The organism is Phenylobacterium sp. (assembly GCF_030680185.1).
Lineage (GTDB): Bacteria > Pseudomonadota > Alphaproteobacteria > Caulobacterales > Caulobacteraceae > Phenylobacterium.
Genome location: NZ_JAUXVZ010000009.1, coordinates 1 through 55,342, shown reverse-complemented (window position 1 = coordinate 55,342; position 55,342 = coordinate 1). Strand labels below are relative to the sequence as shown.

50 protein-coding genes, 1 tRNA gene, 3 pseudogenes and 1 riboswitch are annotated in these 55,342 nt (G+C 69.2%); of the genes and pseudogenes, 26 read left to right on the top strand and 28 right to left on the bottom strand.

From position 1 onward, the window contains the following. Nucleotides 1-142: 142 nt before the first annotated feature. From Q8L83_RS01375 to Q8L83_RS18605, 4 genes are read right to left on the bottom strand one after another with little or no spacing between them, the layout of a single operon-like run. The gene (locus tag Q8L83_RS01375) at nt 143-1,108 is read right to left on the bottom strand and encodes a TniQ family protein (RefSeq protein ID WP_305284344.1); all 966 of its coding nucleotides are present in this window, start codon (nt 1,106-1,108) and stop codon (nt 143-145) included. After that, on the bottom strand, nt 1,109-2,038 hold the full coding sequence (locus tag Q8L83_RS01370; RefSeq protein WP_305284343.1) for a TniB family NTP-binding protein: 930 nt from the start codon (nt 2,036-2,038) through the stop codon (nt 1,109-1,111). It lies immediately after the preceding gene. Then, nucleotides 2,035-3,789 carry a Mu transposase C-terminal domain-containing protein gene (locus Q8L83_RS01365; RefSeq protein ID WP_305284342.1) on the bottom strand — a complete coding sequence of 585 codons (1,755 nt, stop codon included), beginning with the start codon at nt 3,787-3,789 and terminating at the stop codon, nt 2,035-2,037. The genes Q8L83_RS01370 and Q8L83_RS01365 overlap by 4 nt, the downstream gene beginning before the upstream one ends. Then, entirely contained in the window at nt 3,761-4,522 is a 762-nt protein-coding gene (locus Q8L83_RS18605) for a TnsA endonuclease N-terminal domain-containing protein (protein ID WP_370868336.1), read from the bottom strand. Before Q8L83_RS18605 ends, Q8L83_RS01365 begins: the two co-directional genes overlap by 29 nt. 63 nt (nt 4,523-4,585) lie before the next feature. Between Q8L83_RS18605 and Q8L83_RS01360 the strand changes: the two are divergent. Beyond that, nucleotides 4,586-5,284: pseudogene (locus Q8L83_RS01360) on the top strand (ATP-binding protein); the annotation flags it as partial. Here Q8L83_RS01360 and Q8L83_RS01355 read toward each other — a convergent pair. From Q8L83_RS01355 to Q8L83_RS18600, 4 genes and pseudogenes are all read right to left on the bottom strand, one after another. Beyond that, nucleotides 5,239-5,685: a hypothetical protein gene (locus tag Q8L83_RS01355; protein ID WP_305284341.1), complete on the bottom strand. Its 447-nt coding sequence runs from the start codon at nt 5,683-5,685 to the stop codon at nt 5,239-5,241. The pseudogene Q8L83_RS01360 and the gene Q8L83_RS01355 sit on opposite strands and share 46 nt — an antisense overlap. 116 nt (nt 5,686-5,801) lie before the next feature. Next, a complete protein-coding gene (locus Q8L83_RS01350) occupies nt 5,802-6,158 on the bottom strand; it encodes a hypothetical protein (protein ID WP_305284340.1) in 357 nt (118 codons plus the stop codon). A gap of 205 nt (nt 6,159-6,363) precedes the next feature. Continuing rightward, nucleotides 6,364-6,726 (bottom strand): hypothetical protein, encoded by a 363-nt coding sequence (locus Q8L83_RS01345; RefSeq protein WP_305284339.1) that lies wholly within the window; start codon nt 6,724-6,726, stop codon nt 6,364-6,366. A 139-nt stretch (nt 6,727-6,865) separates the two neighbouring features. After that, a pseudogene (locus Q8L83_RS18600) lies at nt 6,866-7,036 on the bottom strand (response regulator transcription factor); the annotation flags it as partial. Between the two features lie 125 nt (nt 7,037-7,161). On the opposite strand from Q8L83_RS18600, the gene Q8L83_RS01340 reads away from it, so the two are divergent. From Q8L83_RS01340 to Q8L83_RS01330, 3 genes are read left to right on the top strand one after another with little or no spacing between them, the layout of a single operon-like run. Continuing rightward, entirely contained in the window at nt 7,162-7,545 is a 384-nt protein-coding gene (locus tag Q8L83_RS01340) for a helix-turn-helix domain-containing protein (RefSeq protein WP_305284338.1), read from the top strand. Nucleotides 7,546-7,599: 54 nt separating this feature from the next. Then, complete coding sequence (locus Q8L83_RS01335; RefSeq protein ID WP_305284337.1) at nt 7,600-9,153, top strand: response regulator; 1,554 nt, start codon at nt 7,600-7,602, stop codon at nt 9,151-9,153. Nucleotides 9,154-9,187: 34 nt separating this feature from the next. Then, on the top strand, nt 9,188-11,164 hold the full coding sequence (locus Q8L83_RS01330) for an MFS transporter (RefSeq protein ID WP_370868335.1): 1,977 nt from the start codon (nt 9,188-9,190) through the stop codon (nt 11,162-11,164). A gap of 79 nt (nt 11,165-11,243) precedes the next feature. Here Q8L83_RS01330 and Q8L83_RS01325 read toward each other — a convergent pair. The 3 genes and pseudogenes from Q8L83_RS01325 to rlmN form a co-directional block, all read right to left on the bottom strand. Beyond that, nucleotides 11,244-11,864, bottom strand: a pseudogene (locus Q8L83_RS01325) (serine protease); the annotation flags it as partial. A 7-nt stretch (nt 11,865-11,871) separates the two neighbouring features. Next, nucleotides 11,872-12,300, bottom strand: a complete 429-nt coding sequence (locus Q8L83_RS01320) for a DUF350 domain-containing protein (protein WP_305284336.1) — start codon at nt 12,298-12,300, stop codon at nt 11,872-11,874. A 68-nt stretch (nt 12,301-12,368) separates the two neighbouring features. After that, nucleotides 12,369-13,556: a 23S rRNA (adenine(2503)-C(2))-methyltransferase RlmN gene (rlmN, locus tag Q8L83_RS01315; RefSeq protein ID WP_305284335.1), complete on the bottom strand. Its 1,188-nt coding sequence runs from the start codon at nt 13,554-13,556 to the stop codon at nt 12,369-12,371. A 182-nt stretch (nt 13,557-13,738) separates the two neighbouring features. Between rlmN and Q8L83_RS01310 the strand changes: the two genes are divergently transcribed. The 3 genes from Q8L83_RS01310 to Q8L83_RS01300 all read left to right on the top strand — a co-directional run bounded on the left by Q8L83_RS01310 (nt 13,739) and on the right by Q8L83_RS01300 (nt 16,680). Beyond that, on the top strand, nt 13,739-14,740 hold the full coding sequence (locus Q8L83_RS01310) for an NADPH:quinone oxidoreductase family protein (RefSeq protein ID WP_305284334.1): 1,002 nt from the start codon (nt 13,739-13,741) through the stop codon (nt 14,738-14,740). Nucleotides 14,741-14,861: 121 nt separating this feature from the next. Next, a complete protein-coding gene (locus Q8L83_RS01305) occupies nt 14,862-15,734 on the top strand; it encodes an SDR family NAD(P)-dependent oxidoreductase (protein WP_305284333.1) in 873 nt (290 codons plus the stop codon). A 70-nt stretch (nt 15,735-15,804) separates the two neighbouring features. Continuing rightward, on the top strand, nt 15,805-16,680 hold the full coding sequence (locus Q8L83_RS01300; RefSeq protein ID WP_305284350.1) for a DMT family transporter: 876 nt from the start codon (nt 15,805-15,807) through the stop codon (nt 16,678-16,680). Here Q8L83_RS01300 and Q8L83_RS01295 read toward each other — a convergent pair. Beyond that, the gene (locus Q8L83_RS01295; RefSeq protein WP_305284332.1) at nt 16,677-17,111 is read right to left on the bottom strand and encodes a YkvA family protein; all 435 of its coding nucleotides are present in this window, start codon (nt 17,109-17,111) and stop codon (nt 16,677-16,679) included. The genes Q8L83_RS01300 and Q8L83_RS01295 overlap by 4 nt on opposite strands. A gap of 57 nt (nt 17,112-17,168) precedes the next feature. On the opposite strand from Q8L83_RS01295, the gene Q8L83_RS01290 reads away from it, so the two are divergent. Both Q8L83_RS01290 and Q8L83_RS01285 read left to right on the top strand, forming a co-directional pair. After that, on the top strand, nt 17,169-17,951 hold the full coding sequence (locus tag Q8L83_RS01290; protein WP_305284331.1) for an SDR family NAD(P)-dependent oxidoreductase: 783 nt from the start codon (nt 17,169-17,171) through the stop codon (nt 17,949-17,951). Between the two features lie 91 nt (nt 17,952-18,042). Then, nucleotides 18,043-20,358: a PAS domain-containing protein gene (locus tag Q8L83_RS01285; RefSeq protein WP_305284329.1), complete on the top strand. Its 2,316-nt coding sequence runs from the start codon at nt 18,043-18,045 to the stop codon at nt 20,356-20,358. 21 nt (nt 20,359-20,379) lie between these two features. Here the strand turns inward: Q8L83_RS01285 and Q8L83_RS01280 are convergent, their stop codons facing one another. Beyond that, a complete protein-coding gene (locus Q8L83_RS01280) occupies nt 20,380-21,855 on the bottom strand; it encodes a helicase HerA-like domain-containing protein (protein WP_305284328.1) in 1,476 nt (491 codons plus the stop codon). Between the two features lie 364 nt (nt 21,856-22,219). On the opposite strand from Q8L83_RS01280, the gene Q8L83_RS01275 reads away from it, so the two are divergent. Next, on the top strand, nt 22,220-27,088 hold the full coding sequence (locus Q8L83_RS01275) for an NAD-glutamate dehydrogenase (protein ID WP_305284327.1): 4,869 nt from the start codon (nt 22,220-22,222) through the stop codon (nt 27,086-27,088). A gap of 16 nt (nt 27,089-27,104) precedes the next feature. Here the strand turns inward: Q8L83_RS01275 and purH are convergent, their stop codons facing one another. From purH to Q8L83_RS01255, 4 genes are all read right to left on the bottom strand, one after another. Then, the gene (gene purH / locus Q8L83_RS01270) at nt 27,105-28,718 is read right to left on the bottom strand and encodes a bifunctional phosphoribosylaminoimidazolecarboxamide formyltransferase/IMP cyclohydrolase (RefSeq protein ID WP_305284326.1); all 1,614 of its coding nucleotides are present in this window, start codon (nt 28,716-28,718) and stop codon (nt 27,105-27,107) included. A 23-nt stretch (nt 28,719-28,741) separates the two neighbouring features. Beyond that, nucleotides 28,742-28,824, bottom strand: a riboswitch (ZMP/ZTP riboswitch). A 51-nt stretch (nt 28,825-28,875) separates the two neighbouring features. Beyond that, nucleotides 28,876-30,615, bottom strand: coding sequence for a heparinase II/III family protein (locus Q8L83_RS01265; protein ID WP_305284325.1), 1,740 nt, complete (start codon nt 30,613-30,615; stop codon nt 28,876-28,878). An 11-nt stretch (nt 30,616-30,626) separates the two neighbouring features. Further along, entirely contained in the window at nt 30,627-31,289 is a 663-nt protein-coding gene (gene rpe, locus Q8L83_RS01260) for a ribulose-phosphate 3-epimerase (protein ID WP_305284324.1), read from the bottom strand. A gap of 65 nt (nt 31,290-31,354) precedes the next feature. Continuing rightward, the gene (locus Q8L83_RS01255; protein ID WP_305284323.1) at nt 31,355-32,638 is read right to left on the bottom strand and encodes an RsmB/NOP family class I SAM-dependent RNA methyltransferase; all 1,284 of its coding nucleotides are present in this window, start codon (nt 32,636-32,638) and stop codon (nt 31,355-31,357) included. A gap of 111 nt (nt 32,639-32,749) precedes the next feature. Here Q8L83_RS01255 and Q8L83_RS01250 point away from each other — a divergent pair, with 111 nt between their 5' ends. Then, nucleotides 32,750-32,956, top strand: a complete 207-nt coding sequence (locus tag Q8L83_RS01250; protein WP_305284322.1) for a DUF1674 domain-containing protein — start codon at nt 32,750-32,752, stop codon at nt 32,954-32,956. A gap of 114 nt (nt 32,957-33,070) precedes the next feature. Then, nucleotides 33,071-33,826, top strand: a complete 756-nt coding sequence (locus Q8L83_RS01245; protein ID WP_305284321.1) for a hypothetical protein — start codon at nt 33,071-33,073, stop codon at nt 33,824-33,826. A 3-nt stretch (nt 33,827-33,829) separates the two neighbouring features. On the opposite strand, the gene pyrF is transcribed toward Q8L83_RS01245, so the two are convergent. Continuing rightward, nucleotides 33,830-34,549: an orotidine-5'-phosphate decarboxylase gene (pyrF, locus tag Q8L83_RS01240; RefSeq protein ID WP_305284320.1), complete on the bottom strand. Its 720-nt coding sequence runs from the start codon at nt 34,547-34,549 to the stop codon at nt 33,830-33,832. Nucleotides 34,550-34,733: 184 nt separating this feature from the next. On the opposite strand from pyrF, the gene Q8L83_RS01235 reads away from it, so the two are divergent. Next, on the top strand, nt 34,734-35,420 hold the full coding sequence (locus Q8L83_RS01235; protein ID WP_305284319.1) for a MarC family protein: 687 nt from the start codon (nt 34,734-34,736) through the stop codon (nt 35,418-35,420). Nucleotides 35,421-35,434: 14 nt separating this feature from the next. Here the strand turns inward: Q8L83_RS01235 and Q8L83_RS01230 are convergent, their stop codons facing one another. After that, nucleotides 35,435-36,229, bottom strand: a complete 795-nt coding sequence (locus Q8L83_RS01230) for an SDR family oxidoreductase (RefSeq protein ID WP_305284318.1) — start codon at nt 36,227-36,229, stop codon at nt 35,435-35,437. Nucleotides 36,230-36,450: 221 nt separating this feature from the next. On the opposite strand from Q8L83_RS01230, the gene Q8L83_RS01225 reads away from it, so the two are divergent. The 4 genes from Q8L83_RS01225 to Q8L83_RS01210 all read left to right on the top strand — a co-directional run bounded on the left by Q8L83_RS01225 (nt 36,451) and on the right by Q8L83_RS01210 (nt 40,700). Continuing rightward, the gene (locus tag Q8L83_RS01225; protein WP_305284316.1) at nt 36,451-38,367 is read left to right on the top strand and encodes a potassium transporter Kup; all 1,917 of its coding nucleotides are present in this window, start codon (nt 36,451-36,453) and stop codon (nt 38,365-38,367) included. Nucleotides 38,368-38,446: 79 nt separating this feature from the next. Next, nucleotides 38,447-38,812: a hypothetical protein gene (locus Q8L83_RS01220; RefSeq protein WP_305284315.1), complete on the top strand. Its 366-nt coding sequence runs from the start codon at nt 38,447-38,449 to the stop codon at nt 38,810-38,812. A gap of 70 nt (nt 38,813-38,882) precedes the next feature. Further along, nucleotides 38,883-40,115, top strand: coding sequence for an argininosuccinate synthase (locus Q8L83_RS01215; RefSeq protein ID WP_305284314.1), 1,233 nt, complete (start codon nt 38,883-38,885; stop codon nt 40,113-40,115). Nucleotides 40,116-40,295: 180 nt separating this feature from the next. Next, nucleotides 40,296-40,700 (top strand): MAPEG family protein, encoded by a 405-nt coding sequence (locus tag Q8L83_RS01210; RefSeq protein ID WP_305284313.1) that lies wholly within the window; start codon nt 40,296-40,298, stop codon nt 40,698-40,700. A 33-nt stretch (nt 40,701-40,733) separates the two neighbouring features. Here the strand turns inward: Q8L83_RS01210 and Q8L83_RS01205 are convergent, their stop codons facing one another. Next, nucleotides 40,734-41,504, bottom strand: a complete 771-nt coding sequence (locus tag Q8L83_RS01205) for a sulfite exporter TauE/SafE family protein (protein WP_305284312.1) — start codon at nt 41,502-41,504, stop codon at nt 40,734-40,736. A 325-nt stretch (nt 41,505-41,829) separates the two neighbouring features. Here Q8L83_RS01205 and Q8L83_RS01200 point away from each other — a divergent pair, with 325 nt between their 5' ends. Next, on the top strand, nt 41,830-42,405 hold the full coding sequence (locus tag Q8L83_RS01200; protein WP_305284311.1) for a hypothetical protein: 576 nt from the start codon (nt 41,830-41,832) through the stop codon (nt 42,403-42,405). An 86-nt stretch (nt 42,406-42,491) separates the two neighbouring features. On the opposite strand, the gene Q8L83_RS01195 is transcribed toward Q8L83_RS01200, so the two are convergent. The 3 genes from Q8L83_RS01195 to Q8L83_RS01185 form a co-directional block, all read right to left on the bottom strand. Continuing rightward, nucleotides 42,492-42,689, bottom strand: coding sequence for a hypothetical protein (locus Q8L83_RS01195; RefSeq protein WP_305284310.1), 198 nt, complete (start codon nt 42,687-42,689; stop codon nt 42,492-42,494). 202 nt (nt 42,690-42,891) lie between these two features. Then, nucleotides 42,892-42,966 (bottom strand) — tRNA-Gly (locus tag Q8L83_RS01190). A gap of 81 nt (nt 42,967-43,047) precedes the next feature. Then, on the bottom strand, nt 43,048-43,791 hold the full coding sequence (locus tag Q8L83_RS01185; protein WP_305284309.1) for a DUF6065 family protein: 744 nt from the start codon (nt 43,789-43,791) through the stop codon (nt 43,048-43,050). A gap of 111 nt (nt 43,792-43,902) precedes the next feature. Between Q8L83_RS01185 and Q8L83_RS01180 the strand changes: the two genes are divergently transcribed. The 4 genes from Q8L83_RS01180 (at nt 43,903) to Q8L83_RS01165 (ending at nt 46,326) form a co-directional block, all read left to right on the top strand. Further along, nucleotides 43,903-44,424 carry a prolyl-tRNA synthetase associated domain-containing protein gene (locus Q8L83_RS01180; protein WP_305284308.1) on the top strand — a complete coding sequence of 174 codons (522 nt, stop codon included), beginning with the start codon at nt 43,903-43,905 and terminating at the stop codon, nt 44,422-44,424. A gap of 87 nt (nt 44,425-44,511) precedes the next feature. Further along, complete coding sequence (locus Q8L83_RS01175) at nt 44,512-45,408, top strand: co-chaperone YbbN (protein WP_305284307.1); 897 nt, start codon at nt 44,512-44,514, stop codon at nt 45,406-45,408. Between the two features lie 16 nt (nt 45,409-45,424). Then, a complete protein-coding gene (locus tag Q8L83_RS01170; protein WP_305284348.1) occupies nt 45,425-46,084 on the top strand; it encodes an LON peptidase substrate-binding domain-containing protein in 660 nt (219 codons plus the stop codon). 23 nt (nt 46,085-46,107) lie between these two features. Next, nucleotides 46,108-46,326, top strand: a complete 219-nt coding sequence (locus Q8L83_RS01165) for a Trm112 family protein (RefSeq protein WP_305284306.1) — start codon at nt 46,108-46,110, stop codon at nt 46,324-46,326. Nucleotides 46,327-46,350: 24 nt separating this feature from the next. On the opposite strand, the gene Q8L83_RS01160 is transcribed toward Q8L83_RS01165, so the two are convergent. Further along, complete coding sequence (locus Q8L83_RS01160; protein WP_305284305.1) at nt 46,351-47,601, bottom strand: UbiH/UbiF/VisC/COQ6 family ubiquinone biosynthesis hydroxylase; 1,251 nt, start codon at nt 47,599-47,601, stop codon at nt 46,351-46,353. Nucleotides 47,602-47,799: 198 nt separating this feature from the next. Between Q8L83_RS01160 and Q8L83_RS01155 the strand changes: the two genes are divergently transcribed. From Q8L83_RS01155 to Q8L83_RS01145, 3 genes are read left to right on the top strand one after another with little or no spacing between them, the layout of a single operon-like run. Continuing rightward, complete coding sequence (locus tag Q8L83_RS01155) at nt 47,800-48,903, top strand: HlyD family secretion protein (protein WP_305284304.1); 1,104 nt, start codon at nt 47,800-47,802, stop codon at nt 48,901-48,903. A 14-nt stretch (nt 48,904-48,917) separates the two neighbouring features. Beyond that, entirely contained in the window at nt 48,918-50,564 is a 1,647-nt protein-coding gene (locus Q8L83_RS01150; RefSeq protein WP_305284303.1) for a DHA2 family efflux MFS transporter permease subunit, read from the top strand. Continuing rightward, nucleotides 50,564-51,175 carry a TetR/AcrR family transcriptional regulator gene (locus Q8L83_RS01145; protein WP_305284302.1) on the top strand — a complete coding sequence of 204 codons (612 nt, stop codon included), beginning with the start codon at nt 50,564-50,566 and terminating at the stop codon, nt 51,173-51,175. Before Q8L83_RS01150 ends, Q8L83_RS01145 begins: the two co-directional genes overlap by 1 nt. Before the next feature lie 17 nt (nt 51,176-51,192). On the opposite strand, the gene Q8L83_RS01140 is transcribed toward Q8L83_RS01145, so the two are convergent. The 4 genes from Q8L83_RS01140 to Q8L83_RS01125 form a co-directional block, all read right to left on the bottom strand. After that, nucleotides 51,193-52,005 carry an enoyl-ACP reductase gene (locus Q8L83_RS01140; RefSeq protein WP_305284300.1) on the bottom strand — a complete coding sequence of 271 codons (813 nt, stop codon included), beginning with the start codon at nt 52,003-52,005 and terminating at the stop codon, nt 51,193-51,195. Nucleotides 52,006-52,051: 46 nt separating this feature from the next. Further along, nucleotides 52,052-53,266 carry a beta-ketoacyl-ACP synthase I gene (fabB, locus tag Q8L83_RS01135; protein WP_305284299.1) on the bottom strand — a complete coding sequence of 405 codons (1,215 nt, stop codon included), beginning with the start codon at nt 53,264-53,266 and terminating at the stop codon, nt 52,052-52,054. 23 nt (nt 53,267-53,289) lie between these two features. After that, nucleotides 53,290-53,802: a 3-hydroxyacyl-[acyl-carrier-protein] dehydratase FabA gene (gene fabA / locus Q8L83_RS01130; RefSeq protein ID WP_304711896.1), complete on the bottom strand. Its 513-nt coding sequence runs from the start codon at nt 53,800-53,802 to the stop codon at nt 53,290-53,292. Nucleotides 53,803-53,869: 67 nt separating this feature from the next. Next, nucleotides 53,870-54,427 carry an SH3 domain-containing protein gene (locus tag Q8L83_RS01125; RefSeq protein ID WP_370868334.1) on the bottom strand — a complete coding sequence of 186 codons (558 nt, stop codon included), beginning with the start codon at nt 54,425-54,427 and terminating at the stop codon, nt 53,870-53,872. A gap of 76 nt (nt 54,428-54,503) precedes the next feature. On the opposite strand from Q8L83_RS01125, the gene Q8L83_RS01120 reads away from it, so the two are divergent. Continuing rightward, nucleotides 54,504-55,342: D-glycerate dehydrogenase (locus Q8L83_RS01120; protein ID WP_305284297.1), on the top strand; the 839-nt coding region annotated here is incomplete at its 3' end.

Genomic DNA, 55,342 nt, shown 5'->3' with positions numbered 1-55,342 from the left:
GGAGCTAGCGCCGAGCTTCATGTACTCGCAACCATTCGGGGCAGCGGCCGTCGCCGTCGAGTTGTGCAACCATCTCAAGCGAATGGGCCAGCGCGCATTAGAGGGGGCGAGCCACGGATCGTGGCGAACTCCTCAGGGGTCCCTACACACTCAGATACCTGATAACCGGGTCGGCGTAGGCGAAGGGAGCGCGGTTGTATCGACGCTCACCGAACGCCCAAGACTTCCAGACGCCCGCGTCTGCGCAATGGGCGACGAACATCCAGGGCCAGCCGTACATCGCACGCGCCGCCAGCCCCATCAGCCGGTGACGCTCCTCACTGCCCATGAATTCCAGTTGCCTTACGGCAGGTGGCGCGGGGTCACCGCCCCATTGGGCAGCAATCCCATCGCGCAGCCGTTGAGAGCGCTCGCCAACGCCAATCGTCGTTACGACCTGCCTCATCAGGCCGAACAGCGATAGGGGATGCAGACACTCCAGTTCGTTGCGCGGCGGGGTGGCTGGGTCAAGCAGGGCGAAGAGCCTGTGCTCCAGCTGAAGCGCCCTGGAGTCGGCCGGGGAAACGGGGTGCTCGCGACGATCCGCGTAGCACGTATCGCATAGCGGGTCCGCACCGCGATGAGGCGAGGCAGGCCTTGCGCATTCATGGCAACGGTCGGCGAGGACCACGCCATGGGAGGGGCATGTGCTCGCGAGGGCGAGGCGCCATCGCATGCGGTAGTAGGGCTGCTGGTCTTCGCGTAGGCAAGATGGGCACCACTGCAGGCCAGGCCGCCTTCGGGTGCGGTGATAAACGCCGATGGGCAGCAGCCAATCGGTCGATCCGATCACTCGCACCCCTTCGTAGAGAAGGCCATTCAAGCGGTGGAGCGTGGTGTCACGGACCCGATCAATTGCCACGCCGGTGTGCGCCGCCATATCCTCGAGCACGATCTCTGGGGCAAGGGCGTCGAGATCGCGGTTCCAAAGCTGCACGCCAGGCCAGACCGCATGGCAGAAGGAGTGCACCTTCAGGGCGTTTCCAAGAGCCACCCTGCGAAGCCACGAAGATAGCAACTCATCGTCGTAGATCGCAGGCCGCCATGGCCAAAGCCGCCGACTCTCCACTTAGAAGGCCATCTGCGGCCGATCGCGCCTAAGCACGTCCTCAGACGTCTTGCGCCGCTTCGATGGCCTGATCCAGGGCAAGGATTTCAAGAAGGCCAGGTCGAGGAGCGGCCGCTCGGATCCAATCGCCTTCACCGCGGCGCGGCGGATCATCCTGTCGATCTCTCCCGTAAGCCCTTCGGTTTCAGCGAAGATCCACCGGGCTGTCTTCTCATCGGAGAGATATGAGGGCTCTTCCAAGGGAATTGTGGCCTCGATCGCGTTCAATAGGCCCCAGCCATCGTCGTCGTCCCGCCAACGCCCGAGCGCCAACGGCTCGAACCTGCGCTCAAGCTGGGGGTCCAGCTGGATCGCCCGCAGGGCGTCGGACGTCCCACACCCGATGATCGTGACGCCAAGGTCGTTGCCGAGCTGCTTGATCAGGATCAGCGTCCGTTCACGCTCGTCGCGGCGGCCTAACTTGATGTGGTGGATCTCATCGATGATGAGAACCTTCAGGCCTACACTCCGAAGCAATCGAAGAACGAGCGGATACAGGGTCTCGTGGCTGCCGGTTCTCGGATACGGAGAGCCCAGCGTCTCCAAGATGGTGGCCAAGAAGCCCCTTGGGGACGGCGAGACAAGACCCACCATGAGGATAGGCACTTCCTTTTTCCCCTCAGGAAGCGGCCATTCGACGCCGTGCATCCGCATGAAGTGCTTCACCAGCTTGGTCTTTCCCATGCCGCTATCGCCAACGATGAGGAAGTGACTGTCGCCGTCCGTCGGATAGTCCTCTAGCGCCTCCGATAGACGATCCTCGATCGCGGACGCAAAGCGGTGCTCGATGAAGTGCTTGCGCTTTGCTAGCAACGCCCGCGTTAGCCTGTCGTCGCCTGCAAGGGCCTCACGCGCTGCGCTTGTCAGCTGGCGCTGGTGAACGTCAGTCATTCTGCCACCTTGAAGACGACAGCTCTGCGCCGGCTGCTGTCGGTCGGTTCGGGCTGCTGGGCAGAAGTGGGCGCAGGTGCTGGCGGTGCGATAGGCGCGGCGTAGGGCGTCACTTCGTCCACCAACTTCCTGCGGTCCTCGCGCTTCTGCGCATTCAAACGACGGCGATGGCGACTGGTCTTGCTCCGGGCATCTTCCTCCATCTGCCTCACGCGCTCGATGGACGCCTCGATTGCTGGCGCGTCGGATTCATCGCCCGCGGCTCGACGCCGCCTTCGCTCTACCCTGTACTCCGCAGCCGAGATGCTCGGCAGCGTGATATCTCTGCTGCGAAGTTCGTAGTATTCGCCGTCTTCTGGGTTTTTGAACCAGATGCGCGCAATATCGTACGGGTTGCGTTTGAACGCGTACCTCTGCTTGCTGCCCCGATCCAGTAACGGCTGCAGCACATCATCCCAATACTCGGCATCATCCCAGCGCACGCCATATCGCTGGATCGTCCGCCATTGCACTTCGGCAAAATCGAGGAACACCTTGGTCTTGTTCGCCACTGGCGCCAGGCCCCGGCCAGGGCGCCGTTCAGTACCGTAGATCCCTCTTTCCCAGGCTTTGATCGGGGCTTGGTTTCCAATTCCTTTGTGTGGCTTGCGATGATACTGCTCACAGATCTTCTCGAGCAGCCAACGTTCAAGGTCCAGGCGGCTCATCTCGGCAGTTTCGTTCGGATTGCGCGTGCGTTCCTTGCCGAAGCCACGCCGCTCCGCCGTCTGCCCCCGCAGTAGGCGCATGTTGCGCATCGCGGTGCCGATGAAACGTTCGATGATGCCCCCAAAGTGAGGAAGGCCTTTTGGCCTTCTCTCCGGCGGCGCGATGTTGTTTTCCTTGCAGCCGAGGACGACAGCGGCCGAGCTTAGCTCACCGGCATTGTCGACGAAGATGCGGTCCATCTTCCCCCAGACGGGGTAGCTCACGGGGGAGTCTATGGAGGCGAGCCAGTCCTCCTTTGGCGTCAGCGCTCGTGCAAGCAGGAGCGCGACCGTGGTCGCATTCGGATATTCCCACGAGAGGACGAACGCGAGGATGACCCGCGTGTGCTCGTCGATCGCAAACGTCACCCACGGGCGGCCGATGTATTCCCGATCGTGATCGCCGGTGCAGACCACGTCGACGAGCGTGTGGTCGATCTGGACTCGCTCGAGCGGAAATGAGGTCGGAGGTGTCTTTCCTTTGAGGGCCTCGCGGCGCTCGCGCGCGTACTTCTTTCCGTACCGCCGCGCCTCACGCTGCCGCAGGGGGACCCCCTTATAGCGACTGCGGATCGTCTCGGTGCAGACCTTGATGCCTTCCTTCTTGAGGCGACGCTTTACCTCGCTGTAGTGCTGACCGGGCGTGGCGGCCGGCAGGTACCGGTCGTATTCGAGGCGCACCTCCGCGACCACCTCATCCACGCGAGGATCCTTGCGTGTCTTGCCGCGCCCCCCGGAGCTTTGACCCGGCAGCAGGCTTGTGAGTTTGTCAGTTTCTCGGAACGCTCGTCGGTACCGGTTGAATTGGCGCAGGCCCGCGCCGAACTTCGCAGCCGCAGCTCCAACGGTCTCCGCGTCGAACTTTGAGCCAGCCTCAAGCTCCACGATAACGTCACGACGACGCTCGGCTTCTGCGAGCTGTTCCGGCGATAGGAACGAGATGTCGTGAGGCGCGCCTATGGGCGGCTGGGCATTCTTACGTTCGTAGTCCCCACGGTATTCCAACGGTCACCAGAGTCCCGAGCTCGACTCGATGGGTTCGGTCGAACCAAAGCTCGCCGTGAGCCACCATCCTGTAGATGACTGGAAGTACCGAACTGGGGTTAAGACCCTCTTGCTGTGCGCAGGCGAGTAGCTCGGAGACAATCCAGTGGGGACGTACTCGCAGTAGCGAACGGCAGCGCTCCAGCAATTCAATACTGACTGGCATGTCGATATGACCGGACAGAAGACGCGCGTTCTGCATCCAGGGCCCGGTGAGCTGCCGGTCGGTTACGATGCGGAAGTGGACCCCCTCCTGCTCCAGGCACCAGAGCCTTGCGGCGGCGTAGGCTGCTCTTCGCTCCCATCTTGATCTCACGAGGTCCGACCACGCCTTCACCTCGATCACGGCCTTTTGCCAGCGAAGATCGGCACCTGGCGCGGAAGTGATGACGAAATCAGGGGTATAGCGCCGGCGTTTGCCAGTTCGCCGGTCAGTGAACCTGATCACCAACTGCTGCGCGTGAACGGTGCCGATCCGATGCTCGGTGCGGCACGCGATGAGAAAGTCACGCTCAAGCGCAGACTCGAATCCCACATAATCGCCGGCGGGCGGCGCCCTTAGGTGACCACGCACGGCGCTGATTTGCCGGGGCGCTGGCGCGACACTGAGCCACTCTGCATCCACGCGTGAAACTAGGGTCTTCAAGTGCTTGGCTTTGCGAAATGAAGACACTGGCTGTTGGGCACGGGGCATCGCCTGTTTCCTTTCTAACTTGCCAGATCCGCCCCTAGGGACATCGTCTTTTGCAAGTTCACAGGCGGCCTGAAGGCCAAGCCCGGCGAGGTCTCCCTGGCGCACAATGGCGTGCTGTTCCTCGACGAGTTGCCGGAATTCTCGGCCCAGGCCCTGGACAGTCTGCGCCAGCCGCTTGAGACCGGCGAGGTGGTGGTGGCCCGGGCCAACGCCCATGTCCGTTATCCGGCGAGGTTCCAGCTGGTGGCGGCGATGAATCCCTGCCGCTGCGGGGTCGGCGGGCCGGGCCGCGGCGCCTGTGGCCGGGCGCCTCGCTGCCAGAGCGACTACCAGCGCAAGATCTCCGGCCCGATGATGGACCGCATGGACCTGGTGGTGGAGGTTCCGCCGGTGACGGCCGCCGACATGGCCCTGCCGCCGCCAGCCCAAGGCACGCCCGAGGCCGCCGCCCGCGTCGCCCTGGCCCGGCAGGTCCAGCTGGCGCGCGCCGCAGAGGCCGGCGAGACCGCCGCGCCCCTGAACGCCCAGGCTTCCGGCGACCGCCTGGACGCCATCGCCAATCTGGACGCCCCGGCCCGGGCGCTTTTGTCCAAGGCCGCCGAAGCCGCCGGCCTTACCGCCCGCGGCTGGACCCGGACCCTGCGCTTGGCCCGCACCATCGCCGACCTGGAAGGCGCCGCCGACGTCCGCCGGGTCCACCTGGCTGAGGCGCTGATCTATCGGCGGGTGGGACTGGAGACGGCGCCGGCCCTGAGCGGCTGACGTCGGTGAACGAGGGTCCCCACCCCTAGGGCGGCCAGGACCAGATAGCTCCAGATCACCAGGCCCCAGCGATAGGGCAGGGCCGGCACGCCGCTGTCGGCGACCATGGCGAGGTGGGTGAGGATGCCCAGGAGCTGGAAGGCGGTGGCGAACAGCAGCCAGAGCCGGTTGGTGGTCAGGGCCAGCCACAGGAGAAAGCCGAGAAACAGCGCGTCTACCCCGAGCACCCCCCACTGGAGGCCGGTGGCGTCGGTGTCGTAGGTCAGCGGCGTCAGGAACCAGGCGGCCACATTGGCCACCGCGGCCTGCTTTTCCGGCGCGCCGCCGCGCCATAGGGCTGCGCCGGAGACCAGCGCCATGGCCACGAGCCAGATCTGCTGGGGCAGGACGGCGAAATACAAGCTCTAAGTCCCCCTGGGGCTGGCGGCTGTCGTCGCGCCAGGGTGGCAGAGGCCGGCGCCTCCGGAAAGGCGCCGGCCGAAAAGCGGTTCGCCAAAGGTGTTCAGCTCTGGCGCGATCAGGCCGCGCTGGCGTCCCGCACCGCCCGCAGGCTCGGGGCCCGGGCCGGTTCGTGGGGCTTGGGCGCGCCGTCGCCATACAGCACGGCGCCGAGGCCGATCTGCTTCTGGGCCAGGCTGAGCTCCTTGTGCGCTTCGATCACGGCGCGGCGGGCCTCGGCCAGGGCGGTGATGGAGCGGCTGGTCCACTCCACGGCCTCCTGGCCGATCAGGGCCGAGAGGCCGGCCTGGGCGCGCAGGCCCGGCATGACGCCGGCCAGGGCGGCGGTCTTGGCCAGGGCGGCGTCGATGGCGGTCTCGGCCTCGAACAGGCTGGCGGCGACCTGGTCGGCGTATTGGCGACGTTGCTTGAGCATGAGGGGTCTCCTTCCCGCGCGCAGGGCGCCGCGGGTCTGATGGGTCTTGGGTTGGGTCTATGGGTCGGGGTGGTCCGCCGCCGGCGAAGGGCGGCGCGGCTTCAGATCAGCGTGCTCAGAGCCTGAAGCCCCGCCAGGACGCCCCCGAAGGCGAGGGCCGAACCGATGGCGATGGCGAGGATCAGGCCGATCCGCGCAAGCGGTCCTAGGCCATCTGTTCGTCCGCTTCGCCAGGGTGGAAGTTCTCGTCCAGCAGCACCCAGGTGATGCAGAGGATTTCCCTCATGACCATCTCGGGGGGCTTGAAGGCCGCCAGTTTGCGGGTGGCCGAGATCAGATGCGGGACCATGTCGGCCTGGGTCGGCGTAGCCGCCAGATCGGTCAGCTGGCGCTCCAGTTGGCTCCAGCAGAAACCCGGCATCGACGCCGCCGGCGGCGAGGGTGTCGGCCACCTTGCCTCGAAGGCCTCGATCTCGCGTCTCAGGTGGATGGCCCGGTTCACCGCTGCGCGGTTCGCCGCCGCTCGTCCGTCGTCTGTCCGGCCGTCCTCGCCGTTCCAGTGCTTCATGGGTCTCGCCTCCTGATGAGGCCAGATCCGACCATGGGCGGCGCGCTTCGTCTGTCCTGACCGCGTCCTGTCCTGACGCGGTCAGGACAGGGTCAAGCCCCTGGGTGGCGCGCTCATGGTCAGCCAGCAGGCGGGCGGCGTGGTAGCGGTCGCCGACGCCCAGCTTGGCGCGGGCGCGATCGCAATAGGTGTCGACCGAGGTCTTCGACATGCCGAGCTCTCGGGCGATCTGCTTGGAGCTGAAATGCCGATCGACCAGGCGCAGGCACTCCCGCTCCCGCCCGGTCAAAAGTTCCACCTGTCCCGTCATGCCGCTCATTCCCATCGATCGGAAATACTACACGCCAAGGTTTGGTCTGCGTCCACCGCGGTTTGGTGTCCGTATAGCGACAGGAGGGGATCGCTCAGAGGTTGAGCGTCATTTTGGAGCCGAATATGGGTTTGAGTGAGCTTGAGGTCGTCGATACCGCTGATCGGGCCATCGGCGCCCGGGTGCGTGCGCGCCGCCGGGCCATGTCGCTCAGCCAGTCCGATCTCGCCGATCACCTGGGCGTGTCCTTCCAGCAGGTCCAGAAGTACGAGCGCGGCGTCAATCGCATCTCCGGCTCGAGCCTGGTGGCCGCCGCCCGGGCCTTGCAGACGACGGTGAGCTGGCTGGTGGGCGAGGAGACCGGCGGCGACAGCCCCCCGGACGAGGCGTTCTCGGCCCTGATGACGCCGGGCGCCATGGAGCTTCTGGAAGCCTATCGGGCGATCCCGAGAGCCAGAACCCGCCAGGCCCTGCTGGCCCTGGCCCGTGAGATGGGCCGCGACGACTGAACCTGGCCCGCGCTTTGACGGGCCGTTAAAGGCTCCGCCCGCAGGGTGGCGCCCATGTCAGACCCCGCGACAGACCCCGCCGCCGTCGATCCTGCTGGCGAGCAGATCAGCACCGAGCAGCTGGCCGCCCTCAGCCATGAGTTCCGCACGCCGCTCAGCGGCGTGCTGGGCATGGCGCGGCTGCTGGAGGGCACAAGGCTCAGCGCCGAGCAGCGGGCCTATGTCAGCGCCATGCGCGATTCCGGCGAGCACCTGCTGGGCCTGGTCAACGAACTCCTCGACTTCGCCCGCCTGGGGGCTGGCAAGGTCGAGCTGCGCGAAGCGCCCGTAGAGATCGAGGGCCTGTTGCGCGCGGTGTGCGAACTGCTCAGCCCGCGGGCCCACGAGAAGGGCCTGGAGATCGCCTGGGCCTCGCCCGCCGCTGGGGCGGTGGTGACCGCTGACGAGAGCCGCCTGCGCCAGATCCTGCTGAACTTCGCCGGCAACGCCGTGAAGTTCACCGCCAAGGGCGGGGTGTTGCTGGACGCCGCGCCGGCCGCCGAGGGCCGCTGGCGCTTCACCGTCGCCGATACCGGACCCGGCGTCAGCGACGCGGCGCGGGACCTGATCTTCGAGGCCTTCGCCCAGTCCGAGGCCAGCCATCAGCTCACCGGTTCGGGCCTGGGCCTGGCCATCGCCCGCCGCCTGGCCCTGGCCATGGGCGGCGAGGTGGGCGTCGAGGCCGGCGCCGAGGGCGGCGCGGTCTTCTGGTTCGAAGCCCCCTTCGAGACCCTGGCCCCCCACGTCACGGAGTCGGCCCCCCTGGCGGGCCTCCAGGTCGGCGTCGCCTCGCCCAGTCCGATCATCCGCCAGGCTGCGGCCCGCCAGATCGCAGCCTGCGGGGGAACAGCCGTGACCGCCGCCGATGTCGAGGACCTGCTGCCGATCACCGGTCCCCATGACGTCCTGTTGCTCGACCACGCCCTGGGCCGCGGCGGACGCAAGGTGCGCCGCCCCTTTGACCGGCCGGCCATCATCCTGCTGGCGCCCGAAGAGCGCGACCGGATCGCCCGCTATCGCGCCTCGGGCTTCGGCGGCTATCTGATCAAGCCCCTGCGCCGGGCCTCCCTGGCCGAGCGGGTGCTGGCCGCCCTGCAGGCCGCGCCCGACCAGACCCATGGGCCGGAGGACGACCGGGTGGCGCCGGCCGCCGCGCCCGGCGCCCGGGTGCTGCTGGTGGAGGACAATCCCGTCAATGCGCTGCTCGCCCGCACCCTGCTGAAGCGGGAGGGCTGCAGCGTCGATCACGCCATGACCGGCCAGGAGGCCCTGGCCGCCCTCAAGGTCGGCGCCTATGACCTGGTGCTGATGGACATGCGCCTGCCCGATATTCCCGGCGAGGAGACGACCCGCCGGCTGCGGGCGGCCGGGATCGAAACCCCGGTGGTGGCCTTGACCGCCAACGCCTTCCAGGAAGACCGCGAGGCCTGCATGGCGGCCGGCATGAACGACTTCCTGGTCAAGCCCCTGGCCGCGGACGCCCTGCGCCAGGCGCTTTCCCGGTGGACGCGCAAGCCCGCAGAGGGCGTGGTCTGGACGGAACCCGCCGAGCGCGCCAAGTTCGCCTGACTCGGCGGGGCGTCCCGCTTTCGGGGGAGACGCCATGAGCCTGCCAGACGCCGAGCCGAAGACGGCCGCAAAGCCCAGCCTCTGGTCGGCCCTGACCGTCTATGGCGAGCGGCGCGCCCTGATCATGCTGGCCCTGGGCTTCGCCTCGGGCCTGCCCAACCTGCTGATCTTCGACACCCTCTCGGCCTGGCTGCGGGAATCGGGGCTGTCCCTGCAGGTGATCAGCATCTTCTCCCTGGCCACCCTGGCCTATTCCATGAAGCTGCTCTGGGCGCCGCTGGTCGATCGCACCAAGATCCCGTGGCTGACCGACCGGCTGGGCCATCGCCGGTCCTGGATGCTGGTCTCGCAGGTCGCCATCATGATCGGCCTCTGGCTGGTGGCCGGGGGCGATCCCGTCCGCAATCTCGGCGCGATGGCCATGCTGGCGGTGCTGGTGGCCTTTTCCGGCGCCACCCAGGACATCGTCATCGACGCCTGGCGCATCGAGGCGGCCGGAGAGAACCGCCAGGGCGCCCTGGCCGCGGCCTATCAGTGGGGCTACCGGATCGCCATCATCGTGGCGGGCGCCGTGCCGCTGATCCTGGCCCAGCAATACAGCTGGAACGTCTCCTACCTGGTGATGGCCGCCCTGATGCTGGTGGGCGTGGCCGGCGTGCTCGGCGCCCCGCGGGAGGCTCAGCACATCATCCGGGCGATCAATCTCGACGGCGTGCCCGCCCGCCCGGGCCTGGAGCTGCCAGAGTGGCTGGCGCGGCTCAGCCTGGTCGTGATCGGCGCGATCATCCTGGGCTCGGGCCTGGCCGGCTCGGCCGACCTCCTGGCCGGCGCCCTGACCCGTCTGGGCCAGACCGAGGCGGCCGAGTCATTGGCGACAGCCTGGACCACCCGCCCCTGGAACGCCTTCCTGCAGGTCGGCGCCGTCCTGGCCGGCGGCGGGCTGATCGTGCTGGCCGCCTTTCCGCTGCCGGGTCTGCGGACACGGCCTGGCGTCTATCTGTCGGCGGCGCTGTTTGATCCGTTCATCGACTTCTTCGACCGCTATCGGGGCAGCGCCGCTCTGATCCTGGCGCTGATCTGCCTCTATCGACTGGCCGATTTCGTCCTCAACATCATGACGCCCTTCTATCTCGACCTGGGCTTCACCCTCACCGAGATCGCCGAGGTGCGGAAGGTGTTCGGGGTGGCCATGTCCATGCTGGGGGTCTTCCTGGGCGGCCTGGCGGTGGCGCGCCTGGGCCTGATCCGGGCCATGCTGATCGGCGCTTTCGCCGGCCCCTTGAGCAACCTGATCTTCGCCTGGCTGGCCATCAAGGGCGCGTGGCTGCCGGCCCTGTTCGTCGCCATCGGGGTGGACAATGTGGCCGGCGGCTTCGCCGGCACCTGCCTGATCGCCTACATGTCCAGCCTGACCGGCTATGGGTTCACAGCCACCCAATATGCGGTCTTCTCGTCCTTCTATTCCCTGCCGGGCAAGCTGCTGGCCTCGCAGTCTGGGCGCATCGTCGAGGGCTCGGCGGCGGCCGCGGAGGCAGGCGGCCTGCTCGGACCGCTCAAGGCGTTGTTCGTGGGCCTGCCCCCGGACGCCTATGCTGCGGCGGTGGAGAAGTCTGGGGTGAGCGCCGCGGCCCTGGGGGCCGGCTATGTGCTCTTCTTCGTCTATTCCGCCCTGATCGGGGTGGTGGGGATCATCCTGGCCTTCATGGTCGCCGCCCGTCAGCCACGACCACCTGAAGGCGCCGAGCCCGAAGCGGCTCAGTCGGCGGGTGAGACCACGCCGGCTGAGGCGCGCCGGCCGGCTCGTCCATGGTCTCCGGCGCCGCTTCAGGCTCCGGCATGCCCACGGGGGCCGGCTCAGGCGCAGGCCTGGCGGTCTCGGTGTTGGTTTCCAGGCAGATCACCTGGGCCACCCGCAGGTCGCGGCGCAGGTTGTCGGCCACCCGGCCGTAGTTCTCCGGCGTCACCGGCTCGCCCACGGCGAAGTTCGCCGCCCGGTGGCCCGATGCGGTGAGGGCGGTCAGCACGGTTTCGGGTGAGGTGGTGTAGATGCGGCCCCGTCGCGGCGCCTCGGCGACGGTCACGCCGATGACCCGACCGGCGCTGTCCAGGGCCGGCGCCCCCGACAGGCCCGCCAGGGTGCCGGAAAGGCCGTCGGTGCGTCCGGTCTCGGCCCAGACCAGCACCGACTCCGTCCGCGCGCCCCGGCCGCGCACCACCAGGTTCTCGCGGCCCAGCAGGCGCGAGGTGGCCTCGCCGGCGCGGCCCTGCGGGTAGCCCGGGTGAAAGGCGCGGTCCCCCCGGCGCAGGGTGCGATCGAGACCGAGCGGCAGGGCCGGCGCCCCGCCCTCGGTGACCAGGATCGCCGCCTCTCCGCGGGGATCGATGAAGATCTGCGCATCCACGCCGCGGCCGTCCGCGACCATGATCGCCGCCTGCCGGCAGCCTTCGACCACGTGGCGGGCGGTCATCCAGACCCCGTCGTCGGACACGGCGAAAGCGGTCCCGGCGCCCGGCTCGCTGGTCTGTGGCACATCGACCACGACGGCGGGGTCGAAGGGTGAGGCCGGACCCAGCGGCAGACCTTCCTCTCCCGGCACCGGCGGCGGCGGCGGCGGGGCGGCGGCGTCCTCCTGCCGTCCCACCGCCGAGATCAGCAGGGCGAGGACGACGGCGGCGTAGACCAGCCAGTCCGGAAGGCGGGGAAAGTGCATCAGGTGGTCAGGTGGCCACGGCTGCGGCGAGGATCAGGGCTGTGGCGAGCTTGGCGCCCACCAGCAGGGCCGCAGCCGCCACCTCGCCCTCCTGGATCCGCTGAGGCAGGCCGCGGAGCAGCAGGTCCACCAGCCGGAAGACCAGCAGTTGAACCATCACGGTGGAGATCCCCCAGATGATGATTTCGATCAGCGAGGTCGAGGAGTTCAGCGACAGGGCCAGCGGCGCGGCCAGGCCCACCAGCACGCCGCCCAGGGAGACGGCGGCCGCGGCGTTGCCATCGCGGATCAGGGCCACTTCCTTGTGGGGGGTCAGCAGGACGTAGAGGGCCGCCGCCAGGAACAGGATCAGCACCGCCACCGCGGCGTGCAGCAGGGTGGTGGGAAACCCGATGGCGAAGGCCTGGATTTCCGGAGACTGAAGGTCGGGGGGCATGGGCGCTCACCTCGGCTGCGGCGGGAGAGGGATGGTTAGCACGAGCGCCCGCCCGGCAAGCAAGCCGTTCAGGCGACAGGAGCGTCCTTCGCCTGCTGGGCGAGCGCCTCCTGGTCCAGACGCCTCCGCTCACTGGCGCGCATCTTCTCGCTCTCCGACTTCAACTGACCGCAGGCGGCCAGGATGTCCCGGCCCCGGGGGGTGCGGATGGGCGAGGCGTAGCCGGCCCGGTTCAGCACCGCGGCGAAGGCCTCGATGGTCTTCCAGTCCGAGCAGGCATAGGGCGAGCCCGGCCACGGGTTGAACGGGATCAGGTTGATCTTGGCCGGAATGCCCTTGATCAGGTTCAGCAGCGCCTTGGCCTCGGCCGGGCTGTCGTTCACGCCCTTGAGCATGACGTATTCGAAGGTCACCCGCCGGGCGTTGGACAGGCCCGGATAGGCGCGGATGCCGGCCATCAGCTGGTCCAGCGGATATTTCCGGTTCAGGGGCACCAGCTCGTCGCGCAGCTCATCATTGGTGGCGTGCAGCGAGATGGCCAGCATGGCCTGGGTCTGGTCGCCAAGCGGGATCAGCTCCGGGACCACGCCCGAGGTCGACACCGTGATCCGCCGCCGCGAGATGGCGATGCCCTCATTGTCGGCGATGATGTCGATGGCCGCGGCCACATGGGGCAGATTGTAGAGCGGCTCGCCCATGCCCATGAAGACGATGTTGGAGAGCCGGCGGTCCTCCTTGGGGCTCGGCCATTCTTCCAGGTCGTCGCGGGCGACCTGGACCTGGGCGACGATCTCGGCCGCCGTCAGGTTACGCACCAGGGCCTGGGTGCCGGTGTGGCAGAAGGTACAGTTCAGCGTGCAACCCACCTGGCTTGAGACGCACAGGGCGCCCGAGCGGCCGACATCGGGGATGTAGACCGTCTCGACCTCGATGCCCGGGGCCATGCGGATCAGCCACTTGCGGGTGCCATCGCGGCTGACCTGGCGCTCGACCACCTCGGGCCTGGCCAGGGTGAAGGCCGCCTCCAGGGCCGCGCGTGTCTCTTTGGCCACGTCGGTCATGGCGGCGAAGTCGGTCAGCCCATAGTGATGGATCCAGCGCCACAGCTGGGTGGCGCGCATCTTGGCCTTTTCCGGACGCACCACGCCGGCCTCGATCAGGGCGGCGGCCAGTTGCGGCCGGGTCAGACCCGACAGGTTCGGCCGGGTCGGCGCTGCGGCCGACGCCGCGCGCGAAAGATCGAGGGTGACGCCCAAGGGTCTGAACTCGCTGTCTGGAAGGTCAGCCAATATAGGCGAGGGCGCGCTGGCTTCCAAATGCGTGCGGGGTGACGCAAGGGAATGCCGGCTCAAACAAATGTTCGTCTGCGACCTTCCGCCGCCGTCGGGGCTGGGTTAGCGTCCGCGCCAACTGGAAAAACCGGACGTGGGAGAACGACATGAAGGCTGTGCTGAGCAAGGTGACCGGCGGTCCTGAGACCCTGGTGGTGGAGGACATCCCCGCCCCGGAGGCCAAGCCCGGCCAGGCGGTGATCTCGGTCAAGGCCGTCGGCGTCAACTTCCCCGACGTGCTGATGATCGAGGACAAGTATCAGTCGCGGCCGCCGCGGCCCTTCTCGCCGGGCGGCGAGCTGTCCGGCGTGATCGAGGCCGTGGGCGAGGGCGTCACCAATGTGAAGGTCGGCGACCGCATCCTGGCCAACACCGGCTGGGGCGGCATGGCCGAAAAGGTCGCCCTGCCGGCCAACCGCCTGTGGCACATCCCCGACAGCATGCCCCATGACGAGGCTGCGGCCTTCATCCTGACCTACGGCACCTCCTATCACGCCCTGAAGCACCGCGGCCGGGTGAAGGCCGGCGAGAGCCTGCTGGTCCTGGGCGCAGCCGGCGGCGTCGGCCTGGCGGCGGTGGAGCTGGGCAAGGCCATGGGCATGCGCGTGGTCGCCGCCTGTTCGAGCGAGGAAAAGGTCGAGCTGGCCAAGAAGCACGGCGCCGACGACGGCGTGGTCTATGGCCGCGGCCCCTTCGACCGCGACGCCCAGAAGAAGCTGTCGGAACTGTTCAAGTCCAAGGCGGGCGAGGGCGGCTTCGACGTCATCTATGACGCGGTCGGCGGCGACTATGCCGAACCGGCCCTGCGCACCATAGCCTGGGAAGGCCGCTATCTGGTCATCGGCTTCGCGGCCGGCGAGATCCCCAAGATTCCGCTGAACCTGACCCTGCTGAAGGGTTGCGAGATCGTCGGCGTGTTCTGGGGCACCTGGGCGGCCAAGGATCCCGAAGCCTTCGCCCAGAGCGTCAAGGAACTGCTCGACCTCTATGCCGCCGGCAAGATCAAGCCCTACGTCTCCGAGCGCTTCCCCCTGGACAAGGGCGCCGACGCCATCGCGCACCTGGGCAGCCGCAAGGCCATGGGCAAGGTGGTCGTCACCATCGACTGAGCGCAATCGCGGCGGCAGGGGGCGAAGCATCTTCCCCTGCCGCCCATCCCGCTTTAGTGATCGACGATCACATAGATGAGGCGCCGCCTTCCGTGCGAGCGCCCAAAAGGGGAGATGCGGCATGGCTGGACGTCTTGAGGGCAAGGTTGCGGTGATCACCGGCGGATGCTCCGGCATCGGCCTGGGCGCCGTGGAGCTGTTCATCGCCGAGGGCGCCCTGGTGGTCGCCGCCGATATCCAGGATGAGAAGGGCGCCATGCTGGAGGCGCGCTTCGGTGACAAGGTCCGCTACGCCCACTGCGACGTCACGTCCGAGGCCGACATTATCGCCGCCCTGAAGTTGGCCGAGCAGGCCTTCGGCGGCCTCGACATCCTGTTCAACAACGCCGGCATCTCCGACCGCATGGGGGCGATCACCGAGGTCACCGCCGAGGGCTGGGACTGGATCTTCTCGGTGCTGGTCCGCGGGCCGGCTCTGGGCATGAAACACGCGGCCCCGATGATGGTCGCCCGCGGCGGCGGCTCGATCATCAACACCGCCTCCATCGCCGGCCTGCAGGCGGGCTTTGGCCCCATCGCCTATTCCACGGCCAAGGCCGGCGTCATCCATATGAGCCGGGTGGCCGCCGCCCAGCTGTCGCGCCAGAAGGTGCGGGTCAACGCCATCTGCCCGGGCCTGATCGCGACCTCGATCTTCGGCGCGTCGCTGGGCCTGCCGCGCGAGGTGGCCGACCAGATGGCCGCCCGGGTCGAGCAGGGCGCGGCCAGCGTCCAGCCGGTGCCCAAGGCCGGCCTGCCCGCCGATATCGCCGAGGCCGCGCTCTATCTGGCGTCGGACGCCTCGGCCTTCGTCTCGGGGACCCATCTGGTGGTGGATGGCGGCATCACCGTCGGCGGCCGCCACAGCTGGGATACGGAGTCACCCTCGCCATTCGTGCAGATGTTCGGCGAGGACTCCCCCTTCGCGCCGCCCGCCGCCCCGGCGGCGTCGTGAGGCGGGGCGGTTGAGCCAGGAGAAGGCGCCTCGGCCGGCCCTGGCGCCCAATGTCCATGGCGCCCTGTGGATGGTCGCCTCGGCGCTCGGTTTCACCGTCATGACGACGCTGATCAAGTTCCTCGGCGACGACTATCCGGCGGCCTTGCAGACCTTCTACCGGCAGATCGCCGGATTCGTGATCCTGATCCCCTTCATCCTCAGCCGGCGGAAGGCGGCCTTTGCCACCACCCGGCCGGGCATCCTGCTGTTCCGCTCGGCGGCGGGCACGCTGGGGATGATCCTGTCCTTCTACGCCTTCCAGAAGATGCCGCTGGCCGACGCCAATGCGCTCTCGTTCACCCGCACCCTTTGGCTGGTGCCGCTGGCCTTCTTCGTGGTGCGCGAGCCGGTGGGCCCCTTGCGGATCGGCGCGGCCCTGGTGGGCTTCGCCGGGGTGCTGATCATGATCCGGCCCGGCGCCGGCGGCGAGTTCGCCATCGGCTGGCCGGCGGCGGCCATGCTGGCCTCGTCCTTCCTGTTTGCGCTCACCATCACCGGCATGAAGGTGATGACGCGAGACCACAGTCCCATGGTGCTGCTGGTCTGGTCGGCGACGCTGGGGCTGTTCTTCGCCCTGCCCGGCGCCCTGTTCGTCTGGCGCTGGCCCGAGCCCTTCGACCTGTTCCTGCTGTGCGTCATGGGGGTGGTCGGCACCCTGACCCAGGGCTTTTACATCAAGGGCATGTCCATCGGCGACGCCGGGGCCATGGCGCCGATCGACTATATCCGCCTCGTCTTCACCGCCGCGGCGGGCTTTGTCCTGTTCAACGAGGTGCCGACCATCTGGACCCTCGCCGGCGCAGCCGTGGTCGTGGTCTCGACCCTGTTCATCACCTGGCGCGAACAGCAGATTTCACGGCAGGCCAAGGCGGCCTCGGCCAAGACGCTCGCCAGCGAACCTTAGGGCTCGTCGCTCGCCCGACGCTGGCGCTCGAGAAAGGCCTTGGCCTCGGCCCGATGCTGCGGCTTCAGGTGACGTCCGACCACGGCCAGCAGGGCGGCGAACACCGCGGCGTCGTCGGTGAAGCCGACCACGGCCAGGACATCGGGGATGGCGTCGGCCGGCATCACGAAATAGGCCAGGGCCGCCAGCATCATGCCCTTGGCCGAGCTCGGTGTGGCCGGGTCCTTGGCGCAATACCAGACCGCCACGGCGTCCGAGGCGAAGGGAATCTTCGCCGCCGTGCTGACGATCTTGGGCCAGAAACCCTTGCGCACGCGGGCTTCATTGACCTTGACGACGGCCGGCACGAGGGCCTTGCGGGGGTCCAGCGCCTTGGCCGGATCAAAACCGCGATCCTTGACGTGGGGTGATGCTTTGGTCTTGGCGATCATCGGTTTAAGCCAGCTTCAGAGTGAGACCACATAAACGCATCAGGAGGCGAACCGTCCATGAAACTTGATTCCTCCATCGCCGCCGTCGTCACCGGCGGCGCATCCGGCCTCGGCGAGGCCACCGTCCGCGCCCTGGCCGCCCACGGCGTCAAGGTCGCGATCTTCGACATGAACGCCGAGAAGGGGGAGGCGGTCGCCAAGGAACTGGGCGGCGTCTTCTGCAAGGTCGATGTCACCGACGACGCTACGGTCGAGGCCGGCTTCGAAAAGGCCCGCGCCGTCCATGGCCAGGAGCGTATCCTGATCAACTGCGCCGGCACCGGCTTCGCGGCCAAGACCGCCAGCCGCGACAAGACCACCGGCGAGACCAAGTCCCACCCCATCGCCATCTTCGAGAAGATCGTTCAGATCAACCTGATCGGCACCTTCCGCTGCGTGGCCAAGTCGGCCCAGGGCATGCTCTCGCTGGAGCCCCTGGAGGACGGCGAGCGCGGCGTGATCGTCAATACGGCGTCCGTCGCCGCGGTCGATGGCCAGGTGGGCCAGGCGGCCTATTCGGCGTCCAAGGGCGGCGTGGTCGGCATGACCCTGCCCATCGCCCGCGACCTGATGAATGACGGCATACGGGTCAACACCATCCTGCCCGGCATCTTCAACACGCCGCTGATGAACGCCGCTCCGGAAAACGTGAAGGCCGCCCTGGCCGCCTCCGTGCCCTTCCCCAAGCGTCTGGGGAACGCCGAGGAATACGCCTCCCTGGCCCTGGAAATGTGCCGCAACGGCTATTTCAATGGCGAGCATGTCCGCCTCGACGGCGCCATCCGGATGCCGCCGCGGTAATTTGCGGGTCGCGATGGGTTTTCCCCGTTGCGACAATGCGCCACAGTGGGGGCTTGAGTAGCAAAAGCCCTCACTGGGGGTGCGTCCAGCCATGATGGCCACCTGGGCCCAGCGTTTCGCCACCGCCGTCGAGCGGCCGGCGGTCGCCTATGGGATCGTTATTGGGTCTGTGGCCGTGGCCACGAGTCTTCAGGGCGTGATCGAACTCGCCCTGACCTCGCCGCCAGCCTTCATGATCTACTATCCGGCCATCATCTTCGCCACGGTGGTCGCCGGCGGCCGCGGCGGTCTGACGGCTGTGGCCCTGAGCGCCCTGGTGGCCGTCCTGCTCTGGCCGACCGAAGCGCGCGCCGGCGCGACCCTACCGGTCACCCTTGGCCTCTTCCTGCTGACCGGCGGTCTGACGGTCGCCCTGGCCAAGCCCTTGCGCGTGGCGATCCGCAGAGGCGCCACGGTGCAGGAGCGCTTTCGCATCGCCCAGCAGGGGGCCAAGGACAGTTTCGTCATCTTCGACCCGGTGCGGGAGAACGGCGAGGTCGTCGATTTCGTCTGGGTCTACGCCAATCCTGCCGCGGACCGCATGGCGCCGGCCGGGGTCGAAAGCCTGGTCGGGCGCAGGGTCCGCGAGGTCTTTCCCGACGGAACGGGCCTGGCCATGGTCGAGCGGCTGCGTCAGGCCCAGGGCCAGGACGAGGCCGACGAGCTCGAGGTCAGCCGGGTCATCGACGGCGAGGAGCGCTGGGTGCGCTCCAGCGCCGTGCGGGCCGGCGAGGGCGTCGCCGTCATCTTCCGGGACATCACCGAACAACGCGCCATGGTGCAGGCCCTTCGTCAGGGGGAGGCCCGGGTGCGGGCCTTCATCGAATCCCTGCCCCAGCTGATGTGGGTGGGGGCCAAGGACGGCGCCTGGGTCTTCGCCAGCCCCCAGTGGCGCACCTTCACCGGCGACGGACCCGACGACGCCCTGGGCGATGGCTGGCTCGCCTCCGTCCACCCGGAGGACTGCGATGCTGTGGCCGAGGCCTGGCGTCAGGCTGTTCAGAACGCGCTCCCCTTTTCGCCCCAGTTCCGCCTGCGACGGGCCGATGGGGTGTGGCGGTGGTTCCACGGGCGGGCCTCGCCCCTGCGGGACGAAGACGGCGAGGTCCGCCGCTGGTTCGGCTCGGCCTCGGACATTACCGAGGTCATCGAGGCTCGCCAGGATCTCGAGGCCCGGGTTGAGGCGCGAACCCGCGACCTGCAGGCCAGCCTGGAGGACAAGGCCCGCACCGAGACGGCCCTGGCCCAGGCCCAGCGTCTGGAGACGGTGGGCCGCCTGACCGGCGGCGTCGCCCATGACTTCAACAATCTGCTGACCGTCGTCATTGGCGGCCTCGACATGATCCTGAAGAACCCCGCCGATCAGGCGCGGGTGACGCGGCTGGCCGAGGCGGCCCTGTCCGCGGGCCGCCGCGGCGAGCGCCTGACCCGCCAGCTGCTCGCCTTTTCGCGTCGCCAGGAGCTGCGGCTGGACAATCTCGCCGTCGCGCCGCTTGTGGAGCAGGTCGAGCCGCTGGTGCGTCGGGCCGCTGGCGAGGCGATCCATCTGGTCATCGACTGCGCTCCGGACGTCGGCGCCGCGCGGCTGGACGCCGCCCAGTTCGAGGCCGCCCTGCTGAACCTGGTGGTCAACGCCGCCGACGCCACGCCGGCTGGCGGCCAGATCCGCATCGAGGCCGCCCGCACGACCCTGGCCGAGGGGGAGGTGCGCGAGGCTGAGCCCGGCGACTATGTGCGCATTTCCGTCACCGACACCGGCGCCGGCATGGCGCCCGACGTCCTCGACCACGTGTTCGAGCCCTTCTTCACCACCAAGGAGACGGGCAAGGGCACGGGGCTGGGCCTCGCCCAGGTCTATGGGTTCATCCGTCAGTGCGGCGGCGCCGTCGAGGTCCGCAGCGCGCCGGGCGAAGGCTCGACCATCAGCCTCTATCTGCCGGCCGCCGACCATGCCGACCCGCTGGCGCTGGAGGCCGAGGTGGGGATCGAGACCATGATGGCCGGCCTGCGGATCCTGCTGGTGGAGGACGACGATGCGGTGCGGGCCGTCACCGAGGGCCTGCTGAGCGAACTGGGCTGCCAGGTGGAGACCGCGATCAATGGCGTCGAGGCGCTGGTGCGGGTCGGACGCGGCGCCGACTTCGATCTGGTGCTGTCGGACATCGTCATGCCCGGCGGGGTCAGCGGGGTCGATCTCGCTCGCCGGCTGCGCGACGACCATCCCTCCCTGCCCGTGGTGCTGACCACCGGCTATACGGCCGAGAAGCTCGATGACGCCGAGGAGGCGCAAGCCTGGCCCATTCTGCGCAAGCCGTTCCGGGCCGAACAGCTCAGCGCCGTGGTCCGGCAGGCGGCCGGCGCGGCCTAGGCCGCCCTCAGGCCCCGAAATCTAGCGCCGTCGCAGGCCCCCCAGCATGCCCCGCACGATTTCGCGGCCGATCTGACTGCCGACGGTCCGCAGCACCGACTTGGTGAAGGCCTCGCCCAGGCCCTGCCGGCCGCCGCCGCTGCTGCGCCGGGCAGGCGTTCTGGGTGCGGGCGCGGTCTTCACCGGCGGGGCCGGCGCGGCCTGGGTCTCCGCGCGGGCCTGCAGCCGCTCATGGGCCGACTCCCGATCGCGGGCCTCGTCATAGAGGCCGCGCACAGGGCTCTGGGCCATCAGGGCGGATCGTTCGGCCGGCGTCGCCGGGCCGAGCCTCGAGGCCGGCGGCCGGATCAGGGTTTTCTCGACCACGCAGGGGGCGCCCTTTTCGTCGAGCAGCGAGACCAGGGCCTCGCCCACGCCCAGCCCCTGGATCGCTTCGGCGGTGTCGAAGGCGGGATTGGCCCGGAAGGACTGGGCCGCGGCCCGCAGCCCCTTCTGGTCGGCTGGGGTATAGGCGCGCAGGGCGTGCTGGATGCGGTTGCCCAGCTGGCCCAGCACGCTGTCGGGGATGTCCGCGGGGTTCTGGGTCACGAAATAAACCCCCACTCCCTTGGAGCGGATCAGGCGCACCACCTGCTCGACCTTTTCCAGCAGGCCGCGCGGGGCGTCGCGGAACAAAAGGTGGGCCTCGTCGAAGAAAAAGGCCAGGCGGGGCTTTTCGGGATCGCCCACCTCGGGCAGCTCCTCGAACAGTTCCGACAGCAGCCACAGCAGGAAGGTGGCGTAGAGCCGCGGCGAATTGATCAGCCGGTCGGCGGCCAGGATGTTCACATGGCCGCGGCCCGAACCGTCCACCCGCATGAGGTCGCTCAGGGCCAGGGCCGGTTCGCCGAAGAAGCTCGCCGCCCCCTGGTCTTCCAGCACCAGTAGCTTGCGCCGGATGGCCGCCAGGCTCGCCTTGGCCACGGCGCCGTACCGCGCGCTGATATCGGCGGCGTTCTCGCCGACATAGCCGAGGACCGCCTGCAGATCCTTGAGATCGAGGAGCAGCAGGCCCTCCTCGTCGGCGACCCGGAAGGCGACGGTGAGCACGCCCTCCTGGACGTCGTTCAGCTCCAGCATCCGCGAGAGCAGCAGGGGCCCCATCTCCGACATCGTGGCGCGGATTGGATGGCCCTGCTCGCCGAACAGGTCCCAGAAGACCGTGGGCGCCGCCAGGGGCGTCAGGTCGAGGCCCATCCTGGCCGCGCGCGCCAGCAGCTTTTCGTTGGGACTACCGGCCATGGCCACCCCCGACAGGTCGCCCTTCACGTCCGCGGCGAAGACCGGGACGCCGGCGTCCGACAGGCCCTGGGCCAGGATCTGCAGGGTCACCGTCTTGCCGGTGCCGGTCGCGCCGGCCACCAGCCCATGGCGGTTGGCGCGGTCCAGGCGCAGGAAGAGCTGGCCCGCGCCCTCGCCCAGACCGACCAGCACGTCCCCATTTTCCGTCGTCGCCATGACCCGCCTTCCTCCCCTTTGACGCTCAAGCTAGCCGGCCCGGTTCGGGGCCGCCAGACGCATGACATGTCGCACGAAATGACAGGGTCGGCCCCTTGACCGGAACGGCGTTTCGGGTCCGCCTTGCCCTTGTTCACCCCGAGGGCGCGCGAATCAGCGCCACCCATCGAGAGCAGGTCTTTCAATTGCGCCGTCTATACCTATCTGAAGCCTTGTCGGGGCTTCCCCACCCCCGGCCTCACCGCGCCGCCCCGCAAGGGACGCCGGCGCAACGAGCCCCCCAGGCTTCGCCGACCCCCCTCGGTGGAGCCAGGCGCCGCCGGACCCTCTCCTCCGGCGGCGTTCTCGTTTTCAGGAGGGCCGCATGAGCGCGTCCGTGACCGAAGAAGCCGCCCGGGTCGGCCAGGACCTTTCCCGCAGACTGCTCAGTCTCCTCAACGCCGGGGATGATCCGGCCTTGGAGGCCTTCGCCGCCCAGGCGGCCGAGGACGTGGTCCCCGCCGAACTGCCACAGTTCGACCTGGACGATCTGGCGACCAACCTCGCGGGCTTCTGGCGCTTTGCAGACAAGCGCCGCGGCCTCTCGCCGATCCTCAGGATCGTCCGCGCCACCCGGGCCGGCGATGATCCGGAGCCCACAGAATTCGATCTGGTGGAGATCGTCCAGGAGGACGCGCCCTTCCTGGTGGACAGCGTCATGGGCGAGATCGCCGAGCAGGGCTTCCAGGTCCGCGCCATGTTCCATCCGGTGGTCGAGGTCCGCCGGGACGACAAGGGCGTGCGCAACCCGAAGGGCGATCTGCGCCGGGAATCCATGATCCAGGTGGTGGTCGACCGCATCGGCCCCGACCGCGAGGAACAGCTGCTGGCCGGCCTGCGCACGGCCCTGGCCGACGCCCGGGCCGCGGTCGCCGATTTCCCGGCCATGCTGGACCTGATGTCGCGGACCGTCGCGGAACTGGAGGCGCTCAGCCCCGACACCCCGCGCCGGGACGAGGAGCTGGCCTTCCTGCGCTGGCTGCACACCGAGCATTTCGTGTTCCTCGGCGCACGGATCTACGAATATCCGCGGGTCGAGGGCGGCGACTACGCCCCTGAAGAGCCCCTGTTCCAGCCCCAGGATGGCCTGGGCGTGCTGCGCGATCCCGAGCAGCGGGTGCTGCGCCGGACCAATGAGCCCGCGGTCCTCACCGTGCAGCTGGCGCGGCGCCTGGGGGAAGACGCCGCCGTCACCGTGGCCAAGGCCAATATGCGCTCCCGCGTCCATCGCCGCGGCTACATGGACTATGTGGGCGTGCGCCGGTACGGCCCCGATGGCCGGCCCTCCGGCGAAGTCCGCTTTGTCGGCCTGTTCACCGCCGAGGCCTACGACCAGCCGGTGAGCGCCGTCCCCCTGGTGCGCGCCAAGGCCGCAGGCGCCCTGGCCCGGGCGGCCAAGGCCCCGGGCAGCCACAATGAAAAGCGCCTGAAGAACATCGTCGAGAACTATCCCCGCGACGAACTCTTCCAGATGACCGAGGACGAGCTGCTGGCCAATGCGCTGGGCATCCTCCACCTCTATGACCGCCCCCGGGTGCGCCTGTTCGAGCGGCGCGACCCCTTCGACCGGTTCGCCTCGGTGCTGATGTTCGTGCCGCGGGACCGCTACGATTCGGACCTGCGTCGCCGGGCCGGACAGCTCCTGGCCAAGGCCTATGGGGGCCGGGTCTCGGCCTATTATCCCAGCTTCTCAGAGTCGCCGCTGGCCCGGGTGCATTTCATCATCGGCTTCACGCCCGGCCACGCCCGTGAGCCGGATCTGTCGGCGGTCGAGGCGCAGATCGCCGAGGCCACCCGCACCTGGGGCGACCGTTTTGAAGTCGCCGTGCGCGGCCAGGATCGCCCCGCCGCCGCCACCGCCGACCTGCTGAGCCGCTATGCCGGAGCCTTCTCGCCGGGCTATCGCGACCGCTACGACGCCGCCGAGGCCCTGGCCGACATCGCGGTGATCGACGACCTGAAATCGGACGAGGCCATCCGCGTGCGGGCCTTCCGGCGCAGCGGCGACACGGCCCGCCAGTTCCGCTTCAAGCTCTATCGCCCGACAGAGCCCGCGCCCCTGGCCGAGGTGTTGCCGATCCTGGAGAGCATGGGCCTGAAGGCCATGGTCGAGCAGGGCTTCGCCGTTCGGCGGACCGGCCTCGATCCGGTCTGGGTCCACGAGTTCGAGCTGGACGATCCCCGGGGCGAGCACCTGGTGTTCGACGAGGTGAAGGGCTGTTTCGAGGCCGCCTTCGTCGCCGTCTGGACCGGCCAGACCGAGAATGACGGCTTCAACCGCCTGGTGCTGGAGCTGTCCATCGGCTGGCGGGAGGCCGCCCTGGTCCGGGCGCTCGCCCGCTATCGGCAACAGAGCGGACTCGATCCATCCCAGAGGACGCAGGAAGAGGCGCTGAGCCGCCATCCGGGCGTCACCCGCCTGATCCTCGACCTCTTCCGCACCCGTTTCGATCCGGCCGTGAAGTCCGACCTCGCCGGCCGAAAGGCCCAGGGCGAGGCGGTGATGACCGAGATCACCGAGGCCCTGCAGGCGGTGGAGAGCCTGGACGACGACCGGGTGCTGCGTCGCATCGCGCTGCTGGTCCAGGCGATCCTGCGCACCAGCTATTATCAGACCGACGAGGCGGGCCGGCCCGCCCCCTTCATCAGCTTCAAGGTGGCCAGCGAGGACCTGGCCGACCTGCCGGCCCCCAAGCCGCACCGCGAAATCTATGTCTGGTCGACGACCGTCGAGGGCGTCCACCTGCGCTTTGGCCCCGTGGCCCGGGGCGGCCTGCGCTGGTCCGACCGCCGCGACGACTTCCGCACCGAGGTCCTTGGGCTGGCCAAGGCCCAGCAGGTGAAGAACGCCGTCATCGTGCCGGTAGGGGCCAAGGGCGGCTTCTATCCCAAGGCCCTGCCGGTGGGCGGCGCCCCTGACGCCGTCCGCGCCGCCGCCGTCGAGGCCTATAAGACCTTCCTTCGCGGTCTGCTGGACATCACCGACAACCTGACGCCCGAGGGCGAGGTGATCGCGCCCCAGGGTGTGGTCGCCTATGACGGCGAGGATCCCTATCTGGTGGTCGCCGCCGACAAGGGTACGGCCACCTTCTCCGACATCGCCAACGAGCTGGCCGAGTCCTATGGCTTCTGGCTCGGCGACGCCTTCGCCTCGGGCGGGTCGGCGGGCTACGACCACAAGGAGATGGGCATCACCGCCCGCGGCGCCTGGGAGGCGGTCAAGCGCCACTTCCGGGAGCTGGGCAAGGACATCCAGGCCGAGCCCTTCACCGTGGTCGGCGTCGGCGACATGTCCGGCGATGTGTTCGGCAACGGCATGCTGCTGTCGCGGCAAATCCGCCTGCTGGCCGCCTTCGACCACCGCCACATCTTCCTCGACCCCGATCCCGACCCCGAGACGAGCTTTGTCGAGCGCGAGCGGCTGTTCGCCCTGCCGCGCTCGTCCTGGGACGACTATGGCCGGGAGAAGATTTCGGCCGGCGGCGGGGTCTTCCCCCGCACGCAGAAGTCGATCCCCTTGAGCGCCGAAGTCCGCGAGGTTCTGGGCGTGGAGGCCGAGGCCCTGGCGCCCACCGAGCTGATCAGCGCCATCCTGAAGGCCAAGGCCGAGCTCCTCTATTTCGGCGGCATCGGCACCTATGTGAAGGCCGCCGCCGAAAGCCACGCCGATGTGGGCGACAAGACCAACGACGCCCTGCGGATCAACGCTGAAGCCCTGCGGGTCCGGGTGCTGGGCGAGGGCGCCAATCTCGGTCTGACCCAGGCCGCCCGCATCGCCTTCGCCGAGGCCGGCGGGCGGGTGAACAGCGACGCCATCGACAACTCGGCCGGGGTCGATTCCTCCGACCACGAGGTCAATATCAAGATCCTCACCGGCATGGTCGAGCGGGCCGGCGACCTCAAGCGCCCGGACCGCGACAAGCTGCTGCGCTCGATGATCGACGACGTGGCCGACCATGTCCTGGAGCACAACTACGATCAGAACCAGGCCCTGTCCCTGCTGGAGCTGGACGCCGTCGGCGAGCTGGAGCCCCACGCACGGTTCATGACCCGGCTCGAATCCATGGGTCGGCTGGACCGGGCGGTTGAAGGCCTGCCCGACGCCGGCGCCATCGCCGAGCGGGCCGAGGCGGGCCGGGGCCTGACGCGGCCGGAACTCGCCGTGCTGATGGCCTATGGCAAGATCCAGCTCTTCCGCGAGATGGTCGAGACCGAGGTCCCCGACGATCCCTGGTTCGAGCAGGTGCTGGAGGGCTACTTCCCCGCGCCCCTGATGCGCTACGCCCCAGAGATGCGCCGCCACCGCCTGCGGCGTGAGATCATCGCCACGGTGGTGGCCAACGACGTGGTGAATCGCTGCGGCCCCAGCTTCCCCGCCCGCCTGATGGCCGCGGCCGGCTGCGACGCGCGGGCCTTCTTCGTCGGCTATGAGGCGGCACGGGCGGTCCTCGACCTCGCCAGGCTGTGGGAATCGGTCGAGGCCCTGGACAATCAGATCCCGGCGCGGGCCCAACTGCTGCTGCTGCGCCAGCTGGCCCGGCAGCTTCGCGGCATGACCTTCTGGTTCGCCCGCCGGGCCTATCGCCAGGGCGAGGGCGTCACCGCCCTGATCGATCGCTACGCCAAACCGGCCCAGGCGCTGAAGGCCGTGGCGCCGGAGGTGCTGACGCCCGTGGAGCGCGCCGACCTCGACGCCCTGGCCGAACAGTTGATCGCCGCAGGCGCGCCCGAGGATATGGCCCACGCCGTGGTGGAGCTTCAGCCCCTGACGGTCGCCGCCGACCTGGCTGATCTGGCCGAGGCCTCCAGCTGGCCGGTGGAGAATGTGGCGCGCCTGCACCACAAGGTGGGCGAGGTCTTTGGCTTCGATCGCCTGCGGGCCGCGGCCGGCAGCCACTCGGCCGGCGACATCTTCGAGCGGACGGCCGTCCGTCGGCTGGTCGAAGACCTGCTGGCCGAGCAGACGAGCGTGGCCCGCGCGGTGATGGCCAAGGCCCGCAAGGCCAGGGCCGCCGCCGATGGCGAGGCGGCTCAGGCCGCCATCGCCGCCTGGGCCGCCACAGCCGAAGACGCCGTCGCCCAGGCTCACCGGACCATGGCCGAGATCGAGTCCGCGCCCGGCGGCTGGACCTTCGCCAAGCTCACCATCGCCCATGGGGCCCTGCGCGAGCTGGCGGTGCAGGCCGACGCGTGACGCCCGCGCAGCCTGGTTAGTGGCGGAAGACCCGCACGCCGGTGAAGGCCATGGTCAGGCCGGCGGCGTCGGCGGCGGCGATGACCTCTTCGTCGCGGATCGAGCCGCCCGGCTGGATCACCGCCGTGGCGCCGGCCTCGGCGGCCTGGATCAGGCCGTCGGCGAAGGGGAAGAAGGCGTCCGAGGCGCAGGCCGAACCCTTGGCCAGCGATTCCGGCAGACCGGCCGTCTCGGCGGCCTCGGCCGCGCGGATGGCGGCGATGCGGGCTGAATCCTTGCGGTTCATCTGGCCAGCCCCGATGCCAGCCGTCTGCCCATCCTTGGCATAGACGATGGCGTTGGACTTCACATGCTTGGCCACGGTGAAGGCGAACAGCATGTCGCGCAGCTCGGCCTCGGTGGGCTGACGCTTGGTGACGATCTTCAGATCGGCGGCGGTGATGTGGGCTGTGTCGCGACCCTGGACCAGGAAGCCGCCGGCCACCTGGCGCCAGGTGTCGCCGCCCGCCTTGGGGTCGGGCAGGCCGCCGGTGATCAGCAGGCGCAGGTCCTTCTTCTTTTTGAAGATGGCGATGGCCTCGTCGTCGGCTTCCGGGGCCACCACCACCTCGGTGAAGACCTTGACGATCTCCCGGGCTGCGGCCGCATCCAGCCGGCGGTTGACCGCCACGATGCCGCCGAAGGCTGAGACCGGATCGCACTGCAGGGCGCGCTGATAGGCCTCGGTCAGGTCGGCGCCCAGCGCCACGCCGCAGGGGTTGGCGTGCTTGATGATGGTCACCGCCGCGCTGGCGGCGGGGTCGAACTCGGCGACCAGCTCGATGGCCGCGTCGGTGTCGGCGATGTTGTTGTAGGACAGCGCCTTGCCCTGCAGCTGGGTGGCGGTGGCCACGCCGGGGCGGTTCGAGCCGTCAGAATAGAAGGCCGCGGCCTGATGCGGGTTTTCCCCATAGCGCATGGTCTGGACCAGCTCGCCGGCGAAGGCGCGGCGGCGCGGCGCCTCTTCGGCCAGTTCCTTGGCGAACCACTGGGAAATCGCCGCGTCATAGGCCGCAGTGCGGGCATAGGCGCGGGCCGCCAGGCGCTTGCGAAGGGGAAGCGAGGTCGCGCCGTCGGCCTTGAGCGCCGCGATCACCTCTTCCAGATCCGCGCGTTCGGTGCAGACGGCCACATAGCCGTGGTTCTTGGCGGCCGAGCGGATCATGGCCGGCCCGCCGATGTCGATATTCTCGACGCAGGCGGCGAAGTCGCCGCCGCCGGCCACCGTCTGTTCGAAGGGATAGAGGGTCACATAGACGATATCGATCGGGCCGATGCCGTGCTCGGCCATGGCCTGGGCATGGTCGGCGGCGTCGCGCACCCCCAGCAGGCCCCCATGCACCACCGGGTGCAGGGTCTTGACCCGGCCGTCCATCATCTCGGGGAAGCCGGTCAGGTCGGCGACGTCCTTCACGGGCAGGCCGGCGGCGGCGATGGCGGCCTTGGTGCCGCCGGTGGAGACCAGCTCCACGCCCATGTCGGCGAGCGCCTGGGCGGCCTCGACCAGACCGCTCTTGTCGGAGACCGACAACAGGGCGCGAACGGGTTTGACGGCGTCGGGGGCGGGGGGGAAGTTCGGGGCTGCGGGCACGGCGGTCTCCTGGTGGGAAGGACGAGGCGTGCCCAGGCGAGCGGCGTATGAGGTCCTGGCTCCCCGGTGGTCTCCCACCTCGATTTCGCCAGTCACACAGGACAGAGGTGTCCTAACGCCGGCCGGTCGGCGGAGTCAATGCAAGGCCTGCCGGCCTTCAGCGCGGCGGCGGCCAGGGCTCGGCGGCGGTGAGTTTCCAGCGCAGGCGCGCGCCGACCTCCTGGCGCACCTGGCCGCGCAGCACCACCTGGCTGGTGCGCCTGGCCTGGCCGTCCTGGAAGAAGACCGAGGACTCGATGGAGACCTCCATGGCGTCGTTGCGCAGCCACCAGCCGGTGTCCTCGCCCTCGCTCTTGATCAGGACGCTCTTGCCGTCCCTCGCCAGGGATGCCCGGGCGTCGGGGTGGACGTGGAAGCGGACCACGAAGGGAATGAACCGCCGGGGGTCCTCGCCCGGGGCGGCGTCTGTGACCGGGGTGAAGCGGTCCTCGCCGCGCAGTTCGTCGGCGGCCAGGTCCAGATAGAGCCTACGTTCGTGCCGCAGCCCAAAGCGGCGGACCCAGCCGTCGTGGGACATTTCCAGCCACAGGGCGCCATCGGCCTGCTGGCGCTTGGCGCTTGCCGCCGCGTCGGCGCCGATCAGCCGTGGACCCAGCGCCCGGGCGCTCAGGCCGCGCACCGGCGCCCCACAGGGCAGGTCGCCGAGCGAGGCGGTGGAGGCCGCGTCTCCCAGGCGAAGGGCCTCGGGCCCGACGGCGTCCGGCGACCAGCCGCAATTGGTGATCGCCCGGCGTCCGCTGATCAGGATTTCGAGAGCCAGGGGCTGGGCGCAGGCCGTGACGCTCCAGGCGCCCTCGGCCGGCGGGGCGGCGTCAGCCACCACCTGCAGGCTGCGGCTCTCGAGGCGGTGATAGCCGTTCCGCGTCGCCGGCAGGGTGCGCGCGCCGTCGCTCTCGCTGGCGCGGGCGGCGGCCACCAGGGCCGGGCGCTGGGCCTCGCCGCCCTGGAAGACCGGCAGGGCGCCGTCGGCCAGGGTGAAGAAACGCACCGCGCCGATCAGCCGGTCGATCGCCCGCATCATCTCGTCGGGCGGCGCCAGGCCCCGCTGGACCAGGGCGGCGTCCAGGGTCTGCAGGTCGAGCAGCAGGCTGAGCGCCGCCTGGGGCGAGCGCGAGGCGTGGCCGCCATCGGCCAGGACGGTGACGGGGAGGGCCTTGGTCAGGCGCTCCAGGGCCTGGGTGGTCAGCCGGTCGCCGGCCTCGCCGGTCAGGACGGCGCCGGCGAGCGCCGCAGCGCAGGCGCGCTCTGCGGCCTTCACCGGCCCGTCGATGGTGGAGAGCAGGTGTCGCCCCTGACGGGCGAGGTCGAGGGAGATCAGGGCGGTCTCGGCGTCCGAGGCGCCGGCGCAGAGGGTGGGCGCGGCGCAGGCCAGGTTGAACACCCGCCGCGCCAGCACCTCGGGGTCCCAGGAAAAGGCGTTCCAGCGGCCGAAGATGCGCCGCCAGAGCAGGGCCAGGCGAAGGCCCTCGGCCGCCCCGCCCTCGCCCAGGGCCAGCAGGTCCCGCAGCCAGTCGAACCGGTGCAGGGCGATGGCGAACCGGCGGCTAGGATTGGGGCGGTCCCAAGGGTCGCCCTTGGGGCCTGCGTGAAGGGTGGCGCCGGCGAAGGTGAAGTCGCCCAGCAGGATGCGGCGTCCGGTTTCGGCCCGCCCGGGTCTGGGGTCGGTCGGCGCCGCGGTCAGGCCTTCGGGTCTTGGTCTCGCCAGCAGCCAGCGGTGGGGGGGCGAGCCGCCCCATTCCCGGCGCAGTTGCCGGCGCAGGCCAACAGCCAGGGCCAGGGCGGCCACCTGGCCCGGCAGGCGCCTGGACGCCGGCGCCGGCGGGGGCTGTCCGGCCACGGGCGCCTCGCTCACCCGCCCCGAAGGGCGGTGATGTTGTCGGCGTAGACTTCGGGCCCGCCCTTGAAGACCGCCGTGCCCGCGACCAGCGCGGTGGCGCCGGCGTCGCGGCAGAGGCGGGCGGTGTCGCGGGTCACGCCGCCGTCCACTTCGAGGATGATGTCGCGGCCAGTGCTTTCGATCAGCCTGGCCAGCCGTTCGATCTTCTTGAGCTGGGAGGTCATGAAGCTCTGGCCGCCGAAGCCGGGATTCACCGACATGACCAGCATCAGGTCCACCTGGTCGAGGACCGACTCCACCGCCTCGGGCGGGGTCGATGGGTTGAAGACCACGCCGGCCTTGGCGCCCAGTTCCCGAATGCGCTGCAGGGTCCGCGACAGGTGCGGACCGGCCTCGGGATGGACGCTGATGATGTCGGCGCCGGCCTTGCGGAAGGCCTCCAGGAAGGGATCGGCCGGCGCGATCATCAGATGGACGTCGAACGGGATGTCGGTGTGCGGCCGCAGGGCCGCGATGACGTCCGGACCGATGGTCAGATTGGGTACGAAATGGCCGTCCATGACGTCCAGGTGCAGCCAGTCGGCGCCGGCGGCGGCCACGGCGCGGGCCTCCTCGCCCAGGCGGGCGAAGTCGGCGGCCAGCAGGGACGGGGCGATGATGGTCTTTCGGCTCATCGTCTGGACTTAACCCAAGCCGCCCGCGGGCCACAAGGACCCCACGGCCGGCGAGGGCCGATCACTCAGCCCTGCCGCAGGAAGCGGGCGATATAGAAGCCGTCCGTGCCGCCGGGGCTGTGGAAGGGCAGGATGCGCAGGGTCCCGTCGGGCCGCAGGCTCTCGGCTGGCGCGCCGCCTTCGCCGGGCGCGATCGGCTCCAGGACGAATTCCGGATGGCGGGCCAGGAAGCCAGCGGTCTGACCCTCGCCCTCCTCGGGCTCCAGGCTGCAGACGCAATAGATCAGCCGGCCATGGGCGGCGACCCGTGGGGCGGTGGCGTCCAGCAGGCGGGCCTGAGTCTCGACCAGGCTGGCGATATCGGCCGGCCGCGCGGCCCACAGCACGTCGGGATGGCGGCGGAAGGTGCCGGTGGCCGAGCAGGGCGCGTCCAGCAGGACGGCGTCGAACAGGTCGGGCGCCTTCCATTCGGTGGCGTTGGCTGTGACGGTGGCGGCCTTCAGTCCCATCCGCTCCAGATTGGCCGCCAGGCGCTTTAGTCGCCCGGCCGAGCGGTCCAGGGCCGTCACGCTGGCGCCGGTGGCCGCCAGTTGCAGGGTCTTGCCGCCCGGGGCGGCGCAGAGGTCGAGCACCTGCTGGTCGGGACCGGCCTCCAGCAGCCGGGCGGGGATGGCGGCCGAGGCGTCCTGCACCCACCAGGCGCCCGCTTCGAAGCCCGGCCAGGTCGCCAGGTCGCCGCGGCGGGCGGTGCGCAGGCTTCCGCCCGGCAGAATCTCGGCCTCCAGTTCGGCGGCCAGATCCTGGGTCGTCGCCGGATCGCGCACGGAAAGGTCGGTGGCGGGCTCCTCGGCGATCACCGCGGCGATCTTCAGCGCCGTCTCGGGGCCGTAGGCCGCGCTCCAGCGGGCCATCAGCCAGGGCGGCGGCAGGGCTTCGGGGGCGTCCAGGGCAGGGGGCTCGCGCAGCAGGCCGCGCAGGACGGCGTTGATCAGGCCCTTGAACGGACGGGTGTCGCGGCGCGAGGCGGCCAGATCGACGCTGGTGGCCACCGCCGCAAAGGGCGGGGTCTCCATCAGGAAGGCCTGGGCCACCCCGATCCGCAGGATCTGGCGCACGCCGTCCGGCGGCGACTTGGCCAGCTTGGCGTCCAGGGCGCGGTCGATGGGGCCGAGCCGGCGCAGGGTGGCCATGGCCAGGGCGCGGGCGAAGGCCCGGTCCCGGGGCGAAAGCGCGCTGAAGGCCGGCGTGGAGATCGCCTCCTCCAGGCCGGTGCGGCGCGCCAGGGCGGCGGTCAGGATGTCGAGGGCCGCGCCCCGGGCCGGCAGGCCAAGATCATTGTCTTCGTTCACCGACTGCGACGTGCCCGCTCCGCAGGCCTCAGGCAAGGAAAGATCGCGGGCTGCGATGATTTGGACCCGCGGGAGGGACGGCTGGCGCCGGGACGTCCGGCGTCCTAAATCATGACCATGACCGACGCGCTCCCGCCCAACGCCGCCCCCGACAAGCCCCTGAGTCCCGCCGCCCGCCGCGCCCTGGAAGAGGCCGAGGCCCGACGCCAGGCCGAGGCTGCACAGGCCGCCCTGGCCGCCGAGCAGGGCGGCCCCAAGGGACTCGAGCCCACCCGGTTCGGCGACTGGGAGCGCAAGGGCATCGCGGTGGACTTCTAGGCCCTCGCCAGCCGCGCGCCTGTCTGCGGCCAAGCTCGCGCAGGACTTGCAAGGACTCGTGCCCACCAGCCCGGCGCGTTAGCGTTCCGTTAAGTTTTGTATCCGGAGCGTATGATGTCCTGGTCTTTCCGCGCGATCGCGGGTTTCGCCCTCACCCTGGCTGTGGGCGGCGCGGCCGCCGCCTGCCCCCCACAGAATCCCTGCGCGACGCCCTATGGCGGCGGCTATTCCGGCGGCGGCTATTATGACGCCTATGGCGCCGACCAGAGCTACCAGGCCTATCAGCGCAGTTCCGGCTATCATGAGCGTTATGGCTATGAGCAGGCCTATGTGAGCGACGCGTACGGCACGCGGGGCTACCAGCAGGAGTATGGCCCCTACCGGCAGGAATACGGCTATCCGCAGGCGCCGGCCTACGGCTATCCGCCGCCGGCCTATGGCCCGCCGCAACACGGGCCCGCGCCCTATCCGACGCCGGATTACGGCCCGCCGAACGCCTATTATCCGCCGGCGCCCTACTATCCGCCGGTCCAGTCCCCTGGCTACGGCCCGTGCTGCGCCCCTTGCGCCTCGGCCTGCGGCTCGTCCCACGGCCAGGTCCTGCCCATGAGTTTCTTTGCCGACTCAGGCGGCGTCGGTCCGATCCCATCGGGCGGCGGCTATGGCGGGGGCGGCTATGTGATCGTCAATGGCGGCGGCTCCAGCCACGCCTCGTCCTACGCCTCGTCCTCGGCGTCCGCCCGCGCCTCGGCCAACGTCTCGGTGCGTGGCGGCTACGTTTATGGCCACGGCGGCTATGGCGGCCATAAGGGCGGCCACGGCGGCGGCCATGGGGGCAAGGGCGGCTACGGCGGCGGCAAGGGCCACTGAGTCCTAGGCGCCGGCCATCTCGGCGACGATCCGCAGAGCTGCGGCCTGGGGATCGTTGGCGCCGGTGATCGGGCGGCCGCAGACGATGTGCGAGGCTCCGGCGCCCAGGGCCTGGGCTGGCGTCGCGGCGCGGGCCTGATCGTTCTTCGCCGACCAGTCGGGTCGCACGCCCGGCGTCACCACCAGGAAGTCCGGCCCGCCGATGGCCCGGGCCAGCTGCGCCTCGTGCGGGCTGGCGACCACCCCGTCGCAACCGGCGGCCACGGCCTGATGGATCCGCCGCTCCACCAGGGTGCGGGCGCTCTCGGAATAGCCCATCTCCACCAGATCGTCGTCCGACAGGCTGGTCAGCACGGTGACGGCCAGGATCTTCAGGCTCGAGCGCCCACGGCCCCGCACGGCGGCGGCCATGACCTGGGGCTCGCCGTGCACGGTGAGGAGGTCGCAGCCCGACTCGGCCAGCACCGCGGCCGAGCGCTGCACCGTCGTGCCGATGTCGTGCAGCTTCCAGTCGAGGAAGACCTGCTTGCCCTGGGCCTTGAGGTCGCGGGCCAGGGTCATTCCGCCTGACGCGAACAGCTCGAGACCGACCTTGTAGAAGCTGACCGCCTCGCCGAGCGCCTCGACCATGGCGCGGGCCTGGTCGATGTCGGGCAGGTCCAGGGGCACGATCAGGCGCGGATCGCAGGCGGCGGCGGTCTCCAGGCGGGCGGCGGCGTTCATGGCGCGGGCTCCGGGCAGGTTTGCGCCGCTCCCGCCTCATAAGGGAGATCGGCGCCGCTTTAATTTTGGGCTAGAGCATTTTCAGCTGAAGTGGACACCGGTTCAGCGAAGAAAATGCTCAAACTTCAAGGAGTGTCGAGCAAGATTCGATCCGATCAATCGGATCTTGCTCGGGGAGCGAGGCATGAGCCAGGCTGAGTTCGCGGTCAACTTCTTCGTGGCGTTGTTCGCCCTGATCGACCCGATCGGGAACGTCCCCCTGTTCGGCGCCGCCACCCAGGGCAGCAAGGGGCGCGATGCGCGGCTGGTGGCCGTCTATATCGCGCTGTTCATTCTGGGCTTCCTGACCTTCTTCTACTTCTCTGGCCTGGCCCTGCTGGCTTTCTTCGGCATCTCCCTGCCGGCCTTCCGGATCGCCGGCGGCATCATCCTGTTCCTGCTGGGCCTGGAGATGGCGCGGGACGACTTTACCGCCACCTTCTCGGCCATGGCCGAGGGCGACGAAAATCCGAAGGGCCGGGCGGGGCGCAAGTTCGAGCGCCTGATCGTGCCCTTCGCCATGCCCCTGCTGATCGGACCCGGCGCCATCTCCTCGGTGGTCATCTACGCCAGCGAGGCCAAGGCCTTCGGTCTGGCCGGGGCGGCCATCGGCGTCGGCGTGATCGGCGCCATCGCCCTGGTGGTCATGCTCTGCTTCTGGGCGGCGCCGGTGATCAGCAAGATCCTCGGGCGCATCGGCATGACCATCGTCGTGCGGGTGCTGGGCCTGATCCTCTGCGCCATGGCGGTGCAGTTCGTGCTGGTGGGCATCGCCGACGCCACCAGCGGGGTGATCCTCAACGAAGCCGCCAACCCCTATGTGAGCCAGTGACGGGCCTCGCCGTCTCAGGGCTTGGCGGACCGCCAACCCTGGGCGGCGGTGATCGCCATCACCCAGCGGTCGGGCAGCAGCCAGGCCAACCCAGCCAGCGCCTTGTTCACCGCGCCGGGCACACAGACCGGCCGGTTGGCCTCGACCGCCGCCAGACCCGCGGCGACCACCGTCTCGGCGTCCATCCAGAGCCAGCCCGGCGTGGTTCGGTCCAGCGGCTCACGCATGCCGTTGACGTCGTGAAACTCCGACCAGGTCAGGCCGGGGCACAGGGCGCTCACATGGACCCCGCTGCTGGCGCACTCCTGATGGAGGCTCTGGGAGAAGCCAATGAGAAAGGCCTTCACCGGCCCGTAGAGCCCCACCCCGCCGGGCGTCAGACCCGCGACGGAGGCCACATTGATGATGCGGCCGAACCCGCGGGCGCGCATCCCCGGCAGCAGCCGGTGGGCCAGTTCGCACGGCGCGGTCAGCATCACCTGAAGGACGGCGGCCTGATCGGGCCACGGGTTGTCGCCAAAGCCGCCGGGCAGGCCGTAGCCGGCATTGTTGACCAGGATGTCCACCGACCGGCCCTGGGCCGCCAGGGTCGCATCCAGGGCGGCTGGCGTCGCGGGGTCGGCCAGATCGGCGGCCAGGGTCAGCACCTCCACCCCATGGCGATCGCGCAACTCCGCGGCCAGGGCCTCCAGGCGATCGGCGCGCCGGGCGGTCAGGGCCAGGTCGCAGCCCTGGGCGGCGAGCGCCCGGGCGAAGGCTGCGCCGATGCCGGCGGACGCCCCGGTCACCAGGGCAAGGCGACGGTCCATTTGCGCTCCTGCGACGCGTGGGAGACGGTCCGCAGCGGACGCCGTCCCGCGGCGAAAGTGGCCAAGGTCAGCCTTCGCCGCAAGCGGCCTAGCCGCGCACCGGACTCGCCTGAGATTGAACCCCATGCGGAATGGGTGTATCGCGCCCGCCGCATCGTCGGGGCGCAGACGTCCTGTCTGGGATTACGAGACACCGCCCCCACGGTCTCCGGAGAGTCTGGATGAGTGAGCCGAACCCATCGGCTGCAGGGACGCATTCCGATGCGTCCCACCCCAAGGCGGACGGTTTCTGGGCGCTCGCCCTGGGCTCCGTCGGCGTCGTTTTCGGCGACATTGGCACCAGCCCGCTCTACGCCATGCGCGAGGCCCTGGCCCATTCCCGAAGCGGCGGGACCGAGGAGCTGGCGGTGTTCGGGGTGGTCTCCCTGGTCACTTGGGCGCTGATCCTGATCGTCACGCTGAAATACGTGGTCTTCCTGCTGCAGGCCGACAACAAGGGCGAGGGGGGCACCCTGGCCCTGATGGCCCTGGCCCGCCGCGCCCTGGGCCGCCGCTCCGGCGCGGTCTTCTTCCTGGGCATGGTCGGCGCCGCCCTGTTCTATTCCGACGGCATCATCACCCCGGCCCTGTCGGTGCTCAGCGCCGTCGAGGGCCTGAAGGTGGCGCCGGGCCTGGGCACGGCGCTGGCCCCGTTCGTCCTGCCGATCTCGGCCGGCATCCTGATCGCCCTGTTCATGGTGCAGTCCCGCGGCACGGCCAGCGTGGCGCGTTTCTTCGGACCGATCACGGCGCTGTGGTTCCTGACCCTGGCGGGCCTGGGCGTGCTGCACATCTTTGACGACCCGCGCATCCTGATGGGCCTTTCGCCGCACTACGGGGTGCTGTTCCTGCTCGACAACGGCTTCCTGGGCTTCGTCATCCTGGGCAGCGTCTTCCTGGCCGTCACCGGGGCGGAGGCGCTCTATGCCGACATGGGCCACTTCGGAAAGGGGCCCATCCGCGCCGCCTGGGTCATCCTCGTCCTGCCGGCCCTCCTGCTCAACTATCTCGGCCAGGGCGCTCTGGTGCTCGACAATCCCGAGGCCCGCCTGAATCCGTTCTTCGAGATGATCCCGGAGTTCGCCTTCTGGCCGGTCCTGGTCCTGGCCACGGCGGCCACCGTCATCGCCAGCCAGGCAGTGATCACCGGCGCCTTCTCGGTCACCCAACAGGCCGTGCAGCTGGGCCTGCTGCCGCGGATCGACATCCGCCGGACCAGCGAGACCCTGGCCGGCCAGATCTATGTGCCGCAGGTGAACATGCTGCTGCTGGCCGGCGTGCTGGCCCTGCTGGCCATGTTCCAGACCTCGTCCAACCTGGCGGCGGCCTATGGCATCGCCGTGACCGGCTCCATGCTGGTCGACAGCATGCTGTTCTTCGTGATCATCGGCGCCCTTTGGAAGCGCCCGTGGTGGCAGGCGGCGCTGGCCGCTGGCGCCTTCGGCCTCATCGACCTGGTGTTCGTCTCGTCCAACCTGCTGAAGATTCCCCAGGGCGCCTGGTTCCCGCTGGTCATGGGGGCCGGCCTGGTGCTGGTCATGTGGACCTGGACCCGAGGCGCCCAGATCCTCACCGACAAGACCCGCCGCGACAGCATCCAGCTGACCGAGCTGACCGAAATCCTCAAGGCTCGCGCGCCGCACCGGGCGCCGGGCACGGCCATCTTCCTGACGTCCGATCCCGACGTCGCGCCGGTGGCCCTGATGCACAATCTCAAGCACAACAAGGTGCTGCACGAGAAGAACGTCATTCTCACCGTCCGCACCACCGAGACCCCGCGGGTCAAGGACGAGGACCGGATCAAGATCGAGCCGGTCAACGAGGACTTCAAGAAGGTCACCGTGGCCTACGGCTTCATGGAGAGCCCGAACCTGCCCAAGGCGCTGGGTCTCTGCCGCAAGCTCGGGCTGAAGTTCGACATCATGGCCACCAGCTTCTTCCTCGGCCGCCGCTCGGTCGTGCCCTCGGCGCAGTCGGGCATGCCGCTCTGGCAGGACCGCCTGTTCATCTATCTGATGCGCAACGCCGCCAACCCGACGGACTTCTTCAAGATCCCCCCCGGCCGCGTGGTGGAGCTGGGCACCCAGGTCACGGTCTGACCCCTGTGGGCCGGCCTGGACTCAGGGGCCCGTCCTGCGCCATGGGTGCGGGCGCGACACTGCGGGGCGGAGATCGACCATGAACTGGCTGGGCATTGTGGGCGACGCCCTTTGGATTCTCTCCCTCTCGATCATGGCCAGCGCGTCGCGCGGCGCCTGGAAGCGGATCGACCCGCAGACCACCCTGCCGATGCAGTTCGCCCGGGACGGCCGGCCGGTCCTGCGGCTCAAGCGCAATATCGCCCTGCTGCTGGTCCCCACCCTCGGCTTTCTGATCAGCCTGCTCCTGCTGGGCCAGAACCGGGCGACCCCGCCCGGGACGCCCGAGGCCCTGATCCTGTTCGGCGTCCGCGCCACTCTGGCGGGCCTGTTCGCCCTGGTTCACCTGCGCTGGCTGAGCGCCGCCCTGGCCCAGCTGGACCAGGAAGGCGCGCTTAGGTCTTGAACGGACGCCCCTTTCGCCCTTAAAGCCGCGCCTGTTTCCTTCCCTCCTGCTCCTCGAAAGACTGCGCCCCATGGCCGCCGATAAGCCGATCAAGAAAGTCGTCCTCGCCTATTCCGGCGGCCTGGACACCTCGATCATCCTGAAGTGGCTGCAGACCGAATACGGCGCCGAGGTGGTCACCTTCACCGCCGACCTTGGCCAGGGTGAAGAGATCGAACCGGCGCGGGCCAAGGCCCTGGCCGCCGGCGTCAAGCCCGAGAACATCTTCATCGAGGACGTCCGCGAGGAGTTCGTGCGCGACTTCGTGTTCCCGATGTTCCGGGCCAACACGGTCTATGAGGGCCAGTACCTGCTGGGCACCTCGATTGCGCGGCCCTTGATCGCCAAGCGGCAGATCGAGATCGCCCGGATGACCGGCGCCGACGCCGTCAGCCACGGGGCTACCGGCAAGGGCAACGACCAGGTCCGTTTCGAGCTCGGCTACTATGCGCTGGAGCCCGACATCCATGTGATCGCCCCTTGGCGGGAGTGGGACTTCAAGAGCCGCGAGGCCCTGCTGGACTTCGCCGAGAAGCACCAGATCAAGATCACCAAGGACAAGCGCGGCGAGGCGCCCTTCAGCGTCGACGCCAACCTCCTGCACTCCTCCTCCGAGGGCAAGGTGCTGGAGGACCCGGCGGTCGAGGCGCCGGAATTCGTCCATATGCGCACCCTCTCGCCCGAGGATGCGCCGGACAAGGCCACCGTCATCACCATCGACTTCGAGAAGGGCGACGCCATCGCCATCGACGGCGAAGCCCTGTCGCCGGCCGCCCTGCTGACCCGGCTGAACCAGCTGGGCCACGACAACGGGGTCGGCCGCCTGGACCTGGTCGAGAACCGCTTTGTCGGCATGAAGTCCCGCGGCGTCTATGAGACGCCGGGCGGCACGATCCTGCTGGCCGCCCACCGGGGGATCGAGTCCATCACTCTGGACCGGGGCGCCGCGCACCTGAAGGACGAGCTGATGCCCCGCTATGCGGAGCTGATCTATAACGGCTTCTGGTTCAGCCCCGAGCGCGAGATGCTGCAAGCGGCCATCGACCACTCCCAGGCCCATGTGTCGGGTCAGGTGCGGGTGAAGCTGTACAAGGGCAATGTCACCGTCATCGGCCGCTCCAGCCCCTATTCCCTGTACGACCAGGAGCTGGTCACCTTCGAAGAGGGCAAGGTGGCCTACGACCAGCGGGACGCGGCCGGCTTCATCAAGCTCAACGCCCTGCGCCTGCGCGGCACGGCCAAGCGCGACCGCCGGGGGCGCTAGCGCGGCCGCAAGTCCGCCCAGCGAAACCGCCGGCTTGCGAGGGCGTCGATGGAGCATCGGCGCACCTCCTCCGGCGCCACGACATGGGCCGCGACCTCCGGCCAGAGTTCCCATCCCCCCTGGCCCGTGCCAAGCTCCGGCCTAAAGCGCAGCTTGCGCACATAAGAGGGGGAATTCGCCATGGGTCCGCACAGCTGGGTCGCGCTGGTCACCATCGCCGCCATACTGGTCTATCTCTGGATGGGCGTGAGGGTCGGCCAGGCCCGCCGCGTCTCGGGCGTGCAGGCGCCGGCCATGACCGGCGATCCGATCCTGGAGCGACATGTCCGGGTGCAGGCCAACACCCTGGAATGGCTGCCCATCTTCCTGCCGGCCCTGTGGCTGTTCGCCATCTACTGGAATGACCTGATCGCCGCGGGCCTGGGCGTGGTCTGGATCGTCGGCCGCGTGCTCTACGCCCTCGGCTATGTGGCCGATCCTGGCAAGCGCGAGCTCGGCTTCCTGATCCAGGCCCTGGCGGCCGCCGTGCTGCTGTTCGGCGCCGCGGGTCGCATCATCTGGACCCTGGTGGTGATCGGCGCCTGAGCCGCCGGCCGGCGCCGCGCAGGCTGGCGGGCCTCAGAGGAAGAGGACCACCGCCTGCCACGCCGCCAGGCCGGTGACCAGCACGCCGACGATCCAGGTCAGGGCGCGGATTGGCAGGACCTTGGTCATCCAGCCCGCCAGGGGCGCGGCCACGATGCCGCCGGCGATCAGACCCAGCACCGACGACAGGTGGTCGCGCAGGCCTTCGGTTTCCCAGTGCCCCGACAGCAGCGCCGACAGGAAGGCCGCCGAGACCGCTGAGGCCACGAAAAATTCCGCAGCGTTGGTCGTGCCGATGGCCTTGCGCGGGTCGGCGCCCGAACCCAGCAGGGTGGAGGTGACCACCGGCCCCCAACCGCCGCCGCCCACGGCGTCGAAGAAGCCGCCGACCACGCCCAGCGGCAGGGGGCTCTTCCAGGAGAAGGGCTTGGGCCGCACGCCCTTCCAGGCCCGGTAGAGGATGACCAGGCCCATCAGGCCCAGCCACGAGACCACGAAGGGCTTGATCTTCTCCCCGTCGATCGAGGTGAGCAGATAGGTGCCGGCGATCCCGCCGACGACCCCGCCCGCGGCCAGCAGGCCCAGGAGCCGCCAGCTGATGTTCTTGTGCGCCACATGCGAGAGCGCCGAGGCCGCGCCGGTGAACACCTTGGCGGCATGAACGCTGGCCGAAGCGTTGGCCGGCGTGACGCCCATGGCCAGCAGGCTGGTAGTGGAGACCACCCCATAGGCCATGCCCAGGGCGCCATCGACCAACTGGGCGCCGAACCCCACCGCGGCGAAAAGAAGGAAATCTGAAACCACGTGCGACGCCCCCGTGTGGTCAACCTTCGGACACTGTACTCTAGTGTCTCAATAGGAATTAGCTGAATTGTACAAGACAGATTCCGCGGCGTCGCGGCTCACCAGCCTAAAGTCACCCCGACGCCTGAAACTTGGCTCCCGAAACGGGCGTGGAATAGCCGTTCGCCCAAGGGTTGCGCGTCACGAAGAGTTCACCGTCGATTTGACCGGAGTCTATTGCCAGATCGCCTAAGCCCTTGAGCGAAACCATATTTGGGTCACGGTGTTGACCCATCATGACGCCTTCTGTTCGAGGGATGTTCTCAGTCAAAGGAACGAAGCGAAAATGAAGCGACTTCTGGGGCCGATGGCTGCGCTCGCCCTTGTGGCCGGGCTCAGCGCCTGCGCCACGGCGACCCCTTATCAACCCAATCTCCCTGGCGCCTCGGTGTCCGGCGGCTATTCGGAGATGCGGGTTGAGCCCGACCGCTGGCGGGTGAGCTTCGCGGGCAACAGCATGACCGGCCGCGAGACGGTCGAGGGTTATCTTCTCTATCGCGCCGCCGAACTGACGGTGCAGCAGGGCTATGACGGCTTTTCCATCGTCACCCGCGCCACCGACCGCGACGCGCGGACCTATGTGCAGCCCGACCCCTTCTACAGCCCCTGGTACGGCCCCAGCTACGCCTATTGGCGGCCCCACTGGCGCTATTACTCGGCCTATAGCTGGCGCACCTGGGACCCGTATTTCGGCGACCCCTTCTTCGCCGACCGTATGGACGTGCGCACGGTGGAGCGGTTCGAGGCCACGGCCGAGATCGTGATGTATCGCGGACCCAAGGCGCCGGGGGACCCCAACGCCTTTGACGCCCGGGCGGTGCTCGAGAACCTCGCGCCCCGGATCGTGCGGCCGGCGCCCTGAGCCCAGCGCCCGCGCGGACCTGACAAACAAACGGGGGCGGACCAGCTGGTCCGCCCCCGTTTTCGTTTCGATCCTTCAGGCCAGGCTCAGGTGATGTGCTTGGGCGAGATCGGGTCGCTGGCGGGGAAGGTCTCCTCCACAGCTTCGTCCACCAGGGCTTCCTGGCGGGTTTCGGCCTTTCGGTCGTCCTTGTTCAGCTGGTCGGGCTTCTGGCCCTCGGCCAGGGGCTGGGCCGGGCGCGAGCTCGGGCCGTTCGGGTCATTGTCGTTGCGCTGATCGGTCATTGCAGGACCTCCGTCATCTCAAGTGGTCCCCGCCGCAGCGACGGGAGCCTCACAGGTGAAAATGCTGCAAGAGCGCCCTTGGTTGCAGGGCGCGGGGCGATCACGGACTTAAATCCGGCGCCGAGAAAGGGTGTCGCCAAAGACAAAAAAGCGGCCCGCCAGGGGCCGCTTTTTTGTTTCGCTGCAAGACCCCGAGGGGAATTGGAGCGGGCGAAGAGATTCGAACTCTCGACCCCAACCTTGGCAAGGTTGTGCTCTACCACTGAGCTACGCCCGCGCTTTTCGATGCCGACCGGTTGGCCGCCCCCGAAAATCGAGAGCGGGCTTATGGCAGACGTCACTGGCCTTGGCAAGCGGCCTAGCCGCCGAATTTCGGGGCTTTCAACCGGCGCTTGTTGACGTGGTCCTTGGGCGCCTCGGCGACGGCGTCAGGGAACTCGCCGCGGAAGTAGTAGCGCTGCCAGGCCTCCTTGGTGGCTTCGGGGTCGGCGCGGAAAATCTTGGCGTTGAATTCGGTGCGGTGCTTCTCCCAGGCGGTGTACTGGCCGAGCAGATCGGCGTTGCGCGCGAGCGGGCGGATCACCGGCTGAAACTCGGCCAGGGGTTTGTCCTGCACCAGGGTGATGAAGCAGAAGGGCTCGCCCTTGCGGAACTGCACCCGGCCAGGGCGGGTGAAGATCCAGTTCATGGTGAAGGGGAAGGGCAGCCAGTCGGTCTCTACGAGGCCCGCCAGGGGCTGGATGCCGTCCTTGACGTGATTGGGCGGCCCCTGGGCCATCATCGACCAGCCGGGCGGCGTGCGGAACAGGTAGCCCGGATGGAAGGTCAGCACCCCGTGGCTGAAGTGCGACTTGGCGAAGTTGTGGAAATCCGGGTGCGGGTTGTCCGGCCGCAGGACGATGTCTTCCTGGAAGTTGCCGCCATTCCACTCTGCGCTGAACCCCATGGGGCAGAGAATTTCCCAGCCGGTGGTGTTGGCCATGGTGAGCGGCAGGCAGCGATAGGGATGGCGGTCAGCGAAATGCTCCATCCAGGCGCGCTGCGGACGGCCCGGCACGATCTCCGGCGGCCGGTCTGCGGTGGGATAGCACTCGAGCTCCATGGGGCGTCCAACCTTTCGACGAGGGCCGCGGGCCGGCCACACCCTGCTCTAGCCAGCCGCCCGTGGCCGCGTCCAGTTCCACGATGGGCTGGGTCGCCTTATGAGGGGGTCATGAAGACCCGCGCCGACCTTCTCGCCTTCCTCGACGCCCACCAGATCGCCCACAGGACCGTGGATCATCCCGCCGTCTTCCGGGTGGGGGAGGGCGAGGAGATCAAGGCTGGCCTGCCCGGCGCCCACACCAAGAACCTGTTCCTCAAGGACGCCAAGGATCGCCTGTGGCTGATCTCGGCCGCCGACCGGACCACGATCGACCTGAAGCGCCTGCACACGGTGATCGGCTCGGCCCGGCTCTCCTTTGGGCGGGAGGCCCTGATGGTCGAGACCCTGGGCGTCACGCCGGGCTCGGTCACCGCCTTCGCCCTGCTGAACGATGTGGAGCGGCAGGTGACCTTCGTGCTCGACAAGGCGCTGGCGCAGGCGCCGCTGGTGAACTTCCACCCCCTGACCAACACCGCCACGACCGCTGTGGATCAGGCCGGCCTGCGGGCCTTTCTCGCGGCCGTGGGGGTGACGCCCCTGATCGTGGACTTCGAGGCGATGGAGGTCGTGGGGCCGCAAACCGCGCGCTGACACAAACCTTCCGTTGAAGCCGGAGAGCCATGCGACCATCTTAGGCCTGCCGCGTTGCCCAAGTCAGACCAGGAAGACGAGTTCGCCATGACCCTTATCGGAGAAACCGCCGCCGCCCCCGCGGGCGACCTGATCAAGGACGCCACCGACGCCAGCTTCATGGCCGATGTGGTCGAGGCCAGCCAGCAGACCCCGGTCATCGTTGACTTCTGGGCGCCCTGGTGCGGTCCCTGCCGGCAACTCGGCCCGGCCCTGGAAAAGGCGGTCACCGCCGCCAAGGGCAAGGTCAAGCTGGTCAAGATCGACATCGACAAGAACCCCGCCTTCGCCGAGCAGCTGCGGGTGCAGTCGATCCCGGCGGTGTTCGCCTTCTTTGGCGGCCGCCCCGTAGATGGTTTCATGGGGGCGCTGCCCGAGAGCCAGGTCAAGGCCTTCGTGGACAAGCTGGCGGCCATGGCCCCGGCCGACGGCGTGGCCGAGATGCTGGACATGGCCAAGGCCGCCCTTGAGGCGGGCGACATCCCCCTGGCGGCCCAGGGCTTCGCCCAGGTGCTGCAGGCCGAACCAGACAATGTGAAGGCCCTGGGCGGCCTGGCCCGCTGCTACATGGCCGGCGGTGAGCCCGACCGCGCCAGGCAGATCCTCGACATGGCCCCGGCCGGCGCCAAGGACGCCGATCTCGACAGCGTGCGGGCGGCCCTGAACCTGGCGGCCGATGCGCCCTCCGACACTGGCGAGTTCGAGACCCGCCTGGCGGCTGACCCTGACGACCATGAGGCCCGTCTCGCCCTGGCCAAGGCCCTGGCGGGGCATGGCCGCATGGACGCCGCCGCCGACCACCTCCTGCAGATCATTGAGCGTGACCGGACCTGGAATGACGATGCGGCGCGCAAGCAACTCCTCACCATCTTCGAAGCCGCGGGGCCCGGCTCGGAAGTGGCCCGCAGCGGGCGCAAGCGGCTCTCGGCGATCCTGTTCTCATAGACGCGAGGTGAAGACGATGCCGGGCTACCGGCGGACGGCGGACCTGCCGCAGATCATTCCCATCTTCCCCCTGGACGGCGCCATACTGCTGCCCGGCGGCGAACTGCCGCTGCAGGTGTTCGAGCCGCGCTACCTGAACATGGTGGACGACGCCATGGCCGGGGACCGGGTCATCGGCATGATCCAGACCCGCGCCGGGGGCGAACGCTCGCGGCCCAATCTGACCAGCGTCGGCTGCGCCGGACGGATCACGAGCTTCGCCGAAACCTCGGACGGTCGCTATCTGATCACCCTGACCGGGGTCTGCCGCTTCGCGGTCGGCGAGGAGATTTCGGCGCGCACGCCCTATCGCCAGGTGCGGGTGGATTTCGCTGCGTTCGAGCCCGACCTGTCGCCGGAAAACCAGGACGCCCCGGAGATGGACCGTGAGCGGTTCGCCAAGGCGCTGAAGCGCTATCTCAACCGCCGTGAGCTGGACGTGGACGACGAGACCGCCCTGACCGCGCCCATCGAGCCGCTGGTCACCAGCCTGACCATGGGCCTGCCCTTCGAGCCCTCGGAAAAGCAGGCCCTGCTTGAGGCCGAGACCCTGGCCGCCCGCATACGGACCCTGACGGCGCTGCTGGAGATCGACGCCCTGGAGGACGACGATGGCGCGCCCCATAGCGTGCAGTAGCAGCCTGGGCTAAGGAACGCGCCATGACTGACGACGCCATCCCCGCCGAGCCCTTTCCGGCCCTGACCGCCGAGATCGATCCCCGCCTGCTGGAGATCCTGGTCTGTCCCGTGACCCATGGCCGGCTGGACTATGACCGCGAGAAGGCCGAGCTGATCAGCCAGGGCGCCAAGCTCGCCTATCCGATCCGCGACGGCGTGCCGATCATGCTGCCCGAAGAAGCCCGCACCCTCGAGGCTTGAGGCCGCCGAAGCCGGGAAGGCCCCTCAGAGGGCTTCGCCGCGCAACAGGCGGGGCAGATCGCCAAAGGCGCCGCCGGCCTCCTGCATGAACATCGTACGGGCCGGGGCGATGCGGTTGACCGCCGCCATGCCTGCGCCCCGGGCCAGACGCAGGACGGGATTATCGTTCGAGAACAGGTGGACGAAGGCGTCCATGCCGGCGCTGAGCATGGCGGTGTCGAACCTGCGCCAGCGGGCGTAGCGCTCCAGCACCGTCTCCGATCCCAGATCCTCCCCCAGGCGCGCGGCGTCCACCAGCACCTGAGCCAGGGCCGCGGCGCCCTTCAGGCCCAGGTTCAGGCCCTGACCGGCGATGGGATGGACCCCGTGGGCGGCGTCGCCCAGCAAGGCCAGCCTCGGGGCGGTGAACCGCTCGGCCAATTGCAGCGACAGGGGATAGGAGAAGACCGGCCCCTCCAGCCGGGCCTGGCCCAGGAAGGCGCCGAACCGGCGCATCAGGTGGGCGTGGAAGATCTCCGGTCTGGCCGATTTCAGCGCCGCCCCGCGGGCCGTGCTCTCGGTCCAGACCAGGCTGGCCCGGTTGTCCGTCAGAGGCAGGATGGCGAAGGGGCCGCTGGGTAGGAAGTATTCGTGGGCGACGCCCTCATGGGGCCGGTCCAGCCGCACGGTGGCCACGACGCCGGTCTGACGATAGTCCCAGCCGATGGCCCCGATGCCCGCCGCCTTGCGCAGGACCGAGCCGCGGCCCTCGGCGCCGATGGCGAGCGGCGCCCGCAGGACCTGGCCATCCTCCAGGGTGACGATGGCCCCGCCCTTGTCGAACTGGGCGCTGGCCACCCGGGCGGGCGCCAGCACAGGGATGCCGGCCTCGACCACGGCCTGGGACAGGGCTGCGCGGATCTGGCGGTTCTCCAGCAGATAGCCCAGGGGCTCGCCATCCGAGCGGTCGGCGATCTCGGCGGAGTCGAAGCGCAGGTGGAAGGGCAGGGGCGCGGGCGTCGCCGCGCCCGGCGTGCGGCCGTCGGTGACCAGGATCTGCTCGATCCGCTGGGCGTGGGGGGCGAGCGCCTCGCCGACCCCCAGGGTCTTCCATTGGCGGAAGGCGGCATAGGCGATGGCCGAGGCGCGGCCGTCGAAGGTCGGCGCCAGCTGGGTCTCGAACGGCGCCGGATCGATCAGGACCGGCTTCAGGCCGCCCTGGGCCAGGGCGAGCGCCAGGGTCGCGCCGGCTATGCCCGCGCCGGCGATGATCACGTCGGGATCGGTGGTGTCCATGAAACCGATATGGCGTGAGGCCGCCGCCTTCGTCCAGGGGGAGGGCGTTCAAAGCGCCCGGCAAGGTGATGGACCCGTCAGTCCACTTTTCACTTGCCCGGAGGAGAACCTGGGTCTAGAGGCGGTGATATGGACGCGTGAGTCCATTTTTGAATCCTTGCCTGCGCCGTGTCCGCGGCCCCATCCAAAGTCTGCCTCATGGCCCTTCGTGACATTGTCTCTCGCATCAAGCCGGTTCCCCTGATCGGCGCAGCCGTCCTCCTGGCCGTGGGGATCGGCGGGGTGATGTGGTGGCTGGACCGCCAGCATTTCGAAACCACCGACAACGCCTTCGCTCAGGCCGACACCGTCTCGGTGGCCCCTCAGATCGACGGCTATGTCACCGAGGTCCTGGTGGCCGACAATGTCGTCGTCCAGAAGGGCCAGGTTCTGGCGCGGATCGATGCGGCGACCATCGAGGCCGGCCTCGCCCAGGCGATCGCCCGAGCCCAGGCCCTGGAGGCCGCGGTGCGCGCCGTCGACGACAGGGCGGCCCTGGAAGAGGCGATGATCGCCCAGAAGGCCGCCGGCCTGCAGAGCGCCCGGGCCTCGGCTCAACTCGCCGAGGCTGAGCGGGATCGCTATCAACGCCTGTCGCAGGAAGGCTGGGTGTCGGCCCAGCGGGTCCAGACGGTGAAGGCGGGCGCCAGCCAGGCCGACGCCGCCGTGGCCGAGGCTCAGGCCACCCTGGAGGCCGAGCGCCGCACCGCAAGCTCCCTGGGCTCCGCCCGGGCCCAGACCCAGGCCGAGGCCGAGGCGGCGCGCGCGGCCGTCGACCAGGCGCGCATCGACCTGTCGCGGACCGAGATCAAGGCGCCGGTGGCCGGCGTGGTGGGGGCGCGGGCCGTGCGACCTGGCCAGTATGTGCGCCCCGGCGGGACCCTGATGAGCATCGTGCCGGTGGGGCAGTCCTATGTGGTGGCCAATTTCAAGGAGACCCAGGTCGCCCGCCTGAGCATCGGCCAGAGCGTCGAGGTCAAGGCGGACGCCTTCGGCGGCCAGACCCTGACGGGGCGTATCGAGAGTTTCGCGCCGGCCACCGGCTCGGAATTCGCCCTGATCCCGGTGGAGAACGCCGTCGGCAATTTCACCAAGATCGCCCAGCGCCTGCCGGTGCGCATCGCCATCGATCCCGGCCAGCCCCTGGCCGGCGCCCTGCGGCCTGGCCTGTCGGTGGAGGTCAAGGTGGACGTGCGTGAAACGCCGGGGGCGACCTTCGCCGACGCCATGTCCGGCGCCGTCGTCCAGGCCGACGCCCGCTAGGCGGGGCGGCCGCGATGAGCGACGAAACCCTCGATCCCGCCGACCTGTCCCGGCGCAGGCCCGATACGCCGTCGGTCGCCCAGGCGCCGGCGTCGGCCAGCGTGACCGACGCCGCCGGAGAGCTGGACTGGCCCAAGATCTTCCTGGGCTTCGGCGGCATGGTGATCGGCCAGTTCATGGCCATCCTGGACATCCAGATCGTCGCCGCCTCGCTGACCCAGATCCAGGCGGGCATCGGCGCCAGCGCCGACCAGATCAGCTGGGTCCAGACCATCTATCTTCTGGCCGAAGTCGTCATCATCCCGCTGACGGCCTATCTCACCCGCATGTTCGGCACCCGGCCGGTCTATGTGGTGGCCGCCAGCGCCTTCATCGTCACCTCGATCCTGACCGGCCTGTCGTCGGGGGTGGAGATGATGATCATCATGCGGGCCTTCCAGGGCCTGGCCGCCGGCGCGATGATCCCGGCGGTGTTCGCCACCGCCATGACGGTGTTTCCCCCCGACAAGCGGGTGACCGCCAATGTGATCGTCGGGCTGATCGTCACCCTCGCCCCCACCATCGGCCCGACCCTGGGCGGCCATCTGACCGACAGCCTCGGCTGGCGGTGGCTGTTCTTCATCAATGCGCCGGTGGGCCTGGTGGTCATCTTCCTGGTCGGCCGCTACGCCACCTTCGACCAGGGCGATCGTTCATTGGCCAAGGGGGTGGACTGGTGGGGCGTGGGCCTGATGACCGTCTTCCTGCTCTCCATGCAGTATGTGATCGAGGAGGGCGCCAAGGAGGGCTGGTTCGACGAACCGCTGATCCTGTGGCTGACCGTGCTCGCCGGCCTCACCGGTGCGGCCTTCATCTGGCGACAGCTGACCTACGAGAAACCGATCGTCTCCCTGCGGCCGTTCCAGGACCGCAATTTCAGCCTGGGCATGGTGATGAACTTCGTCGCCGGCGCCAGCCTGTTCGGCGGCACCTTCATCCTGCCCCTGTTCCTCGGCCAGATCCGCCACTATTCGGCGGCCGAGGTGGGGACGACCATGCTGATCTCTGGCCTCGTCATGTTCATCTCCGCCCCCATCGCTGGCCGCTTGGTGCGGGCCATGGACGCCCGCATCCCCATGGTCCTGGGCTTCGGCCTGGCCGCCTATGGGGTGGGGCTCGGCGCCCGGGTGACCGAGGACTGGGGCTTCTGGCAGTTCGCCGGCCTGCAGGCCTGGCGGGGGATCGGGGTGATGATCGCCATGATCGCCGCCCAGCAGATGAGCGTCTCGACCCTGCCGGTGTCGATGATGAAGGACGCCTCGTCCCTGGTGAACCTGATCCGCAATGTGGGGGGCGCGGTGGGCCTGGCGGTCCTGACCACCGTTCTCACCCACCAGACGGCGGTTCACTATGGCGACCTGACCGCCGCGGTCAGCCTGGGCAATCTGGAGAGCCAGAACATGCTGGAGGGCCTGACCAGCATGATGGAGACCCGCGGCGTGTTCGATCCCGAGGGCGCGGCGCGCAAGGCCTTCGCCGGCATGCTGAACCGCCAGGCCTCAGTGCTGGCCTTTGGCGACGCCTTCTTCGTCCTGGCCGCGGGCTGCGCCATGGCCGCCGTCCTGGCGCTGTTCGCCGCCCCCGCCAAGGCGCCCACCGCGCCGGCCCCCGGAGGTCACTAATGCCGCGATTGCCAGGCCAGATCGATCAGGCCAAGAGCCAGGCCATCCTCGACGCCGCCGCCGCGGCGCTGGGGGAATGCGGTCTCTCGACCCCGATGGACGAGATCGCCCGCCGCGCCGGGGTGTCCAAGCAGACGATCTACAATCACTTCGGCTCCAAGGCCGACCTGATCCGGGCCATCGTCGACCGCCGGGTGGACGAGATCGCAGCCCCCCTGATGGCGCCGGGCGCCCTGGACCACCCGGAGGAGGCCCTGGCCGGCTTTGGCCGGGTGATGCTGGAGCTGGTGTTGCGGCCCCACGGCCGGGCGCTGGTGAAGATGGCTGTGCAGGCGGCCGACGACATGCCCGACCTGGCGCGGGCCTTCTACGAGGCCGGGCCGCGCACCTCGCGTCGCCGGCTGGCCGACTTCCTGCGCGACGAGACGGCGGCCGGCCGCATGAGCGTGGACGATCCCGACCAGGGGGCCGACTTCTTCGCCGGCATGGTCATCGGCGTGCGCCAGATCGCCGGCCTGCTGGGGGTCGAGCAGAGCGCGACAGCCGACGACATCGACCGCATCGCCCGGGCCGCGGCCCAGAGATTTCTCAAGGCCTACGCCGCGCCCTGAGGCGCGGCTGGGGGGCTTCAGCCCTCGGCTGAGTCGGGGATGCCCATGATGTGGAAGCCGGCGTCCACATGCACCACCTCGCCGGTGGTCGAGCGGCCCAGGTCCGACAGCAGCCAGAGCGCGGCGCCCGCCACCCCTTCCATGGAGGTGTCGGCCTTCATGGCCGACATGGCGCGGCCCTGGGCCAGCATGCCGCGGCCGCCGGAAATGCCGGCCAGGGACAGGGTCCGCATGGCGCCGGCCGAGATGGCGTTGACCCGGATGTCGCTGGGGCCCAGGTCGCGGGCGGCGTAGCGGGTGGCGGCTTCCAGACCGGCCTTGGCCACGCCCATGGTGTTGTAGTTGGGGATAGCCCGCTCGGCGCCCAGATAGGTCAGGCAGACGATGGACCCGCCGTTGGGCATCATGGCCGCAGCCCGGCGGGCGCAGTCGACGAACGAATAGACCGAGATGTCCATGGCCCGCAGGAAGCCCTCGCGGGTGGTGTTCTCGACGAAGGAGCCCTTGAGTTCGTCCTTGTTGGCGAACGCGATGGCGTGGACGAAGAAGTCGATCTCGCCGAGGGAGTCGGCCACCGTCTTGAAGGCGGTGTCCATGGCCGCGTCATCGGTGACGTCGGCCGGGGCGGTGACCTTGACGCCGAGCTGTTCGGCCAGGGGCTGTACCCGACGCTCCATGCCCGGCAGGTGCAGGAAGGCCATCTCCGCGCCTTGGGCGGCCAGCTGCGAGGCGATGCCGAAGGCGATGGACTGGTGGTTGGCGACGCCGGTCACCACCCCCTTCTTGCCCTTCATCAACTCGCCCTTGGGCATGTCGTATTCGTCAGCCATGGCTTCCTCGCCTTATGTCGAATCTTGAGGGGTCGCGTCGGCCGACCTAGCTGGCCTTGGCCATCACCAGGCAGCCATTGGTGCCGCCGAACCCGAAGCTGTTGGACATCACCGTCTCGAAGGCGCCGTCGCGGCGCTCGCGCAGGATCGGCATGTCGGCGAAGGCCGGATCGAGGTTTTCGATATGGGCGCTTTCGGCCATGAAGTCGTTGTTCAGCATCAGCAGCGAATAGATCGCCTCCTGCGCGCCGGCGGCGCCCAGGCTGTGCCCGGTCAGCGACTTGGTCGACGAGATGAAGGGCGCCGCATCCCCGAACACGTCGCGAACCGCCTGCATTTCCTTGGAATCGCCCACCGGCGTCGAGGTGCCGTGCGGGTTCAGATAGTCGATCTTCCGCCCGCCCAAGCCTTCCATGGCCAGGTTCATGCAGCGCACGGCGCCCTCGCCAGACGGGGCGACCATGTCGAAGCCGTCGGAATTGGCCGCGTAGCCGATGATCTCGCCATGGATCTTGGCGCCGCGGGCCTTGGCCCGCTCCCATTCCTCCAGCACCACGATGCCGGCTCCGCCGGCGATCACGAAGCCGTCGCGGGCCTCGTCATAGGCCCGGCTGGCGGTGGAGGGACGGTCGTTGAAGTTGGAGCTCATGGCGCCCATGGCGTCGAACAGACACGACAGGCTCCAGTCCAGCTCTTCGGTTCCGCCGGCGAACACCACGTCCTGCTTGCCCAGCAGGATCTGCTCATAGGCCGAGCCGATGCAGTGGGTGGAGGTGGCGCAGGCCGACGAGATCGAGAAGTTCAGGCCGCGGATCTTGAACCAGGTGGCCAGCGTCGCCGAGGGACCCGAGCTCATGGCCTTGGGCACGGCGAAGGGGCCGATCCGCTTGGGGCCGCGGGTCCGGGTGGTTTCGGCCGCCTCGATGATAACCTTGGTGGACGGTCCGCCGGAGCCGACGATCAGGCCGGTCTTCTCATGACTGACCTCGTCGGGGCTGAGACCCGAATCGGCGATGGCCTGCTCCATGGCGATATGGCCAAAGGCCGTGCCCTGGGCCAGGAAGCGGGCGGCGCGACGGTCGACCAGGGCTTCCCAGTCGATGTCGGGCTTGCCGTGGACCTGGCTGCGGAAGCCCAGCTCGGCATATTCCGGCGCGGCCGTGATCCCCGAGCGGGCCTCGCGCAGCGAGGCGGTCACCGCCTCGGCGTCGTTGCCGATGGACGAAACGATACCGATACCGGTGATGGCGACGCGGCGCATATTCGCTCCCGTTTCCTGGCGCTTCAGCGCTGATAAAGCCCGACGCGGAGGTCGCTGGCGGTGTAGATCACGTTCCCGTCCGCCTCGAGCACTGCGTCGCCGATGCCCATGACCAGGCGGCGGTTGATGACCCGCTTCATCTCGACCTTGTAGGTCACCTTCTTGATGTCCGGGGTGACCTCACCGGCGAACTTGACCTCGCCGCAGCCCAGCGCGCGACCACGGCCCTTGCCGCCGATCCAGCCCAGGTAGAAGCCGACCAGCTGCCACATGGCGTCGAGGCCCAGGCTGCCGGGCATGACGGGGTCGCCGATGAAGTGGCAGTCGAAGAACCAGAGGCCCGGATTGATGTCGAACTCGGCCTCGATATAGCCCTTGCCGTGGGCGCCGCCGTTGTCGTTGATCGTGGTGATGCGATCGAACAGCAGCATCGGCGGGGACGGCAGCTGGGCGTTGCCCGGGCCGAACATTTCCCCGCGGGCGCAGGCCAGCAGGTCTTCCAGGTCGTAACGGCTCTGGGCCTCGTGAATGGTCATACGCCGCCTTTATGAGCTCGGCTGATAACAGAAGGGGTCAGGCCCTAGCACGAGGCCAAGGCGTGGCTCAACGACATTGGACGGGGGCGGCCACGCCCCAGACGGCCGATTCCGTCACCCAACCGGTGACGTCGTCAACCTTGAGGCGGCACCAACCCTTGTCGCAGCGATCCAACGCGGCCACGGCGCGGACGTTCAAATAGGCCGTGATCTCGGCCTCGGCCCGGGGGCGTCGGCGCAGGGCCAGGGGGCTGGCGGCGAGGTTCATGACGCTGCGATTGCCATCGGTCACCCGGCGGTGGACCCAGGCCACGCCGCCTTCCGGATCGCAGATCCGCCGCCACTCCCGGGTCTCGGCGATCACCTGGACGGGCAGGCCGCGGACCCGATAGACCCACAGCACCTGATGATCATCGCCCGGACCAGCCCGGGCGTTCACCTCCCCGAACTTGAGGGTCAGATAGCGGGGCACCTCGAAACCCGAGGGCGTCTGGCCGGCTTCCCGGGCGGTCGCCCCGGAGCTGAGCAGCAGGCCAAGCGCCAGGGCGATAAGCGCCAGCAGCGCCCGCGCAGGGGACAGGGGATGCGGATAAGTCTCGGACAGCTCAGGCTCGCCTTGGCCCACCAGGGTCCCTTTGCTACAGGTTGGGCCCCGCGCGCCCATGGCGCCCCGCCGCAAGGTTCCCGTCGCAGACTTGGTCATGGTCGCCCGTAAGCCCAAAGTCATTGTCACCCGCAAGCTTCCCGATCAGGTGGAGACGCGGATGAGAGAGTTGTTCGACGCAGAGCTCAACCTTTCGGATGAGCCCCTGAGTCGCGACGCGCTGGTCGATGCGGTGAAGCGCGCCGATGTGCTCGCCCCCACCATCACCGACCGAATCGATGCTGATCTCATCGCCCAGGCCGGGCCGCAGCTCAAGCTGATCGCCTCATTCGGGGCCGGCGTCGATCATATCGACGTGGCCGCCGCGTCTGCGCGCAATATCAGCGTCACCAATACGCCCGGCGTCCTGACCGAGGATACGGCCGACATGACGCTGGCCCTGATCATGGTGGTCGCCCGGCGGATCGTCGAAGGCGCCAATGTGGTCCAGGCCGGCGGCTTCACCGGCTGGTCGCCCACCTGGATGCTGGGGCGCCGGGTGACCGGCAAGCGCCTGGGCATCGTCGGCATGGGGCGGATCGGCCAGGCCGTCGCCCGCCGGGCCAAGGCCTTCGGCCTGCAGATCCACTATCACAACCGAAAGCCGGTCAGCCCCCGCATCGAGGAAGAGCTGGGCGCCACCTACTGGGACAGCCTGGACCAGATGATGGCTCGGATGGACCTGATCTCGGTCCACTGCCCGCACACGCCGGCCACCTTCCACCTGCTGTCGGCCCGGCGGCTGAAGCTGCTGCAGCCCCACGCCATCCTGATCAACACCGCCCGCGGCGAGATCGTCGACGAGGACGCCTTGATCGACATCCTGGCCAAGGGCGAGATCGCCGGCGCCGGCCTCGACGTGTTCGAACACGAGCCGGCGGTGAACCCCAAGCTGCT

Bases quoted from the DNA above. Each gene is read 5' to 3' on its own strand.
- Q8L83_RS01275 (WP_305284327.1), top strand. From the start codon at position 22,220: ATGAGCGCGTCCGTGACCGAAGAAGCCGCCCGGGTCGGCCAGGACCTT.
- Q8L83_RS01370 (WP_305284343.1), bottom strand. From the start codon at position 2,038: ATGACTGACGTTCACCAGCGCCAGCTGACAAGCGCAGCGCGTGAGGCC.
- Q8L83_RS01185 (WP_305284309.1), bottom strand. From the start codon at position 43,791: ATGGAGCTCGAGTGCTATCCCACCGCAGACCGGCCGCCGGAGATCGTG.
- Q8L83_RS01210 (WP_305284313.1), top strand. From the start codon at position 40,296: ATGGGTCCGCACAGCTGGGTCGCGCTGGTCACCATCGCCGCCATACTG.
- Q8L83_RS01215 (WP_305284314.1), top strand. From the start codon at position 38,883: ATGGCCGCCGATAAGCCGATCAAGAAAGTCGTCCTCGCCTATTCCGGC.
- Q8L83_RS01180 (WP_305284308.1), top strand. From the start codon at position 43,903: ATGAAGACCCGCGCCGACCTTCTCGCCTTCCTCGACGCCCACCAGATC.
- Q8L83_RS01310 (WP_305284334.1), top strand. From the start codon at position 13,739: ATGAAGGCTGTGCTGAGCAAGGTGACCGGCGGTCCTGAGACCCTGGTG.
- Q8L83_RS01335 (WP_305284337.1), top strand. From the start codon at position 7,600: ATGTCAGACCCCGCGACAGACCCCGCCGCCGTCGATCCTGCTGGCGAG.
- Q8L83_RS01200 (WP_305284311.1), top strand. From the start codon at position 41,830: ATGAAGCGACTTCTGGGGCCGATGGCTGCGCTCGCCCTTGTGGCCGGG.
- Q8L83_RS01170 (WP_305284348.1), top strand. From the start codon at position 45,425: ATGCCGGGCTACCGGCGGACGGCGGACCTGCCGCAGATCATTCCCATC.
- Q8L83_RS01345 (WP_305284339.1), bottom strand. From the start codon at position 6,726: ATGAAGCACTGGAACGGCGAGGACGGCCGGACAGACGACGGACGAGCG.
- fabA (WP_304711896.1), bottom strand. From the start codon at position 53,802: ATGACCATTCACGAGGCCCAGAGCCGTTACGACCTGGAAGACCTGCTG.
- Q8L83_RS01175 (WP_305284307.1), top strand. From the start codon at position 44,512: ATGACCCTTATCGGAGAAACCGCCGCCGCCCCCGCGGGCGACCTGATC.
- Q8L83_RS01155 (WP_305284304.1), top strand. From the start codon at position 47,800: ATGGCCCTTCGTGACATTGTCTCTCGCATCAAGCCGGTTCCCCTGATC.
- Q8L83_RS01285 (WP_305284329.1), top strand. From the start codon at position 18,043: ATGATGGCCACCTGGGCCCAGCGTTTCGCCACCGCCGTCGAGCGGCCG.
- Q8L83_RS01220 (WP_305284315.1), top strand. From the start codon at position 38,447: ATGAACTGGCTGGGCATTGTGGGCGACGCCCTTTGGATTCTCTCCCTC.
- rpe (WP_305284324.1), bottom strand. From the start codon at position 31,289: ATGAGCCGAAAGACCATCATCGCCCCGTCCCTGCTGGCCGCCGACTTC.
- Q8L83_RS01235 (WP_305284319.1), top strand. From the start codon at position 34,734: ATGAGCCAGGCTGAGTTCGCGGTCAACTTCTTCGTGGCGTTGTTCGCC.
- pyrF (WP_305284320.1), bottom strand. From the start codon at position 34,549: ATGAACGCCGCCGCCCGCCTGGAGACCGCCGCCGCCTGCGATCCGCGC.
- Q8L83_RS01195 (WP_305284310.1), bottom strand. From the start codon at position 42,689: ATGACCGATCAGCGCAACGACAATGACCCGAACGGCCCGAGCTCGCGC.
- Q8L83_RS01320 (WP_305284336.1), bottom strand. From the start codon at position 12,300: ATGCCCCCCGACCTTCAGTCTCCGGAAATCCAGGCCTTCGCCATCGGG.
- Q8L83_RS01250 (WP_305284322.1), top strand. From the start codon at position 32,750: ATGACCATGACCGACGCGCTCCCGCCCAACGCCGCCCCCGACAAGCCC.
- Q8L83_RS01330 (WP_370868335.1), top strand. From the start codon at position 9,188: ATGAGCCTGCCAGACGCCGAGCCGAAGACGGCCGCAAAGCCCAGCCTC.
- Q8L83_RS01300 (WP_305284350.1), top strand. From the start codon at position 15,805: ATGGTCGCCTCGGCGCTCGGTTTCACCGTCATGACGACGCTGATCAAG.
- Q8L83_RS01225 (WP_305284316.1), top strand. From the start codon at position 36,451: ATGAGTGAGCCGAACCCATCGGCTGCAGGGACGCATTCCGATGCGTCC.
- Q8L83_RS01245 (WP_305284321.1), top strand. From the start codon at position 33,071: ATGTCCTGGTCTTTCCGCGCGATCGCGGGTTTCGCCCTCACCCTGGCT.
- Q8L83_RS01165 (WP_305284306.1), top strand. From the start codon at position 46,108: ATGACTGACGACGCCATCCCCGCCGAGCCCTTTCCGGCCCTGACCGCC.
- Q8L83_RS18605 (WP_370868336.1), bottom strand. From the start codon at position 4,522: ATGCCCCGTGCCCAACAGCCAGTGTCTTCATTTCGCAAAGCCAAGCAC.
- Q8L83_RS01305 (WP_305284333.1), top strand. From the start codon at position 14,862: ATGGCTGGACGTCTTGAGGGCAAGGTTGCGGTGATCACCGGCGGATGC.
- Q8L83_RS01140 (WP_305284300.1), bottom strand. From the start codon at position 52,005: ATGGCTGACGAATACGACATGCCCAAGGGCGAGTTGATGAAGGGCAAG.
- Q8L83_RS01350 (WP_305284340.1), bottom strand. From the start codon at position 6,158: ATGCTCAAGCAACGTCGCCAATACGCCGACCAGGTCGCCGCCAGCCTG.
- Q8L83_RS01340 (WP_305284338.1), top strand. From the start codon at position 7,162: ATGGGTTTGAGTGAGCTTGAGGTCGTCGATACCGCTGATCGGGCCATC.
- Q8L83_RS01280 (WP_305284328.1), bottom strand. From the start codon at position 21,855: ATGGCGACGACGGAAAATGGGGACGTGCTGGTCGGTCTGGGCGAGGGC.
- Q8L83_RS01145 (WP_305284302.1), top strand. From the start codon at position 50,564: ATGCCGCGATTGCCAGGCCAGATCGATCAGGCCAAGAGCCAGGCCATC.
- fabB (WP_305284299.1), bottom strand. From the start codon at position 53,266: ATGCGCCGCGTCGCCATCACCGGTATCGGTATCGTTTCGTCCATCGGC.
- Q8L83_RS01295 (WP_305284332.1), bottom strand. From the start codon at position 17,111: ATGATCGCCAAGACCAAAGCATCACCCCACGTCAAGGATCGCGGTTTT.
- Q8L83_RS01150 (WP_305284303.1), top strand. From the start codon at position 48,918: ATGAGCGACGAAACCCTCGATCCCGCCGACCTGTCCCGGCGCAGGCCC.
- Q8L83_RS01290 (WP_305284331.1), top strand. From the start codon at position 17,169: ATGAAACTTGATTCCTCCATCGCCGCCGTCGTCACCGGCGGCGCATCC.
- Q8L83_RS01160 (WP_305284305.1), bottom strand. From the start codon at position 47,601: ATGGACACCACCGATCCCGACGTGATCATCGCCGGCGCGGGCATAGCC.
- Q8L83_RS01230 (WP_305284318.1), bottom strand. From the start codon at position 36,229: ATGGACCGTCGCCTTGCCCTGGTGACCGGGGCGTCCGCCGGCATCGGC.